We start from the raw sequence: 55,543 nt of genomic DNA, 5'->3' as shown, positions 1-55,543 counted from the left end.
CAGATGGGCCGGCACAAGCGCGGCGAGGACGACACCTCGTTCAAGGACGCGATGCTGGTCGGCAGCTCCCAGATCCTCGCCCTGCTCTTCCCCGGCTTCTCCCGCTCCGGCGCCACCATGTCCACCGCGCTCATCCTCGACCTGGACCGCGTCGCCGCCACCCGGCTCTCCTTCTTCCTGGGCATCCCCGCCCTGACCGGTGCGGGCCTCTACGAACTGAAGGACGCCCTGGGCGCCGGGGTGGGTGCGGCTCCGCTCGCCGTCGGCACGGCCGTGTCGTTCGTCGTGGCCTACGCCTCCATCGCCTGGCTGCTGAAGTTCGTCGCCAAGCACTCCTTCAACGCCTTCGTGATCTACCGGACCCTGGTGGGAGTGCTGCTGTTCGGCCTGCTCGGAGCGGGTGTGCTGCACAGCTGAGAGGTCTGCCGGGAGGCGCCGTGGGCTGTCTGCGGCGCCGTCGCGGCCCGTCGCGCACTTCCCCGCGCCCCTTCGGGGCGCGTCCGCCCTTGACAGCACAAGCCGCCGCCCGGAGTATCTCTCCCGTGAACCTGTCAGACAGCCGGACAGCCGGACAGCCCGTGCGGCGCATCAGCGCCATGGAGGCGGTGCTGGCGCACCTGCGCGGCGCCATCGAACGGGGCGAGTACGCCATCGGCGACAAGCTCCCCTCCGAGGCGGAGCTGTGCCGCGCTCTGGAGGTCTCCCGGCCGGTGCTGCGCGAGGCGCTGCGGGCCCTGCAGACCATGGGCCTGACCGTGTCCCGGACCGGGAAGGGCACCTTCGTGGTGGCCAGCACGGTCGAGGACCCCACCTTCGGTGACTACGCGGCCAGCGACCTGCTGGAGGTGCGCCGCCACGTCGAGATCCCGGTCGCCGGGTACGCGGCCCGGCGCCGCACCCCGGAGAACCTCGACCATCTCGCCCACCTGCTCGACCGCATGGAGCGGGAGACGGACACCACGGCGTGGGTGGCCATGGACACGCTGTTCCACCTCGCCGTCGCCGAGGCGGCCCAGAACCCGGTCTTCCGCCGGGTCATCGAGGAGATCCGGGACGCGCTGGCCCGCCAGTCCGCCTTCCTCAACGAGCTGGGCGGTCGCCGCGAGCAGTCCAACCGCGAGCACCGGGCGATCGTCGAGGCCCTGGTCGACGGTTCCGAGAACGACGCGGTGGAGGCCATGGCCCACCACCTCGACCGCGTCGAGACGACCCTCACCGACATCGTGCGCGCGTCGCACGCGGACACCCCCACGGAAGGCGGAACCGAGGCGTGAGCGAGCAGGCCCTGCACGACGATGTGCAGAAACGTTCCATCCATGTCGACGCCGGAGACGCGGGCTACAGCAAGTCCCTGAAGTCCCGGCACGTCAACATGATCGCCATCGGCGGAGCCATCGGCACCGGCCTCTTCCTCGGCGCAGGGGGCCGCCTCGCCGAAGCCGGCCCCTCCCTGTTCATCGCCTACGCGGTCTGCGGCCTCTTCGCCTTCCTCGTCGTGCGCGCCCTCGGTGAACTCGTGCTCTACCGGCCCTCCTCCGGCGCCTTCGTCTCCTACGCCCGCGAGTTCATGGGGGAGAAGGGTGCCTACACCGCGGGCTGGATGTACTTCCTCAACTGGGCCACCACCGGCATCGCCGACATCACCGCCGTCGCCACCTACACCCACTACTGGGGCATGTTCTCCGACGTACCCCAGTGGGTCATCGCGCTGATCGCCCTCGCCGTGGTGCTCACCGTGAACCTGATCTCGGTGAAGATCTTCGGCGAGCTGGAGTTCTGGTTCGCCATCGTCAAGGTCGGCGCCCTGGTCGTCTTCATGTGCATCGGCATCTTCCTGCTGGTCACCCAGCACCCCGTCGACGGCCACACCCCGGGCCCGTCCCTGATCGGCGACAGCGGCGGCGTCTTCCCGCACGGCCTGCTGCCCATGCTGCTGATCATCCAGGGCGTCGTCTTCGCCTACGCCTCCGTCGAGCTGGTCGGCGTCGCGGCCGGCGAGACCGAGAACCCCGAGAAGATCATGCCGAAGGCGATCAACTCGATCATGTGGCGTGTCGCCTTGTTCTACGTCGGCTCGGTCGTGCTGCTGTCGATGCTGCTGCCCTGGAACAAGTACACCGCCGGTGAGAGCCCCTTCGTGACGGTGCTGTCCAACATCGGCGTCCCGGCCGCCGGCGGCGTGATGAACCTGGTCGTCCTCACCGCCGCGATGTCCTCCCTCAACTCCGGCCTGTACTCCACCGGCCGCATCCTGCGCTCCATGGCCATGGCCGGATCCGCGCCCCGGTTCACCTCGGTGATGAGCCGCAGCCAGGTCCCCTACGGCGGCATCCTGCTCACCAGCGGCATCTGCGTGCTGGGCGTCGGCCTCAACTTCGTCGTGCCCGCCGAGGCGTTCGAGATCGTGCTGAACTTCGCCGCCATCGGCATCCTCGCCACCTGGGGCATGATCATGATCTGTCACCTCCTCTTCTGGCAGAAGACCCAGCGGGGCGAACTGACCCGCCCGGGCTACCGGCTGCCGGGCTCTCCCTGGACCGAGATCGTGACGCTGGCATTCCTCGCCTGCGTCCTGGTCCTCATGTACGCCGACGGCGGCGCGGGCCGCACCACCGTGCTGTGCCTGCCGCTGATCGCCGGGGCCCTGGTCGCCGGATGGTTCGCCATCCGCGGCCGTATCGCGCGCAAGTCCACCACCGGAGCCGGCGCGTGAGGAACGCACCGCTCCACGAGAAGCAGGCAGTGATGTTCAGCAGCTCCCTCGCGGCCGCACCCCTGGTCCGTGAACCCGCCCACGCCCCCGTCGCCCACCTCGTCCGCGGCGGGATCGTCGAAGGCATCCACTACGGCTCCGTCGTCGTCCTCGGCGCCGACGGGGAGGTCTCACTCCAGATCGGGGATATCGAGGCCGCCTTCTACCCCCGTTCCGCGATCAAGCCCGTCCAGGCCGTGGCCATGGTCCGGGCGGGACTGCCGCTCGACGGTGAGCTGCTGTCGCTGACGGCCGCCAGTCACTCCGGCGAGGAACGCCACCTCGCCGGCACCCGGCGCATCCTCGAACTCGCCGGGCTCACCGAGGACCACCTGCGCAACGTGCCCGACCTGCCGTTCGACCCGGTCGTGCGGGACGGCTGGGTGCGCGAGGGCCGCATGCCCTCACGGCTCGCCCAGAACTGCTCCGGCAAGCACGCCGCCATGCTCTACACCTGCACCCTCAACGGCTGGCCCCTGGAGGACTACCTCGACCCCGGCCACCCGCTCCAGCGGGCCGTCGCCGAGATCGTCGAGGACCTCACCGGGCAGCGCATCGCCCGGGTCACCGTCGACGGATGCGGGGCGCCCCTGTTCTCCCTCTCGCTGCACGGCCTGGCCCGGGCCACCGCCCGGATCGTCACCGCCGCGCCGGACACACCCGAGGCCCGGGTCGCCGACGCGATGCGGGGGCACGCCGAGATGGCGTCCGGCTCCGGCCGGGACGTCGCCGCGCTGATGCGGGCCGTGCCGGGGCTGCTGACCAAGGACGGCTTCGAGGGCGTCCAGGTCGCCGCCCTGCCCGACGGGCGGACCGTCGCCGTGAAGATCGCCGACGGGGCGAACCGGGCGCGGGTGCCGGTGGCCGCCGCCGCGTTGGCCAGGGCGGGCGTCGACCCGGAGTTGCTCACCGAGTTCGCGGGTGAGCCGCTGCTCGGAGGTGGGCGGGAGGTCGGGCGTGTGCGGCCCGTTCGCTCGCTGGAGCCGGTCGCCGGTGCGGCCCGCGCCTGACGACCCGCCGGTTCTTCCCCTCCGGCGGCTGCGGGTCCGCTGTGCCCGGTCGCGCAGTTCCCCGCGCCCCTTCCAGGGGCACTTCCACCCTGTACCTCAGAGAAGAGGACCCTCACCGTCATGACCGCCGCCACCCGCTCCGAGCACGACCTGCTCGGCGACCGTGACGTTCCCGCCGAGGCCTACTGGGGTGTGCACACCCTGCGAGCCACGGAGAACTTCCCCATCACGGGCATGCCCATCTCCGCCTACCCGCACCTGATCGACGCCCTCGCCGCCGTCAAGGAGGCCGCCGCCCTCGCCAACGAGGAACTCGGCCTGCTGGACCCCAAGAAGGCCGCCGCCATCGTCGGGGCCTGCCGCGAGATCCGCGACGGCGAGCTGCACGACCAGTTCGTCGTGGACGTCGTCCAGGGCGGCGCCGGCACCTCCACCAACATGAACGCCAACGAGGTCGTGGCGAACCGGGCGCTGGAACTGCTGGGCCACGCCAAGGGTGAGTACGCGTTCCTGCACCCGAACGAGGACGTCAACCTCGGCCAGTCCACCAACGACGTCTACCCGACCGCCGTCAAGGTCGCGACGGTGTTCGCGGTGCGCGGACTGCTCGACGCGATGTCCCTCCTCCAGGACACGTTCGCGCACAAGGCCGTCGAGTTCCGCGACGTGCTCAAGATGGGCCGTACCCAGTTGCAGGACGCCGTGCCCATGACCCTGGGGCAGGAGTTCTCGGCCTATGCCGTCATGCTGGACGAGGACCGGTCCCGCCTCGCCGAGGCCGTCCATCTGATCCACGAGATCAACCTGGGCGCGACCGCCATCGGCACCGGGCTCAACGCCCCCGCCGGATACGCCGAGGCCGCCCGCCGCCACCTCGCGGCCATCACCGGGCTGCCCCTGGTCACGGCGGCCAACCTGGTCGAGGCGACCCAGGACTGCGGTGCCTTCGTGCAGATGTCCGGCGTGCTCAAGCGCGTCGCCGTCAAGCTCTCCAAGACCTGCAACGACCTGCGGCTGCTGTCCTCCGGCCCGCGCGCCGGCCTGGGCGAGATCAACCTGCCGCCCGTGCAGGCCGGTTCGTCCATCATGCCCGGCAAGGTCAACCCGGTGATCCCCGAGGTCGTCAACCAGGTCGCCTTCGAGGTGATCGGCAACGACGTCACCATCACCATGGCCGCCGAGGCCGGACAGCTCCAGCTCAACGCCTTCGAGCCGATCATCCTGCACTCCCTGTCGGAGTCCATCACGCACCTGCGCAACGCGTGCGTGACCCTGGCCGAGCGCTGCGTGTCCGGCATCACCGCCAACACCGAGGCGCTGCGCGCCGGCGTCGAGAACTCCATCGGCCTGGTGACCGCCCTCAACCCGCACATCGGCTACACCGCCGCCACCGACATCGCCAAGGAGGCCCTGGCCACCGGGCGGGGCGTGGCGGAACTGGTCCTGGAGAAGGGCCTGTTGCCCGCCGAGACACTCGCCGGGCTGCTGCGCCCCGAGGTCCTGGCGGGCAGCGGCCGGACCCAGGCCTGACCTGCCGGAGCGCACCGGGACCGGCGGAGGGACAATGGTGATCATGACGTCGTCGACCACCTTCCAGCCGGTCCTGGAGCGCATCGCCGAGGAGATCGAGCGAACCCCCGGCCGCGGCCGGCCCGCCGACTACATCCCGGCGCTCGCCGCCTGCGACCCGCGGCGCTTCGGCATGGCCGTCGCCGACCTCGACGGCACCGTGTACGGGGTGGGGGACTGGCGGCAGCCCTTCTCCGCGCAGTCCCTCACCAAGGTGTTCACCCTCGCCCTCGACCTGGCCCGCGAGGGCGACGCCCTGTGGGAGCACGTGAGCCGCGAGCCCTCCGGCAACCCCTTCAACTCCCTGGTGCAGCTGGAGTACGAGAACGGCATCCCGCGCAACCCGTTCATCAACGCCGGCGCCCTCGTCGTCACCGACCGGCTGCACACCCGGACCGGTGACGCCTCTGGTGAACTGCTGGCGTTCCTGCGGGCGGAGAGCGGCAATCCGGACCTGACCTTCGACAAGGAGGTCGCCGCCTCCGAGTCCGCCCACGGCGACCGCAACGCCGCGCTCGGCCACTTCATGGCGTCGTACGGCAACATCGACAACCCCGTGCCCACGCTCCTGGAGCAGTACTTCCGCCAGTGCTCCATCGCCGCCTCCTGCGCCGATCTCGCCCTCGCCACGAGCTTCCTGGCCCGGCACGGCATCCGCGCCGACGGCACCCGCCTGCTCTCGCGCAGCCAGGCCAAGCAGATCAACGCGATCATGCTGACCTGCGGTACGTACGACGCGGCGGGCGAGTTCGCCTACCGCGTGGGCCTGCCCGGCAAGAGCGGCGTGGGAGGCGGCATCATCGCGGTCGTTCCGGGCCGCTGCACCCTGTGCGTGTGGAGCCCGGGCCTGGACGAGCGGGGCAACTCGGTGGCGGGCGTGGCGGCGCTCGACCGCTTCACGACCCTGACCGGGCTGTCGGTCTTCTGACCGCCGGCGACACCCCCGGGTGTTCTCAGCCGAGGGCATCCTCCAGCACGGGCAGCAGCAGCGTGCGCGGCATGAGGCTCAGTTTCCCGACTCCCGGCTCGCGGTCCTCCCGAGCACGAGGAGGGTGGGCGCCACCAGGCCCCGCAGGTCGTCCGTCGGGGCCCTGGCGCCGGTAGGACTTCCGCCGCGGTGGGAACTCATCCGCCGGTGCTCACCGGCCGGTCACGCGCAGGCCGCCCCGCAGAGAGAGGAGCGCCCCCTTCCGGCCGTCCGCCGCATGCGGCTCGTCGCCCTCGCCGGCGTGGCCCTGATGGCGGCCGCGCTGCACCGCCTCGCACGGCACGGCGGTGCCGATCCGTCCGCCGCCCTGTGGCTCGGCGCCCTCAACCCGCTCGTCCTGCTGCACCTGGTCGCGGGCGCCCACAACGACGCCGTCATGCCCGGCCTGCTCGGCGTCGGCCTGGCGGCGGCGTTCGCCCTGACCGGCCTCGCGGCCTGTCTCGTCAGCCCGGTCCCCCGGGTGCACCATCTCGTGTGGTTGCCGCCGTCCTTCGCCGCGCTGGTCCGCGCGGGTCGGCCGCGGGTCGCGGGCGCCCTGTACGCGGTACTGTGCACCAGCGCGGTGTGGCTGTGGTTCGACGACGCGTCCGGTGTCGACGGATCCCTGGGCGGCAACACCTACACCTGGATCACCCTGGGGCTGCTGCTGTGGCTGCCGCTGGGTCAGTTCCGCCCGGGTCTGCGGACCGGAAGCCGCAGCACCAGCACCACGACGGCCGCGCCGGTGCCGGCGGCACCCGCGATCAGCGTCGCCTCCGTCCAGGCGGACTCGTGCCCCTCCGGGACGGCCGCCGCCGCGGCGGCGGGCGGCGTCGTCGCCGGCCTGGCCCGGGCCGGCGGCGCGCCGAGCGAGCCCACCGCCCGGACCTTCCCGGACGCCGTGAAGCCCCAGTCGAGCAGTGAACGCGCCTCCTCGTACACGGCGGACCCGCCGCCCTCCTGAGGGTTCATCACCGTCACGACCAGGGTGCGCCCGTCCCGCCGCGCCGCGGCCACGAGCGTGCTGCCGGCCTTGCTGGTGTAGCCGTTCTTGATGCCGATCAGCCCCGGGTACGGCTTCACCCCGTCGGCCCCGCTCAGCAGCCGATTGGTGTTGCGGATCGGGTACGACCAGGTGCCGCCGCCGGGGAACCTGGCCTCGACCGTGGCGCAGTACCGGGCGAAGTCGGGGTTGCGCAGCCCCACCCGGCCGAAGAGCGCCAGGTCGTACGCCGACGACACCTGGCCCGGCGCGTCGTAGCCATCGGGTGACACCACGTGGGTGTCGAACGCGCCGAGGGACCGGGCCTTGGCCTGCATCCGCTCGGCGGTGAGCCGCCAGCCGCCGTTGAGCTCGGCCAGGACGTGCACGGCGTCGTTGCCCGAGTTGAGGAAGACACCCCGCCACAGGTCGTCGATCCGGTACGTACGGCCCTCGGCGACACCGACGAGGCTGCTGCCGGCACCGATGCCCCGCAGCTCCCGCGCGCGGACCGTGTGCCGGATGCCCGCCGGCAGCCCGGGCAGCACGGTGAGGGCGAACAGGGTCTTCAGGGTGCTGGCCGGTGGCAGCTTGCGGTGGGCGTTGCGGGCGGCCAGCACCTCGCCGGTACGGGCGTCGGCCACCAGCCAGGACAGGGCGGAGACCTCCGGGACGCGGGGCGCCCCGGTGCGCGGGCGGACCTGGGTGCCGGGGCGGTACAGCAGCGACGGGTGGGGGGCCGCGGCCCTCGGCCCGCCCGGCGGAGTGGGCTCGGCCCCGCCGGGATCGGCCGCCGCCGTGGGCATCAGCGCCAGGAGCCCTGCCACGCAGAGCGCACCGGCCGAAACGGCCGCCCGGGAAGAGAATCCGATGATCATTCGATCAACGTAGAAAACGGACATGCTCCGTGCGGTGACGACGGGGCCGTACTCCCCGCACCAGCACCCGGATGGATGATCTCCTGTGTCCTGCCCTCCCGCCGTCCGCCGCGTCCTCGGCGACCACGCCCCACGCGCCCGCGCAGGGTCCGGTGGCGCCGGGATCGACACGCCCTCGGCACCGGGGAGGGGCGCGTTCCCGACTGCTCGATGGCTCCGCGGGGGCCCATCAGTCCGAGGGCAGGGTCGGCTGGACGCGCCGCAGGAACGTCGCGTTGTCCGGTGTCTCGCGCATGCGCTCCAGGAGGGTCTCCAGGCCGCCCTGCCCGTCGCGGCCCCGCAGCACACGCCGCAGTCCGTGGACGGCCGTCAACTCGGCCGGAGCCAGCAGGAGTTCTTCCCGGCGGGTGCCGGAGGGAGTGATGTCGACGGCCGGGAACACACGTCGGGACGCCGGGTCCCGGCTCAGGCGCAGTTCCATGTTCCCGGTGCTCTTCAACTCCTCGAAGTAGTAGTCGTCGGCCCGGGAGCCGGTCTCCACCAGAGCGGTCGCGAGGATCGTGAGCGAACCGCCCTCCTCGGCCGACCGGGCGGCACCGAAGAACCGCTTGGGGCCGGTCAGCGCGGACGCGTCGACACCCCCGGTGAGGATGCGGCCGCCGGACGCGGCCGCGTTGTTGTGCGCCCGGCACAGCCGGGTCAGGGAGTCGAGGAGGAGGACGACGTCCTCGCCGGCCTCCACGAGCCGCTTGGCGCGCTCGATCACCAGGTCGGCGAGCGCGATGTGCTGTTCGGGGCGGCGGTCGAAGGTCGAGGCGTAGATCTCGCCCCGCACACAGCGCCGCATGTCGGTGACCTCCTCGGGCCGCTCGTCGAGCAGCAGCGTCATCAGCCGGCACTCCGGATGGTTGCCGCTGACGGCGGCCGCGATCTGCTGGAGGAGGACGGTCTTGCCGGTTTTGGGCGGGGCCACGAGAAGTCCGCGCTGGCCTTTGCCGACCGGCGCGATCAGGTCGAGGACGCGTCCGGCCAGTCCGGCGGCGGGGTGTTCGAGCCGCAGCCGTTCGTTCGGGTGCAGCGGCGTCAGGTCATGGAAGTGGCGCCGCCCGCGCAGGTCCCCGGGTGTGCGGTGGTCGATCCGTGTGACATCGGTCAGGGCGCGCCCGTCGCCGGGCACGCCCTCGACGAAGTCGCCCTTGCGCAGGCGGTACCGGCGGATCAGCGCGGGGGAGACCGCGGCGTCGGCGGGTGTGGGCAGGCAGTTCCCGGGGCGCAGGTGTCCCCTTCCGTTCGTGTCGATGTCGAGGACGCCGGACACGGCCCGGGCGGGGGACTGCTGCCGCGCGGACGGCTGTTGGAGTGTGGTGGTCATGGTGGTGGTGTCCTTTCACGGACGGCAGGCATGAGACATGCGAAGGCAAGGGGGAGGGCCGCGAGGGGAGGGGCCTGTGGCACGCCTACGGGCGGCGGGGAAACAGCGCCTCGGACACGACGGAACGCGTCGACGCTGGAAATGAAGGGAGAGATGAGGAACCGGCACCGGCGCCCACACGAAGGGGCGTGCACGAGTGCTGCTCGGATTGTACCACCGACAGCGGTGGATGTGGACAGCCAATCCTGGGTGGGCTACCTCAGCGGGTGGCCAGCAGCCCGTACAGCAACGGGATGCGCGGCTCGGGCAGCCGCCACCAGCCGGACTCCGTACGGACCATCCGCACCCAGCGCGGCCAGGGAAGTTCGTCGCCTTCCCGCAGTCGCCGCACGGCGAGTCCCGCATCTGTCAACGCGCTGACGACCTCGCCCATTCCGTGCATCCACTCGTAACTGTCCGTGGCGCCCTCGACGGCCGGACCGTCCGTGTAGGTGTGGGTCCCGTCGCGGTGAACCGGGCCCGCCCCGCCCAGGTAGTCGTGGCGCAGCAGCAGTTCGGGGCCCTCGTCCGGTGCGGGCTTCGGCCCCAGCGAGTTGAGCAGGGGATGGAACTCGACGACGTACAACCGCCCGCCGGGGCGCAGGAGCCGGCCGATGACCTCCGCCCACCGGTCCAGGTCCGGGAGGTAGCACAGTGCGCCCTTGCCGGTGTAGACGACGTCGAACCGCCGTCCGCCCAGGGCCCCGACGGCGTCGTACACGTTCGCCCGGACGTACGTCACGTCCGCGCCGGCCCTCGCCGCGATGTCCCGGGCGGCCGCCACGGATGCCTCGGAGAAGTCGAGGCCGACGGCCCGGGCACCGCGCCGCGCGAAGGCGATCGTCTCGGTGCCGAGGTGGCATTGCAGATGCAGCACGTCACGCCCGGTCAGCTCACCGAGGTCCTCCCACTCGAACGGGGCGAACCAGCGCTCAGGGTCGGGGTCCTGGTCAAGACCGTAGAACCGGCTGGCGAGGTGGACGGGCGTGCGGGCGTCCCAGTTGGCCTGGTTGGCCCGCATCAGCCGGTCGTGCTCGGCGGACGTCATGAGGACATCCAACCCTGAACCGGCCGCGGGCGCCGGGGGAACGCGGGAAAGGGCCGCAGGATCCGTCGCTCAGAGCGAGCGGGCCCGCGCTTCCTCGGCGATCCGCTCGAACTGCGCGCCCATGGCTGCCGCCAGTGCCTGAGCCCCGGACAACGGGCGCACCATCACGGTGAGTTCGTCGATGAGCCCGTTCTCGTCGACGTGGATGAAGTCGCAGCCGTCGATCTCCCGGTCGCCGACGCGCGCGGTGAAGACCAGGGCGTGGTCGCGGCCGTTCACGCCGTTGATCTCGCGCACGTAGCGGAAGTCCTGGAAGACGCCGGACACCGCGCGCAGGATCGCCGCCGTGATCGCCTTCCCGGCGTACGGCTTGAACACGACCGGGCTGGTGAAGACGACGTCCGGCGCCAGCAGCGCCTCGGCGGCGTCGAGGTCGAGCTTCTCGACCGCCTCGCGGAATGCACGCATCGAAACCGCCTTGGTCAATTTGTTGAGTAAGTGCGGAGTAGATTAGTCAACCGTTGGTACGGTGTCCACATGTCTCTCAAGTACGCCGTCCTGGCGGCGCTCCTGGAGGGCGAGGCCTCGGGGTACGAGCTGTCCAAGGTGTTCGACGTGTCGCTGGCCAACTTCTGGGCGTGCACCCCCCAGCAGCTCTACCGGGAACTGGAGCGCCTCGCGCAGGACGGACTGATCGAGGCCAGGGTGGTGCGCCAGGAACGGCGGCCCGACAAACGCATGTTCACGCTGACCGAGGCCGGCCGCGAGGACCTGGGCGCGTTCGCCGCCACACCGCCCCGGCGGCCGACCGCCATCCGCGACGAACTCCTCATCAAGATCCAGGCGATGGACGGCGCGGACCCCAGGGCGACCCGGGCGCTGGTCGAGGAGCGCGCCGCGTGGGCCCGCGCCAAACTCGCCCGTTACCTCCGCGTCCGCGAGCGCCTCCTGGCCGGCCGCGGCGAGGAGGAGTACCTGCGGGAGGCCGACCGCGTCGGCCCGTACCTCACGCTGATGGGAGGCATCGGCTTCGAGGAGGAGAACCTCCGCTGGTGCGCACGCGTCCTCGCCGCCCTGCAGCAGCGGGCTCCCCTAGGCTGAGCCGATGTTCAGCCCCGAAGGACCCCGTCTGCGCGAGCTCGCCGTCCAGGCGCTGTCGTCCGTCGAGCGCGGTTACGACCTCCTCGCACCGAAGTTCGATCACACGCCCTTCCGGACTCCCGACGCCGTCCTGGACGCCGTCGGGTCCGCCCTGCGACGGACGGGGCCCTTCGGCGCCGGGCTCGACCTGTGCTGCGGCACCGGCGCGGGCGTCGGCGTCCTCACGCGGCTGTGCGAGGAACGCGTCACCGGCGTCGACTTCAGCGCGGGCATGCTCGAGGTCGCACGCGAGCGGGTCGGGCCGCAGGGGCCGCCGGTCTCCTGGGTCCGGGCCGACGCGCGCGCCCTGCCCTTCGCGCCGGCCTTCGACCTGGTGGTGAGCTTCGGGGCCTTCGGGCACTTCCTGCCCCGCGAACTGCCCGGACTGTTCACGCAGGTCCGCTCCGTCCTGCGGCCGGGCGGCTGCTTCGCGTTCCCGCTGGTCGCGCCGCCCCGCCCCGCCTCCCTCGGCTACTGGACACTGCTGGGCTTCGACACCGTGATGCGGGTGCGCAACGCGCTCTGGCGCCCTGCGTTCGTCATGTACTACCGCGCGTTCCGCCTCGCGGACGTACAGCGCGCACTCGCCGCGGCCGGCTTCCGGGTGGAGCTCCACGCGCTGGAGGAGTTCGGGCGGCGCCCCGACGGGAGCCCCCGGGTGCGGCTCGTCATGGCCCGGCTGCCGGACACCCCGTAGGCCCCGGTACGACGCCGCCCCGCACCAGGGGCTCGTCGGCCGCGCAGGAAGTCCAGCGGATCGTCGTTGAACGCCTTCTCGTGATCACCGACCAGGCCGTGCGGGGCGCCCGGGTACCCCGTCAGCGTCACGTCCTTTCACGAGCCGGGACGCCCGGTGGCCCGAGGCGGCGATCGGCGCGATCCGGTCGTCGTCCCGGTGCGCGACGAGCGTCGGCCCGTCGATGCGCCGCAGGTCCTCGGTGGAGTCGGTCCCGGAGCACGGTGCGACGCCGTCGTGGGCACCCGACCAGCCGGGAAGGGCGGCCGGGCGGTCCGGCCGGGACCGGCCCGCCCGCGCCCGCCCTCACAGTGCGCTGTACAGGGCGTCGACCAGGGCCGTCTTCCGCGGGTCGTTGGCGATATGAGGGCCCATCCGGTTCATCACATAGCCGAGGGACACGCCCGCCTCGGGGTCGGCGAGCCCGCAGGAGCCGCCGAAGCCGTCGTGTCCGAAAGCACGCGGGTTGGGCCCGTAGGAGCCGTCGGGTCCGCTGAGCCAGAGTCCGAGCCCCACTTCCGTCTCGTGCTCGAAGCCGGCGCCGAGCACCAGGTCCCGGCACCTGCCCTGTCCCTCGCGCACCCGCTCGGCCGCCTCGCGGGACAGCAGACGGTGCCCTCCGTGGGAGCCGAGCCCCGCGAAGACGCCGTACAGAGACGCGACCGCACGCGCGGTGCCGTGCCCGTTCGCCGCCGGGATCTCGGCGGCCCGCCACTCGGGTGTGTTGGCCACCTCTGCGGACACCGCCGGGTTGGTCAGGGCGGCGATCGCCGCGAGCGCCGACTGGGCGAAGACCGCCGCCTGTTCGCTGCCCGCCGGGGCGGCCGGCGCGATGAGCTCGGCCACCCGGCCCGAGTCCCGCACCGGCAGGCCGATGTGGAAGTCGACACCGAGCGGCCCCGTCACCTCCCGCGCCAGGAAGGCCCCCGGCCGCAGCCCCGACACCCGCCGGACGACCTCGCCGACCAGATGGCCGTACGTCAGCGCGTGATAGCCGGACCGGGTGCCCGGTTCCCACCACGGTTCGGTCGCCGCGAGCCGCTGTGTGGTCAGCTCCCAGTCGCAGAGCTGCTCCAGCGAGTGCGGTTCCCGCAGGCCGGCCAGGCCGGCGCGATGGGACAGCAGATGCCGGACGAGAACCTTCTCCTTGCCCGCCGCCGCGAACTCGGGCCAGTACACGGCCACCGGCGCGTCCAGGTCCAGCAGCCCCCGGTCGACGAGGAGGTGCGCGCACAGCGCCACCGGTCCCTTGGTCGTGGACCAGACGTTGACCAGCGTGTCCCGTTCCCACGGCCGGGAGCGTGCCGCGTCCGCCCAGCCGCCCCACAGATCCACCACGGTCGCGCCGCCGACGGTGACGGCCACCGCGGCACCCCGTTCACCCCGCTCCCGGAAGTTGTCCTCGAACGCCCTGCGTACCGCGGTGAACCGCGCGTCACAGTGACCGTGCACCTGTGTCTCGTTCCCGGACATGAGCCCCCTCCGCCGACGGTCATCGGCCCGGGCCGCTGTGTCGCGGTCCGGGCGCGATGAACGTACCGACTGGTCGGACCAGGAGGAAGTCCGCCGGGTGGGAACGGCCGGATCAGATGTACGAACGCATCCAGCGCAGCTTGGCCGCCTGCTGGAAGGGTCCGCCGCCCTCGTGGTCGTTGAAGTCGTAGACCTCGATCGTCTTGTCCTCGTGGCTCCAGGCGTTGAAGGCCGCGAAGACGGTCGAGGGCGGGCAGGTCTGGTCCTCCAACGCGGCCGAGAAGAGCGCGGGAGCCCGGCCGCGGGCGGCGAAGTGGACGCCGTCGAAGTACGACACCGTGCGCAGGGCGTCCTCGGTGCGGCCGCGGTGCGTCTTGAGGTAGAGGCCGATCTCGCGGTACGGGTGCCGGTCCGTGATGGTCGTCGCGCGCGGGAAGTCGCACAGGAACGGCACGTCCGGGGCGATGCCCGCCAGGTCCGGCACCAGGCCGCCGACCGCGATCGTGATGCCGCCGCCCTGGCTGGAACCGACGGCCACCGTGCGCGCCGGGTCGGTGAGGGGGTGCGAGCGGGCCGCCTCCACCGCACGCACCGCGTCCGTGTAGACCCGGCGGTAGTAGTAGTCCTCCGGGGCGTCGATGCCGCGCGTCATGAAACCGGGGTACGCGGGCGCACCCCCCACCGGGTCCGCCGTGCCGCCGCCCCCGCCCCAGGCGCTGCCCTGTCCACGGGTGTCCATCACGAAGTGTGCCCGGCCCGAGGACGCCCAGAGTAGGTGCTCGTGCGGGAGGCCGCGCCCCCCGCCGTACCCGACGAACTCCACGACCAGCGGCAGCGGGCCGTCCGCCCCGGCCGGCAGGGTGAGCCAGCCCTTGACCGGATGGCCGCCGAAGCCCGCGTACGTCACGTCGAACACCTGCACGGTGGACAGGCCCGTGTCGACCGGTTCGAAGCGGGCGTCCAGGTCGTGCCGACGCGCCTCCTGGAGGGTCTTGGACCAGAACGCGTCGAAGTCCTCCGGCTCGGTGGCCGCACCGCGGTATTCGCGGAGTTCGTCGAGAGGAAGGTCGAACAGGGCCATGCGGGACCACCTTGGGTGAGGAGCGGCTACAGGGGCGGTGCGGATGATCACACTACGGCGGTGGTCGGAGGGCTGGCCAGGGTTTTGTTCGGGTCTGACGTGCGGAGTGCTGCCCTGCCGGAGCAGGTCCTGCCTGGTCACGGGCCGGGGAGCGAGATCACGGGTGAGAGTGCCCCAGAGGGTGCCGCTCGCGGGTGGTCGGGTCACCTGGTCGTCGTGGGGGCACGGCCGTGCGGATGCCGCCGCGTCTACGCGCGGCGGTGTGTCCACCGCGGTTCCGTGCGGGCCCACGCCCGGTCCCACTCGGCCAGGCGGCGGCGCAGCGCCACCCGGCGTATCAGGTAGTGGCCGAGGAGCACGACGAGCACCGCACCGCCCGCGGCGCAGGTCCCGAGCGTGAGGGTGTGCTGCCAGACGGCCGTGTCGTCCATCGGCGGCAACACGTTCCGCTCCTGCCGGTCGAACCAGACGTCCACGGCCTCGCCCCGGCGGGCGTCCGCGGGGACCCGGGCCGTGCTGGTGCGCGTGCCTCCGCCCGGCTCCGTCCAGCGCACGGTCGCCCGGTACGTGTGCTGCCGGCCGGCCTGCACCGCCGCCAGCGTGTCGCCCTTCCGGCCGACCACCTCGACCCGGACGCGATGTCGCTCGGCCCGCTGCTCCGCCGACACCGACCGGGCCTCGTCGTGGGCCCACGAGGCGGCCGCCACTCCCGCCAGGGGCGCGCCCACGAGGACGAGGACGGCGGCCACCAGCCGCGTCCACGCCTCGACGACATCCGACCGGCGTCGCAGCGGACTGCGCCGCCAACGCCAGCCGCGTACGCGGGTGCGCATGCCCACCTCCTCGCCCTCACCGCGGCCGCGGGGCCGGACCGGCTGCGGTGCGCCGCCGCTTCCTGTCACGCCGCGCGCGAATGCCCACACCGACGGGGTCCCCCCGCGCCCCTCGATCGCTCCGGGGCCGTGCGGACGAGAGGAGCGGCGTGCCGGACCCCCGGCTGGGTGCCCGGCGTGACCACGGCAAAACAGTGGCAAAACAGCGAGTTCAGCCGAAACGCTCGATCCGGATCCGGTCCACCGGCTGACCGGCCGTCACCAGCAGTCGGGAGGCGTGCTCGGCGAAGGAGTTGGAGCCGCACACATAGGCCTCCCACCCACCGGAAGGCCGCTGGGACAGGAGCGGCGCCAGATGTGCGGCCGCCATACGTCCCACCGCCGCACCCTCCGGCGCGCTCCGGGTGAAGACGGGCGTGGTCTCGGCGTCGAACTCCCGGGCGTAGATGAGCTCCTCGGGGCTGCGCGCGGACACCACCAGCCGCAGCGGCACGGTCAGGTTCCGGACCCGGTGGTGGCGGACCATCGACATCAGCGGTACGACGCCGGAGCCGGCGCCGATGAGGAGGGCGGGCCGGTCGCCCGGCCAGGCGAAGAAGCCGCTCACCGGGCCCCGCACCTCGACCCGGTCACCGGGCCGGGCGACGGTGTGGAACCAGCCCGAGACCTCGCCGCCCTCGACATGGTCCAGGGTCAGCTCCACATGCCCCGAGTCGTCCGGCGCGGAGGCGATCGAGTAGTGGCGCTGGGCCGCGTAACCGTCCTCGGCGGTCAGCCGCACCATCAGGTGCTGGCCGGGCAGATGCCCCGGCCAGCCGGGCACGGCGAGTCGGAAGGTGGCGGCGCGGGGGGTCTCGCGGCGGATCTCGGTGAGCGTGGCGATCCGCCAGGCGGAGGCTGCCTGCTCGCTCACCTCGACGCGTCCGGGCACGGCGAACCGCGTGGGAGGCACGAAGGTCTCAGTCACCGGAGTACCTCTGCTCCTCCCACGGGTTGCCCCGTTCGTGATAGCCGTTCTGCTCCCAGAAGCCCGGCTCGTCGTGGTCGAGGACCCGCAGACCCGCGATCCACTTGGCGCTCTTCCAGAAGTACAGGTGCGGCACCAGCAGCCGTGCCGGACCGCCGTGCTCGGGGGCGAGGGGCCGTCCGTCGTACTCCCAGGCGATCCACGCGCGCCCGCCGGTCAGATCGGCGAGCGGGAGATTGGCCGTGTAGCCGGTGTGCGAGTAGGCCACGGCATGGGTGGCGGCCGCCTGGGGCCGGACCACGTCCAGGAACGCGTCCAGGGACACGCCCGAGAACCGCACCCCGAATTTCGACCAGCTCGTCACGCAGTGGATGGCGCCCTCGTACGCCGACGGCGGCAGCCGGTGCGCCTCTTCCCAGTCCCAGGTGCGGGGCTCGGCCACCAGCCCGTCGACGCGGAAGGTCCAGTCGGCGGGTGCCAGCTCGGGCGTGACCTCGGCGGACAGGACGGGCCAGTCCTCGCCGGCGTCGTACTGGCCGGGCGGCAGACCGGGATCGGCGACGCGCGGGCGCCCGGTGAAGCCTCGGGTGATGTGCATGCGGTGGTGCCTCCGGGCCGGTCCGATGGTGCCCCGCCGGACCGGTGTGCTCAGTGTTTGCGTACTCAACCGTACGTGCGGGGGTGCCTAGTCCTGCCGATCGGGACCGGGCCGCGCGTTGTAGCGCACGAGGTAGTCCGCGAACCGGTTCAGGTCCTGCGTCGGCCAGTCGGCCAGGCGTTCACGGAAGGCCGCCCGGCGGCTCTCGGTGACCTGCGCCAAGAGGTGCCGCCCGGTGTCCGTCAGGTGCAGCACCTGGACGCGATGGTCCTGCGCGTCGGGGCGGCGCTCGATGTGGCCGGCGCGCTCCAGCCCTCCCACCTGGCGGCTCACGGTGGACTTGTCCAGGGCGTAGTGGGCGGCCAGGTCGGTGGCCCGGCATCCCCCGCTCTCCTCCAGGTGCCCCAGCAGCGTGTACGACACCAGCGACAGCTCGGGATGCATCCGGCCCGCCGCGGCACGGGCGCGGCGGGCGAAGACCGTCATCTCCCGCTGGATGGTCTCCACGGCGTCGGCGGTGTGCACGGGACCTCCCTCTCACCGCGTGCGGCTCGACTTCCCTCCATGGTTGCATGACTCAACCACCCGCCGGGCGGGCGGCCGATCGCCGTATCGGGCGGCCTGCCCGTCGGGTAGGGTTGCCGTCCGGCCGGGGAGGGACCCCGTCGTCGGAAGCCGAGGAGGTGAGCCCCATTACCGCTGTGTCAGTTCGGGTGCTCCCCTCTCGATGTCGCGCGGATCGCCGGTCGTAGGCGATCGCCGGAGCGCCCTTCGGCTCCCGAAAGGCTCTTGGCCGCATGCCGTCCGTCTCCGCACTTCCCCCGTCCGACCCCTCCTCCCGTGACTCCGTCGTCGCCGCCCTGCGCGCCGCGGGGTGCGTCTTCGCCGAGGACGAGGCCGAGTTGATCCTCACCGCCGCGCGCACCCCGGCCGAGGCCGTCGCCCTGGTCGAGCGCCGTGTCGCGGGCCTGCCCCTCGAACTCGTCGTCGGCTGGGCCGAGTTCCGGGGTCTGCGCATCACCGTCGCCCCCGGGGTCTTCGTGCCCCGCCGGCGCACCGAGTTCCTGGTCGAGCAGGCCCTGGAGCAGGCGCCCGACGCCACCGTCGTCGTGGACCTGTGCTGCGGCTCGGGTGCCGTCGGAGCGGCGCTGGCCGCCGCCCTCGGCCGCGTCGAACTGCACGCCGCCGACATCGACCCGGCCGCCGTACGGTGCGCCCGCGGCAACGTCGCCGCCGCGGGCGGCCATGTCCACCAGGGTGATCTGTTCGAGGCGCTGCCCGCCGCGCTGCGTGGCCGCGTCGGCATCCTCGCCGCCAACGTGCCCTACGTGCCCAGCGACGAGATCGGGCTGCTGCCCCTGGAGGCCCGCGACCACGAGCCGCTGGTCGCCCTCGACGGCGGTACGGACGGCCTCGACGTACTGCGGCGGGTCGCGGCCGAGGCGCCCCACTGGCTCGCCCCCGGCGGCTGCGTCCTGGTGGAGACCAGCCGGCACCAGGCCCCGGCCGCCGTCGACACCTTCGAACGCAACGGCCTCACGACCCGACCGGCCGTGTCGCGGCAATGGAACGCCCAGGTGGTGATCGGCGTCCGGCCGCAGGACCCCGCCACCCGAGCCCTCAGGCCGGTGCGGTCGCCCGTGCGATGAGCAGGGCCACGTCGTCGAAGTTGTCCGGCTCGTGCAGCGTGCGCAGGAGGAGGTCGCAGACCTCCTCCAGTGGCCGGTCGGGCCCGTCGAGCAGGGACAGCAGCGTGTCGAGCCGTTCGTCGAGCGGGTCGCGCCGGGTCTCGACGAGGCCGTCGGTGTAGAACACCAGCCGGTCGCCGGGTTCGAGGCCGACGATGGTCGTGGAGAAGGCGACACCGCCCACGCCGAGCGGCACCCCGGTCGGCAGGTCGAGCAGCTCCGGCAGCCCGCCGGCCCGGACGCGCACCGGCGGCAGATGTCCGGCGTTGGCGATCCGGCACTGCCGCAGATGCGGGTCGTGGACGGCGTAGACGCAGGTCGCGATGGACTGCTCCAGGCCTGCGGTGATCCTGTCGAGGTGCTCCAGGAGCACGTTCGGGTCGAGATCCAGGGAGGCGAGGGTGTTGGTCGCGGTGCGCAGCCGCCCCATGGCCGCCGCGGCGGGGATGCCGCTGCCCATCACATCGCCCACGACGAGCGCCGTCTTGCCGCCGTCCAGCGGGATCACGTCGAACCAGTCGCCGCCGACCTCACTCGTCGCCCCGGCCGGCTGGTAGCGGGAGGCGACCTCCAGCCCGCCCGTCACCGGCGGATGGCTGGGCAGCAGGCTGCGCTGGAGCGTGAGCGCGGTCTCGCGGGCGCTCTGGTACCAGCGGGCGTTGTCGATCTGCACGGCGGCCCGGGCGGCCAGCTCCCGCGCCAGCATCAGGTCGTCCTCGCCGAACGGCAGCGGATTGCGGGTGCGCTTGAGGTCCAGGGCGCCCAGCACCTCGCCGCGCGCGATCAGCGGCACCGCCAGATAGGAGTGCACCCCGGCCCGGCCCAGCAGTTCGGCCGCCTCGGAGGAACGGGCGATGTAATCCAGGTCCTCGTCCTTGACCTCCGGCAGCATCACCGGGGCGGCCGTGCGCACGCACCGGGTGACGAGCCGGTCGGGGGCGTACCGGGCGACCTGCCCGGGAGGGTCGGCCGCCTCCAGCGCCTCGGCGGAGTCGTACCCCTCGACCGCCAGCGCCCGGATCACGGCGGCCTCGGCCGGGCCGAGGCTCGTGCGCCGGCCCTGCACCACCGCGTCCAGCAGGTCGACGGCCGCGATGTCCGCGAGCTCCGGCACGGCCACCTCGGCCAGCTCACGGGCCGTGCGGTCCAGATCCAGCGTGGTGCCGATCCGGCCCGACGCGTCGGCGATCAGGGCCAGCCGCCGCCGCGCCGCCTCGGCCTCGATACCCGCCCGGTACTGCTCGGTGACGTCGACGATCGACACGGCCACGCCCAGGATCGTCCCGAAGGCGTTCTCCAGCCGGTACAGCGAGACCGACCAGGCGTGGTCCTCGTGCGGGTCGGCCGGGGTGCGGCCGATCGTGGCCTCGTCGACGACCGGTGTGCCCGTCTCCAGTACCCGGCGCGTGGCGGTCTCCAGGGCGTCGACGTCCATCCGCGGCACCACCTCGCGGACCGTGCGGCCGAGGTGCTCCTCGGCCGGCACGCCGTTGATCTCCTCCAGCGCCTTGTTGACCGAGACGTACCGCAGCTCGGTGTCCAGCACGGCCAGCCCGATCGGGGACTGCGCGATCATCCGCGTCGACAGCGCCACCTCCCGCTCCAGACGGTGCACGGTCGTCTGGTCGGCGCACAGCCCCAGCGCGTAGACGTCCCCCTGGTCGTCCAGCAGCCGCATGTTGCGGAACTCCACCAGCCGCGTGCCGCCGTCCTTGCGGCGGATCGGGAAGGCCCCCGCCCAGCTCTGCCCGGTGCCCATGACGTCGGCGAACAGCTTCACCACGAGGTCGACGTGCTGCTCGTGGACCATGATGCGGGCGGCGTACTGCCCGAGCGCCTCCCGGGCCTCGTAGCCGAACAGTTCCTCGGCCTGCGGGCTCCACAGCACGATGCGGCCCTCGGCGTCCAGGACCACCGAGGCCACGCGCAGCACGTCGAGCAGGCCGCTCGGGCGCACCGGTCCGCGTACCGGACCTTCGCCCTTGGACTCGAAAGACCCGGCTGCACTCATCCCACGCCCCGCCTTCGCCGTCCTCACGGCACGCCGTCGTGTGCCGACACCCCATGTTCTACCGCGCGGAGCCGTTTCCCCGAGGCCCCTTCCGCCACCTTCCACCATCTCCCACCCCGGCGCGGGCCGCCCCGCAACGGTCACCGCGGAGTGGGCACCGCCGGTAGTGCTCGCCGGAAGGTGGTGCTTTGCTGGGGTAGGGGCGGATACGGCATGTGGTGGCCGCGAGAGGAGCGATTCACGATGGCGATGGACCACGAGCGACCGCACCCGCACTCCGTCTCGGTGGAGATCAGCGGGTGCAGCAAGCACGACGCCCGGATCGTGTTCGACGCGCTGTGCTCCTGCTTCGAGTCCGACCGGCGCGCCGACGACGTGCCCGAGGACCTGCACGAGACCCGTCCGACCGTCTGGCTCGGCACCTTCGACGTGGCCGACGAGCACGAGGGTGCGCGGCCGGTCCACCTGTCGTCCTCCGTGGAGGCCGACCTGCACGGCGGTTACTGGGCGATCGAACGATTCCGCACGACCCTGGACTCGCTGTTCGACGTGCACGATCTGAGCACGGCCTCCGGCGACCAGGAGAAGGAGCTGCACGTGCGCCTGCAGAGCAGGTGAGCGCCGTTCACCGCGTCAGCAGGCCCCGGACGGCACGTTGGTGGACGGCGTGCACCGCGGGCAGCTCCGCCAGGTGCACGAGTTCGTCCACGCCGTGCAGCCCCTCGTAGGGCAGGCCGAAACCGGCGGTGGCGGGGATGCCCTCGCCCGCCAGGAGATTGCCGATGTTCGACGGGCCGGCCGTCCTGGCCCGCACCCGCAGCCCCTGCCCGGCCGCGGCGCCCAGGAGCGCGGCGGCCGGCTGCTCGTCCCGCGCCGGCCGGTACGGCGGCCAGGACGCCACCGCCGTGACCGCGGTCGGCCGCGGGGACGGCAGCTCCCCGTCCAGCCCGGTCACCGCCGCCCTGACCAGGTGCTCGACGGCTCGGGCGTCGAAGTCCGGCGTGGTGCGGACGTCCACGCCGATCTCGCAGCGGTCCGGGACGACCGAGAAGCCCTCACCGCCGTGGCAGTAGGTCACCGTCAGCTTCGGCGGCAGCGGGAATGCCCCGCTCGGCCCGGGCAGCGGGGCCGCGTCCAGCAGCCCTACGAGGCGCGCCGCCCGCGACACCGCGCCGAGCACGGACCGGCGCGACCCGGAGCGTCCTGACGTGCCGTGGACGGCGATCCGGGCCCGCCACAGCCCGCGTCCGCCGACCACGACCTCGTCGAGACCCGGGTAGCCGATCATCACCCCGGCCGGGCGGACCGCGTCCGGGTCGGCGAGGTAGGCCCGGGCGCCTCCGAAGCCGCCCGTGTGCTCGTCGGCGTCGAGCAGCACCGCGAGCCCGCCGCGCAGTCCGGCGGCCCGGCCGTGCACCTCGGCCGCGAGGTGGCAGAACAGGGCGGCGGCGAGCTTCGAGTCGGCTGCGCGCCGGCCCCGCAACCGGCCGTCGACGACGTCCCCGGCGGTGGGCGGGAAGGACCAGGCCGTCTCGTCGCCGTAGGGGGCGGTGTCGACGCGCGCGTTCAGGGCCCACCAGGGCCCGGGCCGGCCGCCCGCGATCTCCACCGGCAGCGCGGCCGGGTGGCGCGCGCCGTCGTGCAGTCGGCGGTACGGCAGCCCGTGGCGGGTGAGCCGGTCCTCCAGAACCGCCAGGACGGGTTCGCGGTCGTCGAGGCCGGCCCGGCTCGGGCGGCGGATGAGCTCGCCCGCGAGATCCACCACCGCGGACAGCGGCCCAAGGTCCCTGGTCATGCCCCTACTGTGCCCTCCATCACCTTGTGCAACTAGTTGCATAAACCGTCGGTAGTCCTCTACAACTACAGGCACGACACCGCGCACGGAGGGCCCGATGAGCCGTTACCCGCACCTGCTGACCCCCCTCGACCTGGGCTTCACGACCCTGCCCAACCGGGTCCTCATGGGCTCCATGCACGTCGGCCTGGAGGAGGCGGAGGGAGGCTTCGCGCGCATGGCCGCCTTCTACGCCGCCCGCGCCCGCGGCGGAGTGGGTCTGATCGTCACCGGCGGCATCGCCCCCAACGACGAGGGACGGCCCTACGAGGGCGGCGCCCAGCTCACCACCGAGGCGGAGGCCGAGCAGCACCGGGTCATCACCGACGCCGTGCACCGCGAGGGCGGGCGGATCGCGATGCAGATCCTGCACTTCGGCCGGTACGCCTACCACAAGGACCTCGTCGCGCCGAGCCCGGTCCAGGCGCCGATCAGCCCCTTCCCGCCTCGCGAGCTCACCGACGCCGACATCGAGCGGACGATCGACGACTACGCCCGCACCGCCCGCCTCGCCCGGCAGGCCGGCTACGACGGTGTCGAGATCATGGGCTCCGAGGGCTACCTCATCAACGAGTTCATCGCCCGGCAGACCAACCAGCGCGCCGACCGCTGGGGCGGCTCGTACGAGAACCGCACGCGTTTCCCGCTGGAGGTCGTGCGCCGGGTGCGCGAGGCGGTCGGCGAGGACTTCATCGTCATCTACCGGCTGTCCATGCTCGACCTCGTCCCGGGCGGTTCGACGCTCGACGAGGTCATCACCCTTGCCAAGGCCGTCGAGGCCGCCGGGGCGACGATCATCAATACCGGCATCGGCTGGCACGAGGCCCGCATTCCGACCATCGCGACCTCCGTGCCGCGCGGCGCGTACACCTGGGTGACCAAGCGGCTCATGGGCGAGGTGTCCGTCCCGCTCGTCACCACCAACCGCATCAACACCCCCGAACTCGCCGAGGAGCTGCTCGCCGAGGGCGCCGCCGACATGGTGTCGATGGCCCGCCCCATGCTCGCCGACCCCGACTTCGTCACCAAGGCCGCCGCCGGCCGCCCCGAGGCGATCAACACCTGCATCGGCTGCAACCAGGCCTGCCTCGACCACACCTTCAGCGGTCTGATCACCTCCTGTCTGGTCAACCCGCGCGCCTGCCACGAGACCGAGCTGGTGCTCTCCCCGACCCGGCTGCGCAAGCGCGTCGCGGTCGTCGGCGCCGGTCCGGCCGGGCTGGCCTGCGCGGTCTCGGCCGCCGAGCGGGGGCACGACGTGACACTGTTCGACGCGGCCGGTGAGATCGGCGGCCAGCTCAACGTCGCCCGCAAGGTCCCCGGCAAGCAGGAGTTCGACGAGACGCTGCGCTACTTCCGCACCCAGCTCGACTGGCACGGCGTCGACATCCGGCTGAACACCCTGGTCACGGCCGCCGACGTCGACGACTTCGACGAGGTCGTCGTCGCCACCGGCGTCACCCCGCGCACCCCCGAGATCCCGGGCGTGGACCACCCGAGCGTGGTCGGCTACCTCGACGTCCTGCGCGACGGCGCCCCCGTCGGCGACCGGGTCGCGATCCTCGGCGCGGGCGGCATCGGCTTCGACGTCGCCGAGTTCCTCACCGACGGCGGCGGCAAGGCCCACGAGGACCCGGCGACGTACTTCCGCCAGTGGGGTGTCGACATGGACTACCGCGGCCCCGGCGGACTCGCCGCGCCCGAGCGACCCGCCCCGCCGCGCACCGTCCACCTGCTCCAGCGCAAGACCTCCAAGGTCGGCGCCGGCCTCGGCAAGACCACCGGCTGGATCCACCGCACCGAGCTCAAGCACCGCGGCGTCACCATGGTCCCGGGCGCGCGCTACGACCGGATCGACGACGCCGGACTGCACATCACCGTCGGCGAGGAGAGCACGGTCCTGGAGGTCGACACCATCGTGCTGTGCACGGGTCAGGAGCCGCGCCGCGGCCTGTACGAGGAGCTGCTCGCCGCCGGGCGCAGCACGCACCTCATCGGCGGTGCCGACGTGGCGGCCGAGCTGGACGCCAAGCGCGCCATCAAGCAGGGTACGGAGCTGGCGGCCGCCCTCTAGTGCGGGTTCGCGTCCCTAGGATGAGGTCATGTCACTCCCGCACGCGATCCTCACCGCCCTGCTCGAGAAGCCGTCGTCGGGGCTGGAGCTGACGCGCCGGTTCGACCGGTCGATCGGCTACTTCTGGTCGGCGACGCACCAGCAGATCTATCGCGAGCTCGGGAAACTGGAGGCCGACGGCCTCATCAGGGCCCTGCCGTCCGAGCAGCCGGCCCGCGGGCAGAAGAAGAGCTACGAGGTCCTGCCCGCGGGCCGCGCCGAACTGGCCCGCTGGACCTCCACCTCCCAGGACCCCAAGCCGCACCGCGACACGCTGCTGCTGCGGCTCAGGGCGGCGGCCGTGGTCGGCACGGCGGGTCTCGAAGCCGATCTGCGACGCCATCTGGAGCTGCACGAACGGCAGTTGGCGGAGTACGAGGAGATCGAGAAGCGCGACTTCCCACCCGGTCGGGACAGCGCCGAGGTCCGGCTGCGGCACCTGGTGCTGCGGGCCGGCATCGATCTGGAGACCTTCTGGACCCAGTGGCTCAGGCGCGCGCTGACGGACTTCGCCGAACTCCCGGACGGCGGCCCGGCCGAGCCGGCTTAAACGAGGGCGAGCCCGACGGGGCACGGCCGCCGGTCCGGCGCGATCACGACATGACAGCGGCCCGCCCGGCCGGAGCGCTTCGGGAGAGCGGGCCGCCGTCCGTACCGGGTCAGAGCCGGTACGGCTTGTTGCGCCGGCGCAGGTACCAGGCCGTCCCGAGGAGGCCCGCGCCGACCAGAGTGCCGCCCGCCACCAACGTGACGGTTCCGTAGTCCGTCGTGCTGCCGCCGACCCCGCCCATGACGCCGCGGGACGGCGAGACGGAGGGGGAGGCGGTCCGCGAGGGGGAGGGGGCGGTGGAGACCACGACGGACTGGGTGCCCGCGGTGGTGCCGTCCGAACAGACGACGATGACGGTGTACGTCCCCGGGGAAACGCCCGACCAGGCGGCGGACTGACTGGTCGTCGTCCCCGACAGGGTCACCTGGCGGCCCTGGGCGAAACTGCCCTGACTGCTGGTGAGAAGCGAGGCGCTGCCCCAGCTGCCGTTGATCTGGGTGCACGAGCTGGTCGTGACCGACACCGTGGACCCCGTGGTTCTCACGGAGATGCCCGGGTCCGCGACAGCGGGCACCGAGGCCAGGGCGAGGGGCAGCGCGGCAGCGGCTGCCACGGTCAGGCCGGAGCGGAGAACTGACGATGAGTTGCGCATATGGACTGCCCTCCGGCGGCACGGTTGGCGGTACATCCTTGCGCCGCCGAGGGTCGGGGAACGCCCGTGCTGCCTCAGGGTCAGCCAAAGCGCCCGCGGGCCCTTCCGCACCCCGAGCGCCCCCGTGCAGGTGACGGCTCCCGCTCCGGCCGACGCCCCGAGAGGCGGGTCAGCGCCCCGCGCCCGTCGTCACCGCCCGCTCCGCGGAGAAGCCTCCCCACGTGCCGTCCGGCAGCATCGCCCGGATTCGGAGCCGGTGGGTGACACCGGCCTTCCGCCCGACGTAGAAGCTGTAGGTGGCCCGCTCGCGCGGGGCGTCGCCGCCGTACACCAGGGACGTGGCGGGCCGGCCGTCCAGATGAATCTGGTACTCGGTGACCGCACCGTCCACGTGGGGCGGCACCCAGTTCAGATCGAGGTGGTACGCCCCGTCCTCGTGGCGGCTCGTCGCCCGGAAGCCGGTCGGGGCGGTGCCGCGGCCGTCGTCCGTGCCCGGAGTGGTGAGCCGGACGGCGGCAGTGGCGGGGGAGACGTTGCCGGCCGCGTCCCGGGCCCGGATCGTGAACGCGTAGTCCGTACCGGGCCGCAGCCCCGTGAGCACCGTGGCCGTCTGGCCGCCGCCCACACTGTGGATCTTCGTGCCTCCCTGGTGGATGTCGTACGACACCACGCCCCGGTCGTCCGTCGAGGCGGACCAGGACAGCTGGGCCACCCGGCTGCCGGCCGCCCGGCCGCCGGGTGCGGAGGGGCGGGTCGGCGCGGAGCGGTCGTCGGCGACGACGGCAGGTGTCTGCGCCCGGACCTCCGCACTGCGCGGCCCGAGCCGCCCGTCGGCGTCCCGCACCCGCACGGAGAAGGCGTACCGCGTCGCGGGCCGCAGCCTGGTGACATCCACCATGTGCCGCGACGCCGGCACCTCCTCGACCTTCGTGGTGCCGCGATACACCTCGTAGACGGAGGCCCGGGCGGTCGCGTTCCACATGACGTGCACGCTCGTCGCGCTGCCCGCCGCGGCGGTGACCCCCGTGGGCGCGCCGGGCGCACCACCGTCGTTCCCCTCCTCCGCTCCGGCCCAGCCGCAGGATGCGACCAGCGCGAGCGTTCCGCAGAGCGCCAGGTGGCGCGGGAGGGACGGGGGGACGGAACGGCTTCGCACGACACTGCCTCCCGGGGACGCACGCAGGAATGGTCCGGACCAATATGACGTCGTTGGCGCGGCCACATCAAGAGGGCGTTCCGGCCGGGCACCGGATGTCACCTCCGAGGGCGCCACCGCCGCCGTGTGTGACCACCCGGGAGAGTTACGTATGCTGAAGTCCCACACGGTCGAACTCCTGGCAGGCGCCAGGGTGTTCGGGCCTGTCGCGCGGACCGCTGTCGTCGCAGATCCCGCGCCGGCGCGGGCGGCCGGGCGGCCGGAGTCCTACGCGGACTCAGGCCCCCGGCCCCTGTCGGAGGTTGGGGACATGCACCGTCCGGCCCCCCAGAGGTGGCCGGGTGCTCGCTCCGGGGCCATTTTGGGCTGAGGCCCCGTCAGGTCCCCGAGGAGAGGCTTCCGTATCGTGCGTGTCCAGTCGCTCACGCTGGCCGCGGCCAGCGCCGCCCTGCTCGCCTCGACCGCGCCCCCCGCCGCATCGACCACGCTTCCCGCCGCACCGACTACGCCCCCCGCCGCCCCTACCACGCTTCCCGCCGCACCGACCGCGCCCCCCGCCGCATCGACCACGCTTCCCGCCGCACGGACTACGCCCCCCGCCGCCCCTACCACGCTTCCCGCCGCACCGACCGCGCCCCCCGCCGCCCCGACTCAGCCCGCCGTGTTGCGCGAGAGCGCCGTGAGCGCCGCCGGTCTGCTCGCCAAGGTGCGGGACTGTACTCCCGTCTCCCGTGGCCGCTACCGCAGCGACAACGGCGCACCCGCGACCATCCCGGTCTGCGGCACTCGGGACGCCGTGTTCTGGAAGGCGGACATGGACATCGACTGCGACGGCCGCCCCGGTCCCCGCTGCAACCACCGCACCGACCCCTACTTCGCCGCGAGCACCGCCTACGCCCAGGCCGACGGCCGCCCGTTGAGCGCCGAACACCTGCCCTACGTCGTCGTACCCGCGCCGAGCGGCATCTCGGACTACCGGGACCACGGCATCGGCGGCGGTTCGGTGGTGGCCGTCGTCTACCGCGACCGGGTGCGCTACGCGGTCGTCGGCGACACGGGCCCTCAGGGCATCATCGGCGAGGCGTCCTACGCCACCGCCGAGGCCCTCGGCATCCGCCCCGACCCGCACGGCGGCGGCGCCCCCTCCGGCGTCACCTACATCGTCTTCAAGGACACCAAGGTGTCGCCCATCGAGGACCACGCCGCGGCCGTGACGGCGGGGGAGCGGGCGGCGAAACGATTCATCGACGGGAGCGGGCCCGGCGGACGCTGAGGCGGAGATCGAACGGCACAGGGCGGCCTCCTCGGAGCGTGTCCGCTCCGGCGGTTCCGAGAGACGGAGCGCGGGGTGGCGGTGGAGCCGGATCCCGGTCGAGCGGACCGGAAGCACTGACACGGCGTCACGAGCACGCCGCGGCCGGGCACACCGCCGATCCGGCGTGCGTGCCCGGCCGCGCTCGCCGTCTACACCTTCCGGTAGGTGTACGCCTCCGTGGCGGCCGCCTCCACCGCCGCCAGATCGGCACCGGTGGACGCCGTGACGACCGCGGCCACGGCCCCCTCCACGAAGGGGGCGTCCACCAGCCGCGTCCCCTCGGGCAGTTCGTCGCCCTCCGCGAGCAGGGCCTTCACGGTGAGCACCGCGCTGCCCAGGTCGGTCAGCACGGCGACTCCGGCACCGCGGTCGACGGACGCGGCCGCAGCCGCGATCAGTTCGGAACTCGTACCGAGCCCACCGCCCTCGGTGCCGCCCGCCGGAGCGACGGGCACCACCGGGCCGGCGCCCGCGAGCCCCTTCGCCAGCTCGGCGACCGACGCGGCCACCTGCGCGCTGTGCGACACCAGCACGATCCCCACCAACGGCTCGTCACTCACCGGCGGCCTCCGCGAGTCCGGCGATCAGCAGCGCCGCCGAGGTGGCACCGGGGTCCTGGTGGCCGATGCTGCGCTCACCCACATAGCTCGCCCGTCCCTTGCGCGCCTGCAAGGGTGTCGTCGCCACGGCGCCCTCCTCCGCGGCGGTGCGGGCCGCCGCGAACGAGTCGCCGAGCGCCTCCACCGCGGGCACCAGTGCGTCGATCATGGTCTTGTCGCCCGGGGCGGCGCCGCCGAGCGTCATGACCGCGTCCACCCCCGCCCGCAGGGCCTCGGCCAGCTCCTCCGCGCTGACCTCGCCGGCATCGCCCAGCGCCTTGCCGGTACGGCGCAGCAGCGTCCCGTACAGCGGCCCCGAGGCACCGCCGACCGTCGAGATCAGCTGGCGTCCGGCCAGGGTCAGGACGGCGCCGGGCGTGCCCGGGGCATCCTTCTCCAGGACGGCGACGACGGCCGTGAACCCGCGCTGGAGGTTGCTGCCGTGATCGGCGTCCCCGATGGGGGAGTCGAGGGCGGTGAGCCGTTCCGCCTCGCGGTCGACGGACGCGGCGGTCACCGTCATCCAACGGCGGAAGAAATCGGCGTCGAGCACTGGGTCTCCTTGCCTGGTAGGTACGTGGTGATCCTCTACCCCTGTGAGTCACACGCCCCAGCGCAGGCCCGGGGTCTTCACCGGCGCGTCGTACAGCCGCAGCAGCTCCTCGTCGACCTGGCACAGGGTGAGCGAGGCGCCCGCCATGTCCAGCGAGGTGACGTAGTTGCCGACGAGGACGCGGGCCACGGGGACGCCGCGCTGGGCGAGTACCCGGTGCACCTCGGCGTTGAAGCCGTACAGCTCCAGCAGGGGCGTCGCACCCATGCCGTTGACCAGGACCAGCACCGGATTGCGCGGCTGGAGGTCCTCGACCACCGCCTCGACGGCGGCCTCGGCGATCTCGCCGGAGGTCATCATCGCCCGCCGCTCACGGCCGGGCTCGCCGTGGATTCCGATGCCCAACTCCAGTTCCCCGGGCGGCAGATCGAAGGTGGGGCTGCCCTTGGCCGGCGTGCTGCAGGCGCTCAGCGCGACACCGAAACTGCGGGAGTTCTCATTCACCTGCCGGGCGATCGCCTCGACCCGCTCCAGCGGCAGGCCCTCGGCAGCGGCGGCACCCGCGATCTTCTCCACGAACAAGGTCGCACCCGTCCCGCGCCGCCCCGCCGTGTACAGACTGTCGGTCACCGCCACGTCATCGTTGACCAGCACCTTCGCGACCTGGATGCCCTCGTCCTCGGCCATCTCGGCGGCCATGTCGAAGTTGAGCACGTCACCGGTGTAGTTCTTCACGATGAACAGCACACCCGCCCCGCTGTCCACGGCGGCGGCCGCGCGCAGCATCTGGTCGGGCACGGGGGAGGTGAACACCTCGCCCGGACAGGCCGCCGACAACATGCCGGGGCCCACGAAACCACCGTGCAACGGCTCGTGCCCCGAACCTCCGCCCGAGACGAGCCCCACCTGCCCCGCGACCGGGGCGTCCCGCCGCACGATCACCCGGTTCTCCACGTCCACGGTCAGCTCCGGGTGGGCGGCCGCCAGGCCGCGCAGCGCGTCCGGGACCACACTCTCCGGGACGTTGATCAGCATCTTCATGGGTATCTCCTAGCGAGCTTGGCAGGTGCGCTTTTGACCTGCGTTTTTGCTGGTCAGAAGGTCTTTCTTCAGTTGTCGATCTTGGCGGTCCAGGGCGGTCGGAAGCGGGTTCCGGCGGTACTGATGCTGGCTTCATGCCGACTTTGATGACGGTGCGTCAGGTGGCTGGCTGCGGGTCGGATGCGTGTCGGCGAGAGCCTCATATCTGCAGTATCGACCTTGCGCTTGCGAAGGTCACGTGGGGCCGTACCCGGGCGTGCTGGGTAGAGGTCGATCTTGGTGAGAGATCGCCAACGTGACCCTGCTCGTCAGTGGCCCGCGGCCAGGGGGCGCTGCAAGGACTCACGCATGCGCAGGCCCGTGGCGGCGGTGATGCCCTGACCTCGCAGCGAGTCCGTTCAGGGCACGGGTGGCGCCTCGGCGAGGCCGGGCTGCGGACTGCTTCCCGGGCTGCTCGTCGGCAGCCTCGCGACCCTTCCGGGCGTCCACGGACTACAGTCCCCGCCTCGGCGGGGATCGGGCTGGTGGCCGCTGCCGGCGGCGGGCTCCTTGGACGGCGGCTGTTCGGCTCAGGCTCGGGCATGGCCCGCGCACTGGGTGGGGCACTGATGGGCGAACCGACACGATGGCCGAGCCCGGCGCGGTCACCGGCAGGGCGAACTGAGCCGGGCGGGCATCGAGGTCTCCGACCGGGCCGTGGTCTGCGTCGGTCAGTAGGTGCCGTACGGGGCCGGGCTCCTTCACCGGACTTCGTGCCCGGGGCGGCTACGAGGTCAGCTGTACCTGGCGGAACGGTGAGGCACGTTGTACCGCGTCACCGCCGACCGGGCCCGGACCCGTGGGAAGTCACAGTGCGGGTGAACGGCAGCGACAAGAAGGTGAAACCGGCCAAACGCTGACCGTCACCTCCGAGCGGTCTGCGAGGATGGCGCCGAGTACCGGCGGACGCGCTACGAGCAGCGCGGCCCCGCAACCCCGTCGAGGTGACCGGCACCGCCACTCGCGTCCGCGACGGATGGCGGCACCGTCGCTCCTCACCACGGCGGATGAAGGCTCCCCTGCCGGTGAAACGACTCGGCGGCGGCACAGGCAAGACCGTCCAGCCGGGCCGTCACCGGGTGAGCACACCGGCCGCCAGCGAGCCCGCCCCCGCGGCACAGGCCAGCACCGCGCAGGCGCCCGCCGCGTGACGCCGCAGCAGGGCGCTCCGCAGCTCGGCATAGCGGCTCTCGTACTCCTGCCGCAGTTCCTCGGCCCGTCGTACGGTGCCCAGCATGAGCCGACGGGTGACATCGAGGCGCCGGTGGACGTAGTGGACGGTGACTTCCTCGGCTTGGGCCGTGGTCAGCCACGGCATCCGCGCGCAGAGTTCCTCCGCCTCGCGCTGCGCCTGGTCGCGGTGGGCGCAGGCGAGAAGGTAGCCCTCGGTCTCGTCGGCCAGAACGCTGCGCGGCTCACCGCCCGGTGCCTCGTTCCTGCCGCGTCTCACCGCCGTTCGCCCTTGTGCCCCTCGGCGTCGAGCACGTCGCGCTGCCCGGTGTTCGCCGCCTCGTCGATGCTCGCCAGGTCCGGGTGGCGCAGGTCGAAGGCGGGCGACTCGGAGCGGATCTTGGGCAGGGTGAGGAAGTTGTGGCGGGGCGGCGGGCAGGACGTGGCCCACTCCAGGGAGCGGCCGTAGCCCCAGGGGTCGTCGACCCCGACCTTCTCGCCCCTCTGGGCGGTCCGCCACACGTTGTAGAGGAAGGGCAGGGTGGACAGGCCGAGCAGGAACGCGCCGATCGAGGAGACGGTGTTGAGGGCGGTGAAGCCGTCGGCGGCGAGGTAGTCGGCGTAGCGGCGGGGCATGCCCTCGGCGCCGAGCCAGTGCTGCACCAGGAACGTCGTGTGGAAGCCGATGAACAGCGTCCAGAAGTGAATCTTCTCCAGCCGGTCGTCGAGCATGGTGCCGGTCATCTTCGGCCACCAGAAACTGAATCCGCCGAACATCGCGAACACGATGGTGCCGAAGAGCACGTAGTGGAAGTGGGCGACCACGAAGTAGCTGTCGGTGACGTGCCAGTCCAGTGGCGGGGACCCCAGGATGACGCCGGTCAGGCCGCCGAAGAGGAAGGTGACCAGGAAGCCGAGAGCCCACAGCATGGGTGGTTCGAACGACAGCGAGCCACGCCACATGGTGCCGATCCAGTTGAAGAACTTCACGCCCGTCGGCACGGCGATCAGATACGTCATGAAGGCGAAGAACGGCAGCAGGGCGGCGCCGGTGGCGAACATGTGGTGCGCCCACACGGTCACGGACAGTCCACCGATGGCGATGGTGGCGCCGATCAGCCCGGTGTAACCGAAGATCGGCTTGCGGGAGAAGACGGGGATGATCTCCGTGATCACGCCGAAGAACGGCAGCGCCAGGATGTAGACCTCGGGGTGTCCGAAGAACCAGAACAGGTGCTGCCACAGGATCGCTCCGCCGTTGGCCGGGTCGAAGACCTGGGCACCGAACCTGCGGTCCGCCTCCAGCACCAGCAGCGCGGCGGCCAGCACCGGGAAGGCCAGCAGCACCAGCACCGACGTGAGCAGGACGTTCCACGTGAAGATCGGCATCCGGAACATGGTCATGCCGGGGGCGCGCATACAGACGATGGTGGTGATGAAGTTGACCGCGCCGAGGATGGTGCCGAACCCGGACAGCGCCAGCCCCATGATCCACAGGTCGCCGCCGACCTGCGGCGTGCGCACCTCCAGGCTCAGCGGGGTGTAGGCGGTCCAGCCGAAGTCCGCGGTGCCCTGTGGAGTGAGGAAGCTGCCGATCACGATCAGGCCGCCGAAGAGGAACAGCCAGTACGAGAGCATGTTCAGCCGTGGGAAGGCCACATCGGGTGAGCCGATCTGCAGCGGCATGACGGCGTTGGCGAACCCGGCGAAGGTGGGTGTCGCGAACAGCAGCAGCATGATCGTGCCGTGCATGGTGAACGCCTGGTTGTACTGCTCACTGGAGACGATCTGCAGCCCCGGCCGCGCCAGCTCCGCCCGGATGACCATCGCCAGCGCCCCGGCGACGAGGAAGAACACGAACGACGTGATCAGGTACAGATGCCCGATCTTCTTGTGATCAGTGGTCGTCATCCAGGAGACGATCACCTTCCCCCTGCCGCGGCGCTCCACCGCGGGTACCGGCGCAACCGGTTCAGTGTGTGTCGCCATCAGTTCCTCGATCGGCAGCAACGGTGCTCGGACGGTCATCCGGCCGGGAGGAACCTATTCCTTCTGATTCATCGGCGTTGTCTGCAATCAGGCTTTTCTGAGCCGAATGGCGGAATGATCCATTCGACCGGGCGGTGGCGGTCAAGGCTGTTTGCCCAGGACCGCGGCGATGGCGGCGGCGGAGGACACCCCGCCCGGAGCTGACACGGTGCGACCGGTTTTCCGGGGTCTGTGTCATGTTTTGTCCGCCCGTCGGCGCGGCACTCGGGACGTACACGAGCGCGCCCCGAAGGGTGACCATCGCTGCGTGAGGGACGTCTGCGGGGCGCGGTATCCGGCCCGGCCGCCGGGCGGAACAGAGGGTGGTCGATGACGACGATCGGCGTGGAAGAGGAGTACCTGCTGCTCGATCCGGTGACGGGCCTGCCGGTACCTCAGGCGGACAAAGTCCGCGCCGCGGCGGGCGTGGGGCATCTGGTGACCGACCAGGAGGTGCAGTCCGAGCTGCTCCAGGCGCAGGTCGAGGTGGCCACCCCGGTCTGCCGCACCCTGGAGGAGGTGGGCGGCCATCTGCTGCGTCTGCGGCACGCCGTCGGTGTGGCCGCCGAGGAGCACGGTTGCCGGATCGGGGTCTGCGGGACACCGCCGCTGCGGCACGGCCGCCCCATCGCCGTCACCGACCAGGCCCGCTACCGCGCCATGGTCACCCAGGCGCCGCAACTGGTGGCCGAGCAACTGGTCAACGGCACCCATGTGCACGTCGCCGTCCCCGACCGGGAGGCCGGCGTGCAGGTCCTGAACCGGATCCGCGCCTGGCTGCCGACCCTGACGGCCATGGCCTCCAACTCTCCGCTGTGGGACGGCCACGACACCGGCTTCGCGAGCTGGCGCACGGTGATCTTCAGCCGGTGGCCGGTCAGCGGCGTGCCCCCGCACTTCCGGGACGCCGCCGACTACGACCGGCGCGCCGAACGGCTGCTCGAAGCCGGCCTGATCTCCGACACCGGACAGCTCTACTGGCAGGCCCGCCTGTCCGCCGCCTATCCGACCGTCGAGGTGCGGTGCCTGGACGTCCAGCTGCGGGCGGACGAGGCGGTCATGTTCGCCGCGCTCATCCGGGCTCTGGTGGAGACCGCCCTGGCGGAAGCGGCGGACGACACGCCCGCGCCCGACTGCGCGCCGGAACTGCTGCAGGCCGCCATGTGGCACGCGGCCCGGCACGGACTCGGCGACACCCTGGTCGACCCCGGTGGCACCGCGCACCGGGCCGGAGACGTGCTCTACGAGTTTCTGCGGCACGTCGCCCCGGCGCTGGACGCGTCCGGGGACACCCGTCAGGTCACGTCCCTGATCCACCGGCTGTTGCAGGACGGCACCGGCGCGGACCGGCAGCGCGCCGCCCTCGCCCAAGGGGGTCTGCGTGCGGTCACCGAACTGATCAGCGCCCAGAGCACGATGCCGTGACGCCCCGCGGCCGCCCTCAGGCCACCGCGGCGAACGCGGCGGCGACAGCGATGTCGGCACGGGCGTGGACGACCAGTCGCGTGCCGGCGGTGTCGGCGTCCGCCTCCAGCGCGCGGCGTGCGGGCGCGCTGTGCGTGGCCACCGACATCAGCGTCCCCAGCCGGCTGCACAGCCGGTGGACGCGCAGGACCACGCTGACCACCGCGTCCTGAGCGGCCGGCTCGTCGAGGAGAACGACCACCGGCGCCGGCCGGAAGGCATGGACGAGGTCACTGATCTTCGTGAGGAGCGCGGCACGCCCGCCGACCCCGGGGTCCCGGTGGATCGTGATCACGAGGACTCCGCGATCGAGAGAATGGGAAAGCAACACGGCCTGGGTGCCTCCGTTTCCTCTGTCGGCGGGACGTTCCGCCGTGGAAGTACCCGAAGCCGGTCTCTCGAAGCCTCCCGGAGCCGACACCTTGCCGGCCCCGCCCGGCGCCGGATGCGCGCATCGGGTCCTGAGACGCCGTTTCGCGGGTAGTCGTCCGGTGCGACGATCGGAGGTGAACGCTGATGGAGCGGAGCGGGGAGGGCGGTCGGCGGATGCTCGCCGACCTGCTGGACGCAAGCCACCTCATGCCCATCGAGCTGCTTCCGGCCAAGGCGACCGAGTGCGCACGCGCGGCCTCCTTCCGCCAGGTGCTGATCTACGTGGCGGATCTGCAGCGCACCGTCCTGCGGCTGCTCCCGGGCGACGCCGCCCAGGGACACGAGACGGAGCTGCCCATCGAGGGGACGGTCGCCGGACGGGCCTACCAGTACACCGACGTCCTGCCGGCCGCGCCCCCGGGCGGCGGTGTGTCCGAGTGGTGGGTCCCGCTGCTGGACGGAACCGAGCGCCTCGGGCTGTTGCGGCTGAGCAGCGAACGCGACGACGCCGCGGCCCGCGCGGACATGCAGGCGCTCGCGGCGCTCGTCTCACTGATCATCGTCAGCAAACGGGGCACCAGCGACGCACTGGCCAGGCTGGTGCGCGCACGGCCGATGAGCGTGGCCGCGGAGATGCAGTGGAACCTCCTGCCGCCGCGCACCTACGCCGACGGAAGGGTCACGATCTCCGCCTCCCAGGAACCGGCCTACGACATCAGCGGTGACGTCTTCGAATACGCCGTCGACGGGCCCCTGGTCCATCTGACGGTCTTCGACGCGATGGGGCACGACACCGCCGCCGGACTGTCGGGCGCCCTCGCCCTGGGCGCCTGCCGCAATGCCCGACGCCAGGGCGCGGGCCTCGTCGAGAAGGCGGAGGCCGTCGAAGCCGCCCTCCTGGAGCAGTACGACCACCAGCGCTACGTCACCGGAATCCTGGCCACGCTCGACACCCGCACCGGCGTCCTGCAGTGGGTCAACCGTGGCCACCACGCGCCGATCGTCATCCGCGACAACCGCTGGACCAGCCGGCTCTCCTGCCGGCCGGCCCACCCGATGGGAACCGGCCTCGGGCTGCGCAGCACCGTGTGCGAGGAGCATCTCCAGCCGGGCGACCGGATCGTTCTCTACACCGACGGCATCACCGAGGCGCGCCGCTCCGGGGGCCGGGAGTTCGGCCTGGCGCGCTTCACCGACTTCCTCATCCGCCACCACGCCGACGGCCTGCCCGTCCCCGAGACACTGCGCCGCCTCGTCCAGGCCGTCCTCGAATACCACGACGGCCGGCTCCAGGACGATGCCACCGTCCTGCTGTGCGAGTGGATCGGCCCCCACCCGGAGCCGGCCGACACCGCGGCCGACCTGACCGGCCTGTCGACGAACGGCCCCTGTGACGACGGCGGACCGGCGGGAGATGCCGTGCGGTGAACACCCCCGTGCGGTGAGCACCCACTTGGGGTGCGAACGGTGGCTGGAAAACGACCCGGCCGAAACAGTGGGGGAAAGAGCGTGTTCTCGTCGGCCCTGGCGGGGCACTCCGTCGGCGCGCGAGTTTCTTCATCCCCCAGGAGACCGTCCATGACCTTCAACCCACTGGAACAACGAGGTATCCCGCTCGACCGTCAGGTCCGCAACTGGCGCGAGCTGAACGTCACCCCGATCGATCCCGATCACTGCGACCCCTACACCCGTTGCCGGATCATCGCGATGAACGGCATCGAGGTCGAGGCGATCATGTTCAGCCACCAGCTCGCCCGCAACACCGTCGACCCGGAGGTGAAGCGGCAGCTGGCCCAGACCCGCTACATCGAGGCGCAGCAGCAGAAGGTCGTGAACTGGCTGCTGCCGGGGGTGTCGTCGGTGCTGGAGACGACGATCGCCTACGAGCAGGTCGCGGTGGATCTGACCGCGTGGGTGGCGCGGATGGAGCCGGATCCGTATCTGAAGCAGGCGTACCAGTTCGGTGTGCTGGAGGACTTCGACCACCTGTACCGGTACGCGAACCTGTACGAGATGATCGAGCACCGCAAGGCGGAGTCGATCGTCGAGGGCCTCACCGAAGTGATGCCGGGCCGGCCGACGAAGTACCACCACCGCCACCCGGCCGACAACGTGCGTGACCCGTACGACAAGGACCGGACGAACCCGCTGTCGAAGCTGCACGCGTTGACGATCATGTCGGCGGAGCAGCAGACCATGAACTTCTACATGAACACCGGCCCCACCTACATGGAGCCCATCGCCCGGCAGCTCTACCAGGAGATCGGCCTGATCGAGGAGGAGCACGTCACCCACTACGAGTCGCTCGTCGACCCCGGGGAGACGTGGTGGGAGCAGCTGGTCAACCACGAGTACAACGAGTGCTACCTGTACTACTCGTTCATGGAGCAGGAGAGCGACCCCAAGGTCAAGGCGGTCTGGGAGCTCCATCTGAACCAGGAGCTGGAACACCTGCACATCGCCTGCGACCTGATGCGCCGCCACGACGGCCGCGACCCCGAGTCGGTGCTGGCGCCGGAGCTGCCGAACGTGCTCACCTTCGAGCCGAACAAGCAGTACCTGCGGGAACTCCTGGACACGCAGATGGACCTGACCACGTTGGGCGCCGGCTACGTGCGGGAGGCGCACGAGCGGTTCGAGGAGATGCAGGAGCAGCTCCACGGCGGTGAGGAACCGCCCAGCGAGCGGGTCATGGCCCAGCACGACGAGATGTTCGGCCGCGAGTACCGCGTCGAGACCGAGGGCGAGCACCCCGACCCCGCGATGCGCGAGAAGTGAGGCGGCCGACCATGCCCGAGATGCACACCCCCCAGGCCGGCGACGACCGGGCGGCGGACACCGACGTGGTGGCCCTCCTCATGCGCCAGCACGGCGACATCCGCAACCTCTTCGACGAGGTCGAGCAGAGCCAGGGCGAGGAGCGCCGCGAGGCCTTCCGCCGCCTGGTGCGGCTGCTGGCCGTGCACGAGACCGCCGAGGAGGAGGTCGTCCATCCCTTCGTCCGCCGCAACGTCACCGGCGGTGAGCAGGTCGTGGAGGATCGGCTGGCCGAGGAGCGGGCGGCCAAGGAGACCCTCGCCGCCCTGGACGAACTGGACACCGACGACCCGAAGTTCATGCTTCAGCTGACGCAGTTGCGCAAGGACGTGCAAGAGCACGCCCGGGCGGAGGAGCGCTACGAGTTCACACACATCCGCCGGAGCACCGATGCAGGCCGCCTCGCCTCCTTGGCCAAGGCCGTGAAGGCCGCCGAGGCCATGGCGCCCACCCGCCCCCACCCGGGCGTCGAGTCCGGCGCGGCCAATATGGCCCTCGGTCCGGTCGCGGCCCTCGTGGACCGCACGAGGGACGCGGTCCGCAAGGCGATGGGCAAGGACTGAGCCCCGGCCGCAGGCGATGGCGCGCTCGGCCGCGAGGAGCCGGACCGCGTCACGACACCGGGCGGGGTTCTGCCGGATCCCCGGCGCGCCGTCCGTCCGCCGGCGCGTAGGCGCTGATGGTGTAACGCGCCTCGTCGTCGACCGCGTTCTCCTCCCAGTCCAGGACGATCCGCACCGGATGGCCGTCGCCGGGCGCGTACTCCGCCTCGGCCGTGTCCGCGCCGCCCTGTCGCGCCTGCTCCAGCTCCGTGAGGAGTCCGCCGAGGGTGGGCACGGCGTCCGGGGTGCTCTCGACCGCGCGGCGGCCCATGCCGTCGAGGCCCACCGCCTTCACCACGGCACCGTCGCGGACCGAGACCCGGAAGGTGCCGAGCAGGCTGCGTTCCCCTTCGCTCGACCGGAGCGTGTAGGCGTACGAGGCGGGCTCCCGCCAGAAGACGCCGCTGTGGCCCGGTGCGCTCGGTGTCCCCGGGGCCGTCGAAGCCGTCGGGCTCGTCGACGTCCCGGAGCCGCAGGCGGCGACCGCGCAGATGAGGCCTGCGCTCAGCACGGCACCGGACACGGCTCGGACGGCACAGGCTGCGGCGGTCATGGTGGTGGTCCCTTCGACGACGGCTACCGCTTTGACGCCGGCCGTCCGGGAAACGTTCGGCGGGGCCCGTCGACCACCGCCGCCGGCATGGTCAGGGCCGGCTCGGTCTCCTGTCCTGCTCGTGGGCGCTCACCCCAGGGCGGACGCCGGCGACCTGTGGTCGTGATGCGGTCATGATCTGACCGCATCCGGTGCCACCGTGAACGCGCAAGCCGCCCGGACGCCCTGAACCACGGGTCGGCACACGACGCGAAGACCGAGGTGCTGCGATGGCCGTTCTCGACATCCGGGCGCTCAACCGCGCCACTCTCGCCCGGCAGTTGCTCCTCGAGCGCGCCGACCTGCCGGTCCCCGACGCCATCGCCCACCTGGGCGGTCTCCAGGCGCAGGAACCCCAGGAGCCGTTCCCCGGCCTCTGGTCGCGGCTGCGGGCGTTCGACCCGGACCGGTTGTCGGACCTGCTGACCGGGCGGCGCGTGGTGCGCACCCACCTCATGCGCCGCACGGTCCATCTCGTCACAGCCGACGACGCCGTCGCCTGGCGCGCCCGCCACGACGGCATGCTGCGCCAGCGGGTGGTCGGGGTCTACCGGCGCGAACTCGACGGGGTCGATCACGGCGAACTCGCCGAGGCGGGCCGGACGGTCATGGCCGACGGCGAACCCCGCTCCATGCCCGAACTCGCGCGGGCCGTCGCCGACCGTTGGCCCTCGGCCGGGCCGCGGTCCCTCGGCGAGCTGCTGGTCGCCGCCCTCCTCCCGACGGTGCAACTGCCGCCGCGCGGGGTGTGGCGAACGAAGGCCGGCGTGCGCTACGCGCTGATGTCCTCTTGGCTGGGACGCGAGATCGACCCGCTCTCCCCGGACGGCTCCGACCCCGTGGGCCAGGCCCTGGTACGGCGCTATCTCGCAGCCTTCGGCCCCGCCGCCTCGGCCGACCTGCGCGCCTGGTGCGGCCTCGCCGGGCTGCCCGCCGCGGTCTCCGCCGTACGCGAGGAACTGGTCGCCTTCCGGGACGAACGCGGTCGCGAACTGCTCGATCTCCCGGGCGCCCCACGCCCCGACCCCGGCACCCCCGCCCCGGTGCGATTCCTCCCGGCGTTCGACAACGCGGTCCTCGGTTACCACGACCGCAGCCGGATCATCGACGACGCGCACCGCCCGCTGTCCGTCGCCGGCGCCCGCGTCGTTCTGGCCGACGGCAGGGTGGCCGCGACCTGGACGGTCGAGGCCGACACCGTGCACGTCACCCCGCTGCGCCCCTTCTCCCGGGCCGACCGGACCGCCGTCGCCGACGAAGGGCGCGCGATGGCCCGCTTCCTCTCCGGCGAGGAGAGCGACCGGGTACGGGTCGCCGCGTCTCCCGCCTGACGCGCGGTGCGCGTCAGCCGCCGTCGGGCGCACACTGGAAGGGTGCTGCCGGTACTCACGAGGGGGTGTCGGCCGATGGGACCCGCAGAGCGCGTGACCGTGCGGTGGTGGCGGTGGCGGCGCAATGCGCTCAAACGGCGCGTCGACGTCGTCGAAGCCTGGGTCGTGCTCGGGGGCTGGGTGCTCGCCCTGCTCGGCGGACTGCTCGCCGGACTGCTGGCGGCGGGCTCGGTCGAGCGGGCCGTCGAACGGCAGCGGGCCGAGAGCCGCCAGGTCCGGGCCGTGGTCGTCGAGGACGCGCCCGGCCCGTCGCCGGCCCGCACGGCGAGCGACCACCGGGTGTGGGGCGAGGTGCGGTGGACCGCGCCCGACGGCTCGACCCACCAGGACGAGGCCCGGGTGCCACCCGAGGCTCCAGCCGGGAGCACCATCCCCGTGTGGGTGAACCGCAGCGGTGACATCACGGCCCCACCGGTGTCCGGCGGCGAGGCCTGGCTGCACACCGCCATGGGCGGCGCACTCGCGGGGGCCTTCGCCGGCGGCACGGTCCTGGGAACCATGTGGTTGACCCGGCTGGCCCTGGACCGGTGGCGCCTGGCCCGGTGGGAGGCGGAGTGGGAGCGGATCGACACGCGCAGGGGGTGGAAGACGGGCTGAGGCCGGCCGTACCCGTCCCGCGCTCCGCATCCGCCGCGCCGGCGGCGTGGTCAGGCCCGGCCCACCGTGTCCTGGTCGTCGAGGGTCTCGTGCGCGTTTGGTGGAACCGGTGGCGTCGCCCTTGACCCGGTCGCCCGGCGCGGGCGTCCGGCCAGGCGTGTGGCCAGCGGCTCCGTCCAGCGGGCGGTCAGGGGGCCGAGCAGGACCAGGATGAGGACGTACGCCGTGGCCAGGGGACCGAGCGAGGGCTCGATGCCGGAGGTCACGGCGAGCCCGGCGATGACGATGGAGAACTCGCCGCGGGCCACCAGTGTGCCGCCGGCCCGCCAACGGCCCCTGGGCCCGATGCCGGCGCGGCGCGCGGCCCAGTACCCCGTGGCGATCTTCGTGGCGGTGGTGACGGCCGCCAGGGCGAGGGCGGGCAGCAGGACGGGCGGAATGCTCGCCGGGTGGGTGTGCAGGCCGAAGAAGACGAAGAACACGGCGGCGAACAGGTCGCGCAGCGGCGCCAGCAGAGTCGTCGCGCCCTCGGCGACCTCGCCCGACAGCGCGATGCCGACCAGGAAGGCGCCCACCGCGGCCGACACCTGCAACTGCTGGGCGAGACCCGCGACCACGAGGGTCACGCCGAGGACGACCAGCAGCAGCTTCTCCGGATCGTCGCTGGATACGAAGCGGGAGACGTGGCGGCCGAAACGCACCGCGAGGACCAGCACCAGGGTCAGCACGCCCACGGCGATGGCCAGGGTGACACCGCCCGCGGCCAGACCCACCCCCGCCAGCAGGGCCGTGACGATGGGCAGGTACACCGCCATGGAGAGGTCTTCCAGGACCAGGATGCTGAGGATGGCCGGTGTCTCACGATTGCCCAGCCGCCCCAGGTCGCCGAGGATCTTGGCGATGACGCCGGAGGAGGATACCCAGGTGACACCGGCCAGGACGACGGCGGCGACCGGGCCCCAGCCGAGCAGCAGGGCCAGCACCGCGCCCGGCAGGGCGTTGAGGACGGCGTCGAGGAGCCCTGCGGGGTAGTGGGTTCTGAGGTGGGAGACCAGGTCGGTGGCTGTGTATTCGAGGCCCAGCATGAGCAGCAGGAGGATGACCCCGATCTCGGCGCCGACGGCGACGAAGTCCTCGCTGGCGCCCAGCGGCAGCAGTCCGCCCTCCCCGAAGGCGAGCCCGGCCAGCAGGTAGAGGGGGATCGGCGAGAAGCGGAAGCGCCCGGCGAGGCGGCCGAGCAGCCCGAGCCCGAGGATGAGACAGCCGAACTCGATCAGGAAGACCGCGGAGGAGTGCATGGCGGGTCACTCCCGCCCGAGTATCGCTGCGGCCGCCTCCACGCCCTCGCGGGTCCCGATGACGATGAGGGTGTCACCACCGGCCAGCCGGAAGTCCGGGGCGGGGGAGGGGATCGCCTCCGCCCGGCGCAGCACCGCCACCACGGACGCGCCGGTGTCGGTACGGATCCGGGACTCGCCCAGCAGCCGCCCGCTGAAGTGAGCGGAGGCGGGCAGCTCGATCCGCTCGGCGACGAGCCCCAGGTCGGTGGTGGACAGCAGGTTCGGGGTGTGATGCGCCGGCATCAGGGCGTCGATGAGGGTGGTGGCCTCCTCCGACGTCAGCCGCACTGAGAGGTCGCAGGCGTCCGGGTCGTCCTCGCGGTAGGCGCTGATCGTCCGGTGCCCGTCGCGGTGCGCGACCACCGACAGGCGTCGGCTCTCCCGTGTCGTCAGGTCGTAGCGGACTCCTATGCCCGGCAACGGGGTGCTGCTGAGGCGTGGCGCGCTCATCTCCCTCCCCCTTCGGTCTGCTTGCGCGTTCCTGCCTGCGGGGGGCCGCCCGAACGAGCGTCCAGAACCGGCCTGTGCGGCTCATCCTAGGAGGCGGGGCGCCACCGCACCCCTCCTGCGTGGGCTATCGGGACGGCTGGGGGACCGGGGATGCGGAGGGGAGAGGTGTGGCGGTGGGCAGCCGCGCGGTCGCACCCTCGACCTGCCGCACCGTGTCCTCGCCCGGCCTGTGGCCGGTGCCCGCGCCGGTGGACAGCTGAGACCAGGCCCCCAGGGCCAGGGCGACGGCGGCCGCCGTGGCGGCGACCCGTCCCACGCGCCGGACCTTGGCCCGGCGGTCCAGGTCACCCCACGCCACGCCGACCCGCGGGTCCTCCGGCTGCCACAGGTCACCGACGGTCTGCGGGGGTTGGAGCCGCCGACCCGCGGCCCGCTCGTCGGCGGAGGGTTCCCTGGGCGCGGAGACGCGTATGGCGGACTCGCAGTCGGTGAGGAACCTCAGCCACACCTCGTCGGGGAACGGGCGAACACCGGGCGGCTCGTGGGGAGTTCCCCGCCCGTCCGGCTCTTCGGTGGTCACGTCCCGTCATCCCCTCTCCGGCCGTCGGCCTGATCACTGCGCGGCCCGAGATCAGTATGCCGCCCGGGCCCTGAAGCCGCCCCTCGTCAGATGCCGCAATCCGGTCGCGGGCATGCGGAAGGGCCCGTGCACAGGCACGGGCCCTTCCGTTCGGCTGCCGGGCCGCCCGGCGTCCTGGGCTCAGCCTCCCGGGCCGCCGCTGCCGAAGGATCCGCTGCTGCCGTCGTTCCAGCGAGGACGCTCCTGCGACGGGTTCGTCCGGTCGCTCATGTTGCCGTGTCCCTTCAACTGGTGCGGGGTCAGGCGGTCCTCGCTCCTGGGAACCTCCTCGGGCTCCCGGCGCTCACTCGTCTCGCGGACCGGCCCCCCGTCGGGCAGCCGCGGCTGCTCGTCCGGACGCGGTGTGGGCAGTTCCCTGCGCTTGACGCGGACGCCGAGGACGAAGGCCCCCAACAGCAGGGCCACGACCACCACACCCGCCACGATCAGCCCGATGCCGACGGCGCCACGGCCCGCGGCCATCTCCATCCATGCGCTATTCATGGCACGCGGGTACCCCTGGTCCCCTCCGTGAACCCGCTGGACGCAGGCGGCCGCCGCGCCGGACGGAACCCGTGGGAACACCGGGTTTGACCGGCATCGACCGGGGCTACCCGCGCGGTGTGACTTCGACGACATCCCAGCAGGAGCTGTTCCGGTTCCTGGAGGACCGTTTCGCCTGTGCGCAGGCGTGCACCGAGTGTGCGCGGGCCTGCGCGCTGCGCGCGAGCCTCGTGGATCCCGACGGCACCGAGAACCAGGAACTCGTACGGCGCAAGGGCATCATGTGCGCGGAGGTCTGCGACGCGACCTGCCGTGTGCTGTCCGAGCAGAACCAGGCGGACGAGAGCAGCATCCGGGTCCAGGTGGAGTGGTGCCGGACCGTGTGCCTGGAGGCCGCCCACGTCTTCGACCGACAACCAGGAGCGGAGGACTCGGCGGCGGCATGCCGGGCATGTGCGCGCGCGTGCACGGACTTCCTCGCCACCCTGAACTGACAACGCCATTCCCAATTTCTGAAACACGTTCTACGGTGTGCGCCGACAGGACCGGCCTTGGGAGCCTGGAGGCGCCGTGCACCTGGAATACACGCCCGAGCAGCAGCGGCTGCGCACCGAACTGCGGTCCTACTTCGCCGAACTGGTCCCGGACCACAGGTACGCCCGGACCGGCGCCCCGGCCGAGCAGAAGCGGTTCTACCGCGAGACCATCCGGCGGCTGGGCAGGGACGGCTGGCTCGGTGTGGGCTGGCCGACCGAGTACGGCGGACGCGGCCTGACGGCCATGGAGCAGTTCATCTTCTTCGACGAGGCCGCCCAGGCCGGCGTCCCGCTGCCGCTCATGGCGCTGAACACCGTCGGCCCGACGATCATGCAGTACGGCACCGACGAGCAGAAGGCGTACTTCCTGTCGAGGATCCTCTCCGGCGAGATCGACTTCGCCATCGGCTACAGCGAGCCCGGCGCGGGCACCGACCTGGCGTCCCTGCGCACCAAGGCGGTCCGCCAGGGCGACGAGTACGTCGTCGACGGCCAGAAGATCTGGACCACCAACGGCGACACGGCCGACTGGGTGTGGCTGGCCGTGCGCACCGACCCCGACGCCCCGCCGCACCAGGGCATCACCATGCTCCTGGTGCCGACCACCGACCCCGGCTACTCCTGCACCCTGATCAACACCCTCGCCTCCCACGACACCACCGCCAGCTACTACGAGAACGTCCGCGTTCCCGTCTCCCGCCGGGTCGGCGCCGAGAACCAGGGCTGGCGGCTGATCACCAACCAGCTCAACCACGAGCGCGTGACCCTGGCCGCCCACGGCACCATGGCGATCCGCGCCCTGCACGACGTGCGGCGCTGGGCGACGGAGACCAAACTCGCCGACGGCCGCCGCGTGGTCGACCTTCCCTGGGTGCGCCGCCTCCTGGCCCGCACCCACGCCCGGCTGGACGCGCTGAAACTGCTGAACTGGCAGATGGTCGGCGCGGTCCAGGACGGCACCCTCACCCCGCAGGACGCCTCGGCCGTCAAGGTCTACGGCTCCGAGGCCCGCCGCGACGCCTACGCCTGGCTCATGGAGATCGTCGCGGCCCCCGGCTCCCTGAAGGAGGGCTCGGCCGGCGCGGTCCTGCACGGCGAACTGGAACGCGGCTACCGCTCGGCCGTGATCTTCACCTTCGGCGGCGGCAACAACGAGATCCAGCGGGAGATCATCTCCTGGATCGGCCTGGGGATGCCGAGGGTACGGCGCTGACGGGATGTGACCACCGACGCTGGTTGTCACATACCGAGGATGGTTGGCACCGAGAACCAACGGGATCTCCATCGCTGCCCTCGGGGCGCTCGCGGTACGGCGGCCGGGTGGGCCGACGCCCGCCTCAGCCGCGGGTGGGCGGTCACCTGGTCCTGAACCGGTCCGGGCGCACGAAGTCCAGGCCTTCGACGGTCTGCTTGCCGAGCGCCTCGTGTGCGGCGATGTGGCCGTAGCCGGTCGCCATTTTGAAGCCCTTGCCGGAGAATCCGGTGGCGCAGTAGATGCTGCTGTTCTGATCCAGCCAGCCGATGAGGGGATGCCTGTCCTGGGTGAAGAGGTCGGGGAAGGCGTCGGCGCGCGCGATGGTGGGGATCAGGCCGGGGAAGAATTCGGTGACGATCTCGGTGACCTTTTCGACTTCTTCCCGGGTGAGCTCCCTGGGCACGGCGTCCGGGTCGGGGGTCGCCCTTGCGCGCCCGGCCACCGGTCCGTCCACCGAGGCCTTGACCGTCACGCCGTCGACGGCGGGTGCGCCGTACATGGAGCGATCCTCGTACCACCGGCTGAAGGCGGGGAAGTTCTCCGGCGAGAACTGCGTGCCGTCCTGGGCGACGAACCAGGTCAGGACGATCCGATGGGTTTCCGTGACGGCCTTGAGGTGGTCGGGCATGAGCCTTCGGGACCAGCCGCCCGAGGCGACGATGACCTTCTCGAACGTCCAGGTTCTGTCGCCCGAGGTGACGACCACGCCGTGTCCGGTTTCGGTGATGCTGTCCACGGGTGTGTTCTGCAGGACGGTGGCGCCGTTGGCCTGGGCCGCCGCGACGGCGGCGCTGACGGCGCGGTCGGTGCGCAGCACGCCGCCGTGGGGGTCATAGACGGCGCAGTCGTCGGGGCGGAGATTGTGCTGCGGGTAGCGTTCGGCCAACTCCTCCCGGCTGAGGACGTGGTGCTCGGCTCCGGTGATGCGCGTTGCCTCGAGGAGGCTGTTGATGTAGCTGCCGTTCGCTGTCCCGATGGACAGGCCCCCGGTAGGCGTGAGGATGTCCTGCTGCCCGGTTTCGGCTTCGAGCTCGGCCCAGAGGCCGCGGGAGCGTTCGATGATGGGGTAGTACTCGGGCCTCCCGAGGTAGATCATGCGGAACAGGCGGGTGTCCCCGCCCACGGCACTGCGGCCGTGGGCGGGGGTGGCTGCCTCGAAGCCCACCACCGAGCCGGACAGCCGGGAGGCCTGCCACAGGGCCATGCTCCCGATGCTGCCCAGGCCGATGACTGCGAGTTGTGCGTCCATGAGAGCAGTTTCCTTTTCGTCTACTCGTGAAGTCCGGCGAGGCGGCTGCCGAATCGGGCCAGGAGTGAGGTCTTGCTGGAGCCCCTGCGCTCTTCCCACTGGTCCGCGATACCGAAGAGCCGGTACATGGCATGAACACCCAGCCAGCGGATGGGCTCCGGTTCCCACTTCGGCGCCCGGTAGCCCACCCAGGGAAGCGTGGTCCGTTCGGTTTCCTTCTCGAAGGCGAGCTCCACGAGAGTCCTGCCGCCGACATAGGCCGCCGTGACACCGTGTCCCGCGTAGCCGGTGGACGATCCGATCCCGGATGCCGGGTCCCAGTGCACGCCGCCGTTCCAGTCACGCGTGACGCCCAGGACTCCCGACCAGGCGTGATCCACCTCGAAGGGGATGCCCGGGAAGAAGGTACTGAGCTTGTGCGAGATCAGGTCGATGGTGGAGCGGGCGGTCGCACCGGCTCCCCCCGTGCCGGACCCGAAGCGGTAGGGGACACCGCGGCCCCCCATGGCGATACGGCCGTCCGACGTCCGCTGGGCGTAGATGAAGGTGTGCGCGGAGTCGTTGAGGCACTGGGGCCCGTCCCAGCCGATCCGCTGCCATGCCTCCTCCGGCAGGGGCTTGGTCACGATCATCGAGGAATTGACGGGGATCAGGCTCCGGCGGCCCAGCAGTTGTCCCGAGTAGCCTTCGGTGCAGATGAACGTCCTGGCCGCGGTGACACGTCCGTCGGCCAGGGTGAGGGTCTTGCCCGCGACACTGTCCACTCGGCTGCTCTCGTAGATCCTGACGCCCATGGCGGTCAGGGTGTCGGCGAGGCCGTAGACGAGTTTCGCGGGGTGGATCCGCGCGCAGTGCTGGTAGAAGAGTCCGCCGTGGACGGTGGAGATGTTGATCCGGGACTGGAACTCGTCCCGGTCGAGCAGGTGGACTTCGTCTTCGGTCAGCCCGTACTTCAGGTCGGCATCACGCCTGGTGACAAGGCGGCCCAGCCCCGCCCGCGTGTGGGCGGCGACGAGCGCTCCGCCCTTGTGCTGATCGGCATCGATGCCCTCGGCCTCAAGGATGTCCAGGACCGCGTCGACGCCGGCGACGAACTCCTGCTGCAGCGCCCGGCTCGCCTCCAGCCCTCCGCCGACGCGGGCGAAGGCGGCACGGTTTCCCGGCGGCATGGCCGAGAGCCAGCCACCGTTGCGCCCCGACGCGCCGTAGCCCACCTGTTCGGCCTCGAAGACGGCGACCGAGAGCGACGGTTCGAGCTTCTTGGCGAAGTACGCCGCCCACAGGCCGGTGTAGCCGCCGCCGACAATGGCCACGTCGACGGTGTCCTGGCCGGTGAAGCGGGGGAACGAGGGCCTCTTGTCGGCCAGTTGGGTCACCCAGAAGCCGAGCTCTCCGTTTCGGGGTGGTGCCGCAAGCGCGTTCATGTCGTGTCCTTCTTCTGTGTCTGGGAACCGTGTGGGCCGGTGCTGGAAGGCGGTGTGGCCGCCGTCGACGGGGCGGGTTGCCCCGGTGATGTACGAGGACTCAGACGACGCGAGGAAGAGGACGGCGGCAGCGATCTTTTCGGGGGAGCGGCGAGGTGCCTGAGCGGGTGCCGGCGCCGGCCCCGAGGCCCTCCACGCCCGCGGATGGAGGGCCTCGGAGCCGCTGACCTGCGCTGGAGGGAGGCCTTGATAGGTGCGTGGTGACGTATGGGTATCTGGTCGATTGTCGACCAAACATGTCTGAGCTGTCAACAGCGTCCGAGGGGCGCCTTGGGGCAGGATGGCGCTGCCCCCTTCCGTGTGCATGAGGCGATCCACCGGCGCAGCCCACTCGATGACGGCGATGTAACCGGCGGAGGTATAGTCGACAAACGACCAAGTGGTCGGCAATCGCTGAGGGAGGGCCACGGGGTGGACCACAAGTTCGAGTGGCAGGAGCAGCGGACGACGACGCCTGAAGGTGTCTACCGCACACTGCGAGCCGCCATCCTCGATGGGACCGTGCCTCCTGGTGGCCAGCTGCGCGAGGCGCACATCGCCGGGGATCTCGGGATCAGCCGGTCCCCGCTGCGCGAGGCGCTGACCAAGCTGGAGGAGGAAGGCCTCGTCGTAAAGATCCCCTACCGTGGGGCGTTCGTCGTCGAGGTGAGCGCTCGGGAGGTCGCTGAGATCGACTCGGTCCGGCTGCGTGTCGAGCCGTACGCCGCCGAGCTCTCGGCCGAAGCGCTGCGCGGCCCTGAGCGGCCCCAGTTGCTGCGAACCGTCGAGGATCTCCGCCGGGCCATGGAGAAGGACGACATCCCGACCAGCATCGACGCGCACCTCCGATTCCACAGGCTCTTCTACGATCTCTCGGGCCACGGCGTCCTGCAGAGCCTCTGGAACGGCTGGGAGACCAAGCTGCGCCTCCACCTCAGCGTCGACCACCGCACCTACAGCGACGATCCGCAGCAACTGGTCGTCGAGCACGAGAGGTTGGCCGCCGTTGCCCTGGGTGGCGACACCGACGCGTTCGGCCGGGAACTGGCTGCCCATTTCCCCATGGGGCTGGGGGCCAAGACGGAAGATCCGGGGGAGTCTGCGTCCCGGCATGTCTGAGGCCATGCCGCCGGTGTGAAACATCCAAGCCTGCTCGCCACGGCGTCGACGCCGCTGCGTTCGGTGATCGAGGTGTGCGACCACGGGCAGGCATCGGTGCAGGCTCCGCCGGCGGGCGTATGCCGGAGCGAGCGGCTGCGTCGAGTCCTGGGTGCCTCCTGTCGTGGCCGCGATCGGTCGGCTTCCGTCCGGCGCGGGTCAAGGGGCTTCACTCATCGCGCACTGACCATGCGATCGCGATTGAATCTCAGTCTTGACAAAGTCTAAACTGAAGTTTAGTTTTCAAGCTCCTTGAGTAGGTGTGCGTGGCCTGGGTGGGTTTGTTCATGGGGGGGGGGCTGCTGCGCCTGGCCCCTGCTGAAATCGGAGTTGAACATGAGGTGCTACGACTGCCTCCAGGAAGCGCGCAGCGACACCACCGGCATCGGTGTGTGCTCGCGCTGCGGCTTGGTCCCCTGTGAGAACCATGCCCGCGTACGACAGGTACAGGTCACCCGCCGGGTCGGCATGGGTGCTGCCTACGGGCGCATCCCTGCGCGCAGGGTGGTCTGCCACACCTGCGACATGGCCGAGATGGCGCACTGACCCGCATGGTGCGCTTGTCGCACCGCATCATCTCCGGTCGCCGAACGCGCGTCGCCCGTCCGAGCGCCCCGTTCTCGGCCTGCCCGGATGCCGTCCCGCGCACTGGTGCGGCGTCCGGGCCTCAGTCGCGGCCACGGTGGGTGCGCCGTTCCGGAGGCGCGACCGCCGACGGCAGAGTATCCATGATGTCCTTGCCGGCGGTCGTCCCGGCGCGGTGATGGGGCCGGCGTTCCCCCCGGCCCGCGAGTGCCCGTAGGTACTCGGTCAGTCCCGAACCCGCCTGGCGTCTCACGCGACAGGCGCTTCCAGAAGGGCCGCTGCGCGCTTGCCCTGAACCGCCACGTCGCACTCTCGAACTGATTCCGCGGCCGCGTTCGAGGTTGAAGTTCGTATTGACAGTGCTCGACGGACAGCCATATGGTCGACAAACGACAATAGGTTGACGGTTTTAAGCCACCATAAGGGGTTTTATCGCCGCCGTTCCTCGAGAGGAGAGCCGAGTGCAGATGATCAAGAATCATGAGTCTTCGGCAGCGAACACCGACTCGGCTTCCGATCGGCTTCAGGCCCTGGGACTGGCCCTTCCCGCGCTCCGGGAGAACCCGTACTACGTGCACCACCGGGCGGTGGGCTCCAGCATTCACATCTCCGGCCAACTCCCTTACCGGGACGGTGTGCTGCTGGGTCAGGGCGTTGTCGGCCGGGACCTGGAGCTGGAGACCGCGAAGGAGCTCGCGCGCCATGCCGTGCTGAACTGCCTTGCGGCCGCCGTGCAGGCGGTGGGCGATCTGGACCGGGTCCGGATCGTGCAGATGCTGGTCTTCGTGGCCAGTACGCCGGACTTCGGTGAGCAGTCGCAGGTCGCCAACGCGGCCAGTGAACTGCTCATCGAGGTACTGGGCGAGAACGGACGGCACGCCCGCACCGCGATCGGTGTCGCCGGGCTGCCGCTCAACACCCCGGTCGAGATCCAGATGGTCATCACCGCTGCGTAGGGCGGCCCCGACGGCGGTGTACCCGAGTGCGCGATATCGCGGGGCACGAACGTTTGGCATCGAGGGGAGTCAGCACCCGCGCCCCTCGATCATTTCCCCTCGATCGTTGCAGGCAGAACCACAAGGAGGGCAGCGTGAATCAGCTGCAACGAGCACTCGACGCTCTGGTCGAGCGGATCGACACCCCCGCGCCGATCGTGCTGGTCGACGTCATGCAGGGCAACATCGACCGCATGCAGGGCTTCGCCGACCAGCACAACATCAAGGTCAGGCCGCACGTCAAGACACACAAGTGCGTGGAGATCGGTCGGCGCCAGATCGAGGCCGGCGCGGTCGGGATCACCGCGGGAAACGTCGGTGAGGCAGAGGTCTTCGCCGCGGCCGGCTTCGACGACATCTTCCTCGCCTACCCGATCTGGGCCGCGGGATCGAAGAAGCCCCGGATCCGCCGGCTCGCCGAATCCGCCCGGCTGCGGGTCGGCGTCGACAACGTCGCGGCGATCGAGGCCCTCGCCGACGCGATGGGAGACGAACCGGACCGCCTGCAGGTCGTGATCGAGGTGGACTGCGGCGCCCGTCGTTCCGGGGCGCCGCCCGAGCTCGCGGGCGACCTCGCGCTCGCCGCCCGCAAGCGCGGTCTGGTGCCGGCAGGCGTCTTCACGTATCCCGGTCACGGCTGCGCCGGTCGCGACGCTCGTCGGCGTGCCGCGCAGGACCAGGAAGCCGCGCTCACCACCGCGGTACGCAGCCTCGAAGGCGTCGGGGTCACCGCAGAGGTGGTCAGCGCCGGCTCCACGCCCACCGTCGAGTTCTCCACCAGCAGCAGCGTGATCACCGAGATCCGTCCCGGCGAGTACGTCTTCGGCGATCTGAACAACGCCCGGCTGGGTGCTTGCGCGGAGGACCAGATCGCACTGTTCGTCGCCGGGACCGTGGTCAGTGACTGGGTCCCCGACCAGGTCATCGTCGATGTGGGCAGCAAGGCCCTCAGCAAAGAAGGCAGTCCCGAGATCGGCTACGGCGGCATCGCCGGCACGAAGGCGGTCCTGTCCAAGGTCAACGAGTACCACGGGTTCCTCCCGCTGCCGGACGGCGATTTCCGCCCCAGCGTCGGAAGCGTCGTACCGGTGGTGCCCAACCATGTATGCCCCGTCGTCCTCGGTTTCGAGGAACTGATCGTCACCGACAGCACGGGCACGTCGCTGGAGCGCTGGCCGGTCGACGCCCGCGGATTCCTCAACTGACCGGAACGGGACGAGACCCCCGTCCTCCCCAAGCCCCCACCCCCGACCGACCTCCCCCGTAACGAGGAGTGCCTGACATGAGACTCAAGAACGTCACGGCCCTGGTGACAGGCGCCAGCAGTGGCATAGGGCAGGCGGTGAGTTCCCACTTCCGCCGTGAGGGCGGGCGGCTCCTGCTCACCGGCCGCAGGGAGCGGCTCGACAGCGCTGAGCCCGACGATCTGTACGTTCCCGGGGACCTCAACGACGAGACGTTCGTCGAGCACCTGGCCAAGCAGGCCGCGGAGACCTTCGGCACCGTCGACGTCGTCGTCCTCAACCACGGCCTGCAGGCCGACGGTCCGCTCACCGAGATGGCCTGCGACGACGCGAGGAAGGTGCTCGAGAGCAACCTGCTCAGCGCGTTCCTGGTGATGAAGCACTTCGCCCCGCTGATGCCCGAGACCGGCGGCTCGTTCGTCTGCGTCAGTTCACGGCTGGGCATGGTCGGCATGTCCGGGCAGGTCCTGTATTCCGCCGCCAAGGGGGGCCTCATCATGCTCGCCAAGGGCGCCGCGATCGAATGGGCGCCGCGCAACATCCGGGTCAACGTCGTCGCTCCGGGTCTGACCGCCACACCGATCATCGAAGCGGCGTTCCAGCGCAGGCCTGACCCCGAGGGCTACCGCCGTCAGCGCGAGAGCACGATCCCGCTCCAACGCCTCGCCACCCCTGAAGAAGTCGCTGACGCGGTGCTCTTCTTCGCCTCGCGGGAGTCGTCGTACGTGACCGGATCGGTCCTGACCGTCGACGGCGGGTACACCGCCGGCTGAACACCCTGCTGGGCATCACCATCAGCAAGGAGCTGACGACCTGTTCTCCGTCGCTCCTTCTGCCTCGGGCGTCCGCCGATTGCGGCATGAACTGTCGAACAAGCGTCGAGCGCGTGCCCCGTTCGCCTGCTCCACGCGAACGGCGTCACCCTCAGTGCGCCCGTGCCGACAACCGTATCCGAGCCACCCGGCCACCTCGGCACCAGCCACGACGCCTCGTATCGGCCTCCGCACATCGGGAACGGGCCATGCCCACGAGCGTGTGTCAGACGCCGCTTGGCAGCAGCTCGTCGACCGTGGCCGCGGCCACCAACTTCTCAAGCTCCAAAAGGAAAGACATGTCGCTCCTGAAGGCCATCGACACCAATCCCTCCTTCACGCCGCGAGAGTCCGGCCCGCTCCCGGAACGCCTGATTTCCGGCGACCCCGCTTTTCGGACCTGGGCCCAGGACGTCGCCCGTGGGGAGTCGATCCATACGGGTGTCTGGGAAGCGACGCCCGGCGAGATGCGCTCGATCAAGGGCGAGACCTTCGAGTTCTGCCACATCCTCTCCGGCATCGTCGAACTCACACCCGAAGGCGGCGAGCCGGTGATCTACCAGGCCGGCGACAGCTTCGTCATGAAGCCGGGCTACGTCGGCGTCTGGAAGACCATCGAAACCGTGCGCAAGATCTACGTGACCGTGACGTGATGCCGATGCCCGGCCCCGATCGCCTTGAGGGTTTGCACGAAGCCACCTGCTGAGCAACGCCGCCGGGGCCGATGGTCCGCTCGGCCCGTCCCTCAGCCGCAGGCCAGAATCTGCTTCATCCCTCACCAGAGCCCTCATGCTCCGGCTCTGCTGAGGGCCACCCCACTCCGCTGGTCACCCCCTGTCCCGGCTCCAGTTTCCCCACCGCCACCCCCCGGTCACCCAGCCGACGTCGCTCCCGCGACAAGCTCGTCGGGAACTTCGATCCACGGCGAACACGCGCCCCAAACGGCGATCGGCAAGGCAAGCGGGCGATGTTCTGTCCGCGTTCGCCGCCCCGAACGATCCCCCCCCCGCATGCGAGGCAAAGCCCCCGCACAGCTGGTCCCACGCGTCCCCAGATGAGGAGTATTGCCATGAGTGATGCCCAGATCGGTCGTAGAGCGCTCCTGCGCGGAGCAGGCGGCCTGGCCGCCCTCGCAGCTCTTCCCTCCCTCGCCGCCTGCGGCACCGGATCCAGCCGGACAGCCGGTGGGAGTGGTGGGAAGGGCGGCAAGATGGTGGTCGTCCGTGACAGTGGCGGTTCCTATGGTGCGGCTCTGCAGAAGGCGATCTACACGCCGTTCACGCAGGAGACCGGCATCCAGGTCA

The 55,543-nt window shown here is 71.6% G+C and carries 54 protein-coding genes and 3 pseudogenes (1 of these 57 cut by a window edge); 29 read left to right on the top strand and 28 right to left on the bottom strand.

Annotated features, from left to right (window positions below):
• From ABTX62_RS29945 to mptB, 7 genes and pseudogenes are all read left to right on the top strand, one after another.
• Positions 1-417 carry the final stretch of an undecaprenyl-diphosphate phosphatase gene (locus ABTX62_RS29945; protein ID WP_352119105.1) on the top strand. It extends 420 nt beyond the left edge of the window, so the window shows 417 of its 837 coding nt (coding positions 421-837); the start codon falls outside the window, past its left edge; its stop codon occupies positions 415-417.
• A gap of 179 nt (positions 418-596) precedes the next feature.
• Entirely contained in the window at positions 597-1,274 is a 678-nt protein-coding gene (locus ABTX62_RS29940) for a FadR/GntR family transcriptional regulator (protein WP_352119119.1), read from the top strand.
• Positions 1,271-2,713, top strand: a complete 1,443-nt coding sequence (locus ABTX62_RS29935; protein WP_352119104.1) for an amino acid permease — start codon at positions 1,271-1,273, stop codon at positions 2,711-2,713. Before ABTX62_RS29940 ends, ABTX62_RS29935 begins: the two co-directional genes overlap by 4 nt.
• Before the next feature lie 32 nt (positions 2,714-2,745).
• Complete coding sequence (locus ABTX62_RS29930) at positions 2,746-3,762, top strand: asparaginase (RefSeq protein WP_352119118.1); 1,017 nt, start codon at positions 2,746-2,748, stop codon at positions 3,760-3,762.
• Between the two features lie 120 nt (positions 3,763-3,882).
• On the top strand, positions 3,883-5,292 hold the full coding sequence (aspA, locus tag ABTX62_RS29925) for an aspartate ammonia-lyase (RefSeq protein ID WP_352119103.1): 1,410 nt from the start codon (positions 3,883-3,885) through the stop codon (positions 5,290-5,292).
• A gap of 34 nt (positions 5,293-5,326) precedes the next feature.
• A complete protein-coding gene (locus ABTX62_RS29920) occupies positions 5,327-6,259 on the top strand; it encodes a glutaminase (RefSeq protein ID WP_352119102.1) in 933 nt (310 codons plus the stop codon).
• 277 nt (positions 6,260-6,536) lie between these two features.
• Positions 6,537-6,704 (top strand): annotated as a pseudogene (gene mptB, locus ABTX62_RS29915) (polyprenol phosphomannose-dependent alpha 1,6 mannosyltransferase MptB); the annotation flags it as partial.
• 278 nt (positions 6,705-6,982) lie between these two features.
• On the opposite strand, the gene ABTX62_RS29910 reads toward mptB, so the two are convergent.
• The 4 genes from ABTX62_RS29910 to ABTX62_RS29895 form a co-directional block, all read right to left on the bottom strand.
• Positions 6,983-8,158: a D-alanyl-D-alanine carboxypeptidase family protein gene (locus ABTX62_RS29910; protein WP_352119101.1), complete on the bottom strand. Its 1,176-nt coding sequence runs from the start codon at positions 8,156-8,158 to the stop codon at positions 6,983-6,985.
• Between the two features lie 229 nt (positions 8,159-8,387).
• A complete protein-coding gene (gene rho / locus ABTX62_RS29905; RefSeq protein ID WP_352119100.1) occupies positions 8,388-9,530 on the bottom strand; it encodes a transcription termination factor Rho in 1,143 nt (380 codons plus the stop codon).
• 259 nt (positions 9,531-9,789) lie between these two features.
• The gene (locus ABTX62_RS29900) at positions 9,790-10,617 is read right to left on the bottom strand and encodes a class I SAM-dependent methyltransferase (protein WP_352119099.1); all 828 of its coding nucleotides are present in this window, start codon (positions 10,615-10,617) and stop codon (positions 9,790-9,792) included.
• A 69-nt stretch (positions 10,618-10,686) separates the two neighbouring features.
• A complete protein-coding gene (locus tag ABTX62_RS29895) occupies positions 10,687-11,085 on the bottom strand; it encodes a nuclear transport factor 2 family protein (RefSeq protein WP_352119098.1) in 399 nt (132 codons plus the stop codon).
• Between the two features lie 69 nt (positions 11,086-11,154).
• Between ABTX62_RS29895 and ABTX62_RS29890 the strand changes: the two genes are divergently transcribed.
• Together ABTX62_RS29890 and ABTX62_RS29885 are read left to right on the top strand one after the other, a co-directional pair.
• A complete protein-coding gene (locus ABTX62_RS29890; RefSeq protein ID WP_352119097.1) occupies positions 11,155-11,718 on the top strand; it encodes a PadR family transcriptional regulator in 564 nt (187 codons plus the stop codon).
• A gap of 4 nt (positions 11,719-11,722) precedes the next feature.
• Positions 11,723-12,454: a class I SAM-dependent methyltransferase gene (locus ABTX62_RS29885; protein WP_352119096.1), complete on the top strand. Its 732-nt coding sequence runs from the start codon at positions 11,723-11,725 to the stop codon at positions 12,452-12,454.
• Between the two features lie 345 nt (positions 12,455-12,799).
• Here ABTX62_RS29885 and ABTX62_RS29880 read toward each other — a convergent pair whose 3' ends face one another.
• The 6 genes from ABTX62_RS29880 to ABTX62_RS29855 form a co-directional block, all read right to left on the bottom strand.
• The gene (locus ABTX62_RS29880) at positions 12,800-13,966 is read right to left on the bottom strand and encodes a serine hydrolase domain-containing protein (RefSeq protein WP_352119095.1); all 1,167 of its coding nucleotides are present in this window, start codon (positions 13,964-13,966) and stop codon (positions 12,800-12,802) included.
• Between the two features lie 112 nt (positions 13,967-14,078).
• A complete protein-coding gene (locus ABTX62_RS29875; RefSeq protein ID WP_352119094.1) occupies positions 14,079-15,047 on the bottom strand; it encodes an acetylxylan esterase in 969 nt (322 codons plus the stop codon).
• Positions 15,048-15,295: 248 nt separating this feature from the next.
• Complete coding sequence (locus ABTX62_RS29870; protein WP_352119093.1) at positions 15,296-15,880, bottom strand: Rv1733c family protein; 585 nt, start codon at positions 15,878-15,880, stop codon at positions 15,296-15,298.
• Between the two features lie 211 nt (positions 15,881-16,091).
• Positions 16,092-16,847, bottom strand: a complete 756-nt coding sequence (locus tag ABTX62_RS29865) for a ferredoxin reductase (RefSeq protein ID WP_352119092.1) — start codon at positions 16,845-16,847, stop codon at positions 16,092-16,094.
• Positions 16,840-17,445: a sulfite oxidase-like oxidoreductase gene (locus ABTX62_RS29860; protein ID WP_352119091.1), complete on the bottom strand. Its 606-nt coding sequence runs from the start codon at positions 17,443-17,445 to the stop codon at positions 16,840-16,842. Before ABTX62_RS29860 ends, ABTX62_RS29865 begins: the two co-directional genes overlap by 8 nt.
• Before the next feature lie 87 nt (positions 17,446-17,532).
• Entirely contained in the window at positions 17,533-17,931 is a 399-nt protein-coding gene (locus tag ABTX62_RS29855; RefSeq protein WP_502998036.1) for a MarR family winged helix-turn-helix transcriptional regulator, read from the bottom strand.
• A gap of 311 nt (positions 17,932-18,242) precedes the next feature.
• On the opposite strand from ABTX62_RS29855, the gene ABTX62_RS29850 reads away from it, so the two are divergent.
• A complete protein-coding gene (locus ABTX62_RS29850; RefSeq protein WP_352119089.1) occupies positions 18,243-19,094 on the top strand; it encodes a putative protein N(5)-glutamine methyltransferase in 852 nt (283 codons plus the stop codon).
• Here ABTX62_RS29850 and ABTX62_RS29845 read toward each other — a convergent pair.
• Positions 19,066-21,144, bottom strand: a complete 2,079-nt coding sequence (locus ABTX62_RS29845; RefSeq protein WP_352119088.1) for a SpoIIE family protein phosphatase — start codon at positions 21,142-21,144, stop codon at positions 19,066-19,068. The two genes, ABTX62_RS29850 and ABTX62_RS29845, sit on opposite strands and share 29 nt — an antisense overlap.
• A 249-nt stretch (positions 21,145-21,393) precedes the next feature.
• Between ABTX62_RS29845 and ABTX62_RS29840 the strand changes: the two genes are divergently transcribed.
• The gene (locus tag ABTX62_RS29840; RefSeq protein WP_352119117.1) at positions 21,394-21,762 is read left to right on the top strand and encodes a hypothetical protein; all 369 of its coding nucleotides are present in this window, start codon (positions 21,394-21,396) and stop codon (positions 21,760-21,762) included.
• Positions 21,763-21,769: 7 nt separating this feature from the next.
• Here the strand turns inward: ABTX62_RS29840 and ABTX62_RS29835 are convergent, their stop codons facing one another.
• Positions 21,770-22,939 (bottom strand): M20 family metallopeptidase, encoded by a 1,170-nt coding sequence (locus ABTX62_RS29835; protein WP_352119087.1) that lies wholly within the window; start codon positions 22,937-22,939, stop codon positions 21,770-21,772.
• Between the two features lie 97 nt (positions 22,940-23,036).
• On the opposite strand from ABTX62_RS29835, the gene ABTX62_RS29830 reads away from it, so the two are divergent.
• Both ABTX62_RS29830 and ABTX62_RS29825 read left to right on the top strand, forming a co-directional pair.
• Positions 23,037-25,052, top strand: coding sequence for an FAD-dependent oxidoreductase (locus ABTX62_RS29830; protein ID WP_352119086.1), 2,016 nt, complete (start codon positions 23,037-23,039; stop codon positions 25,050-25,052).
• Positions 25,053-25,080: 28 nt separating this feature from the next.
• Complete coding sequence (locus ABTX62_RS29825) at positions 25,081-25,641, top strand: PadR family transcriptional regulator (protein ID WP_352119085.1); 561 nt, start codon at positions 25,081-25,083, stop codon at positions 25,639-25,641.
• A gap of 109 nt (positions 25,642-25,750) precedes the next feature.
• Here ABTX62_RS29825 and ABTX62_RS29820 read toward each other — a convergent pair whose 3' ends face one another.
• Positions 25,751-26,293, bottom strand: coding sequence for a hypothetical protein (locus tag ABTX62_RS29820; RefSeq protein ID WP_352119084.1), 543 nt, complete (start codon positions 26,291-26,293; stop codon positions 25,751-25,753).
• Positions 26,294-26,462: 169 nt separating this feature from the next.
• Positions 26,463-27,449, bottom strand: coding sequence for a fibronectin type III domain-containing protein (locus tag ABTX62_RS29815; RefSeq protein WP_352119083.1), 987 nt, complete (start codon positions 27,447-27,449; stop codon positions 26,463-26,465).
• 406 nt (positions 27,450-27,855) lie between these two features.
• On the opposite strand from ABTX62_RS29815, the gene ABTX62_RS29810 reads away from it, so the two are divergent.
• Positions 27,856-28,722, top strand: a complete 867-nt coding sequence (locus ABTX62_RS29810; RefSeq protein ID WP_502998033.1) for a glycoside hydrolase family 75 protein — start codon at positions 27,856-27,858, stop codon at positions 28,720-28,722.
• A 191-nt stretch (positions 28,723-28,913) separates the two neighbouring features.
• On the opposite strand, the gene ABTX62_RS29805 is transcribed toward ABTX62_RS29810, so the two are convergent.
• The 5 genes from ABTX62_RS29805 to ctaD all read right to left on the bottom strand — a co-directional run bounded on the left by ABTX62_RS29805 (position 28,914) and on the right by ctaD (position 34,155).
• Positions 28,914-29,324, bottom strand: coding sequence for a PTS-dependent dihydroxyacetone kinase phosphotransferase subunit DhaM (locus tag ABTX62_RS29805; protein ID WP_283969008.1), 411 nt, complete (start codon positions 29,322-29,324; stop codon positions 28,914-28,916).
• Entirely contained in the window at positions 29,317-29,916 is a 600-nt protein-coding gene (gene dhaL / locus ABTX62_RS29800) for a dihydroxyacetone kinase subunit DhaL (RefSeq protein ID WP_352119082.1), read from the bottom strand. Before dhaL ends, ABTX62_RS29805 begins: the two co-directional genes overlap by 8 nt.
• Before the next feature lie 48 nt (positions 29,917-29,964).
• On the bottom strand, positions 29,965-30,957 hold the full coding sequence (gene dhaK / locus ABTX62_RS29795) for a dihydroxyacetone kinase subunit DhaK (protein ID WP_352119081.1): 993 nt from the start codon (positions 30,955-30,957) through the stop codon (positions 29,965-29,967).
• Between the two features lie 1,111 nt (positions 30,958-32,068).
• The gene (locus tag ABTX62_RS29790) at positions 32,069-32,446 is read right to left on the bottom strand and encodes a hypothetical protein (RefSeq protein ID WP_352119080.1); all 378 of its coding nucleotides are present in this window, start codon (positions 32,444-32,446) and stop codon (positions 32,069-32,071) included.
• The gene (ctaD, locus tag ABTX62_RS29785) at positions 32,443-34,155 is read right to left on the bottom strand and encodes an aa3-type cytochrome oxidase subunit I (RefSeq protein WP_502998032.1); all 1,713 of its coding nucleotides are present in this window, start codon (positions 34,153-34,155) and stop codon (positions 32,443-32,445) included. The genes ABTX62_RS29790 and ctaD overlap by 4 nt, the downstream gene beginning before the upstream one ends.
• Positions 34,156-34,524: 369 nt before the next feature.
• Between ctaD and ABTX62_RS29780 the strand changes: the two genes are divergently transcribed.
• The gene (locus ABTX62_RS29780) at positions 34,525-35,619 is read left to right on the top strand and encodes a carboxylate-amine ligase (RefSeq protein ID WP_352119078.1); all 1,095 of its coding nucleotides are present in this window, start codon (positions 34,525-34,527) and stop codon (positions 35,617-35,619) included.
• Between the two features lie 16 nt (positions 35,620-35,635).
• On the opposite strand, the gene ABTX62_RS29775 is transcribed toward ABTX62_RS29780, so the two are convergent.
• On the bottom strand, positions 35,636-35,986 hold the full coding sequence (locus ABTX62_RS29775; RefSeq protein ID WP_352119077.1) for a hypothetical protein: 351 nt from the start codon (positions 35,984-35,986) through the stop codon (positions 35,636-35,638).
• A gap of 188 nt (positions 35,987-36,174) precedes the next feature.
• Between ABTX62_RS29775 and ABTX62_RS29770 the strand changes: the two genes are divergently transcribed.
• The 3 genes from ABTX62_RS29770 (at position 36,175) to ABTX62_RS29760 (ending at position 39,410) form a co-directional block, all read left to right on the top strand.
• Entirely contained in the window at positions 36,175-37,458 is a 1,284-nt protein-coding gene (locus ABTX62_RS29770) for a PP2C family protein-serine/threonine phosphatase (RefSeq protein WP_352119076.1), read from the top strand.
• A gap of 150 nt (positions 37,459-37,608) precedes the next feature.
• Entirely contained in the window at positions 37,609-38,808 is a 1,200-nt protein-coding gene (locus ABTX62_RS29765) for a hypothetical protein (protein WP_352119075.1), read from the top strand.
• Positions 38,809-38,819: 11 nt separating this feature from the next.
• Positions 38,820-39,410 (top strand): hemerythrin domain-containing protein, encoded by a 591-nt coding sequence (locus ABTX62_RS29760; RefSeq protein ID WP_352119074.1) that lies wholly within the window; start codon positions 38,820-38,822, stop codon positions 39,408-39,410.
• A 49-nt stretch (positions 39,411-39,459) separates the two neighbouring features.
• On the opposite strand, the gene ABTX62_RS29755 is transcribed toward ABTX62_RS29760, so the two are convergent.
• Positions 39,460-40,002: a DUF6174 domain-containing protein gene (locus ABTX62_RS29755; protein WP_352119073.1), complete on the bottom strand. Its 543-nt coding sequence runs from the start codon at positions 40,000-40,002 to the stop codon at positions 39,460-39,462.
• A 269-nt stretch (positions 40,003-40,271) separates the two neighbouring features.
• Between ABTX62_RS29755 and ABTX62_RS29750 the strand changes: the two genes are divergently transcribed.
• Complete coding sequence (locus ABTX62_RS29750; protein WP_352119072.1) at positions 40,272-41,372, top strand: winged helix DNA-binding domain-containing protein; 1,101 nt, start codon at positions 40,272-40,274, stop codon at positions 41,370-41,372.
• Between the two features lie 75 nt (positions 41,373-41,447).
• On the top strand, positions 41,448-42,029 hold the full coding sequence (locus tag ABTX62_RS29745; protein ID WP_352119071.1) for an Rv1733c family protein: 582 nt from the start codon (positions 41,448-41,450) through the stop codon (positions 42,027-42,029).
• Between the two features lie 50 nt (positions 42,030-42,079).
• Here ABTX62_RS29745 and ABTX62_RS29740 read toward each other — a convergent pair whose 3' ends face one another.
• The 4 genes from ABTX62_RS29740 to ABTX62_RS29725 all read right to left on the bottom strand — a co-directional run bounded on the left by ABTX62_RS29740 (position 42,080) and on the right by ABTX62_RS29725 (position 44,942).
• Entirely contained in the window at positions 42,080-43,327 is a 1,248-nt protein-coding gene (locus ABTX62_RS29740) for a cation:proton antiporter (protein WP_352119070.1), read from the bottom strand.
• A 6-nt stretch (positions 43,328-43,333) separates the two neighbouring features.
• Positions 43,334-43,819 carry a cation:proton antiporter regulatory subunit gene (locus ABTX62_RS29735; protein WP_352119069.1) on the bottom strand — a complete coding sequence of 162 codons (486 nt, stop codon included), beginning with the start codon at positions 43,817-43,819 and terminating at the stop codon, positions 43,334-43,336.
• Positions 43,820-43,943: 124 nt separating this feature from the next.
• Positions 43,944-44,399, bottom strand: a complete 456-nt coding sequence (locus tag ABTX62_RS29730) for a hypothetical protein (RefSeq protein ID WP_352119068.1) — start codon at positions 44,397-44,399, stop codon at positions 43,944-43,946.
• Positions 44,400-44,579: 180 nt separating this feature from the next.
• Positions 44,580-44,942, bottom strand: a complete 363-nt coding sequence (locus ABTX62_RS29725; protein ID WP_352119067.1) for a DUF6479 family protein — start codon at positions 44,940-44,942, stop codon at positions 44,580-44,582.
• A 119-nt stretch (positions 44,943-45,061) separates the two neighbouring features.
• Between ABTX62_RS29725 and ABTX62_RS29720 the strand changes: the two genes are divergently transcribed.
• A complete protein-coding gene (locus tag ABTX62_RS29720; RefSeq protein WP_352119066.1) occupies positions 45,062-45,436 on the top strand; it encodes a four-helix bundle copper-binding protein in 375 nt (124 codons plus the stop codon).
• A gap of 76 nt (positions 45,437-45,512) precedes the next feature.
• Positions 45,513-46,691 carry an acyl-CoA dehydrogenase family protein gene (locus tag ABTX62_RS29715; RefSeq protein WP_352119065.1) on the top strand — a complete coding sequence of 393 codons (1,179 nt, stop codon included), beginning with the start codon at positions 45,513-45,515 and terminating at the stop codon, positions 46,689-46,691.
• 142 nt (positions 46,692-46,833) lie between these two features.
• On the opposite strand, the gene solA is transcribed toward ABTX62_RS29715, so the two are convergent.
• The 3 genes and pseudogenes from solA to ABTX62_RS29700 form a co-directional block, all read right to left on the bottom strand.
• Entirely contained in the window at positions 46,834-47,982 is a 1,149-nt protein-coding gene (solA, locus tag ABTX62_RS29710) for an N-methyl-L-tryptophan oxidase (protein ID WP_352119064.1), read from the bottom strand.
• A 20-nt stretch (positions 47,983-48,002) separates the two neighbouring features.
• A complete protein-coding gene (locus ABTX62_RS29705) occupies positions 48,003-49,406 on the bottom strand; it encodes an NAD(P)/FAD-dependent oxidoreductase (protein ID WP_352119115.1) in 1,404 nt (467 codons plus the stop codon).
• Positions 49,407-49,469: 63 nt separating this feature from the next.
• Positions 49,470-49,772 (bottom strand): annotated as a pseudogene (locus ABTX62_RS29700) (hypothetical protein); the annotation flags it as partial.
• A gap of 105 nt (positions 49,773-49,877) precedes the next feature.
• Here ABTX62_RS29700 and ABTX62_RS29695 point away from each other — a divergent pair.
• From ABTX62_RS29695 to ABTX62_RS29665, 7 genes and pseudogenes are all read left to right on the top strand, one after another.
• Positions 49,878-50,564 carry a GntR family transcriptional regulator gene (locus ABTX62_RS29695; RefSeq protein WP_352119063.1) on the top strand — a complete coding sequence of 229 codons (687 nt, stop codon included), beginning with the start codon at positions 49,878-49,880 and terminating at the stop codon, positions 50,562-50,564.
• A gap of 375 nt (positions 50,565-50,939) precedes the next feature.
• Positions 50,940-51,149: a DUF2180 family protein gene (locus ABTX62_RS29690; RefSeq protein ID WP_352119062.1), complete on the top strand. Its 210-nt coding sequence runs from the start codon at positions 50,940-50,942 to the stop codon at positions 51,147-51,149.
• 506 nt (positions 51,150-51,655) lie between these two features.
• Positions 51,656-52,144, top strand: coding sequence for a RidA family protein (locus tag ABTX62_RS29685; protein ID WP_352119061.1), 489 nt, complete (start codon positions 51,656-51,658; stop codon positions 52,142-52,144).
• Between the two features lie 134 nt (positions 52,145-52,278).
• Positions 52,279-53,388, top strand: a complete 1,110-nt coding sequence (locus tag ABTX62_RS29680; RefSeq protein ID WP_352119060.1) for an alanine racemase — start codon at positions 52,279-52,281, stop codon at positions 53,386-53,388.
• A 77-nt stretch (positions 53,389-53,465) separates the two neighbouring features.
• Entirely contained in the window at positions 53,466-54,200 is a 735-nt protein-coding gene (locus tag ABTX62_RS29675; RefSeq protein WP_352119059.1) for an SDR family NAD(P)-dependent oxidoreductase, read from the top strand.
• A 248-nt stretch (positions 54,201-54,448) separates the two neighbouring features.
• Positions 54,449-54,892, top strand: coding sequence for a cupin domain-containing protein (locus ABTX62_RS29670; protein WP_352119058.1), 444 nt, complete (start codon positions 54,449-54,451; stop codon positions 54,890-54,892).
• Between the two features lie 416 nt (positions 54,893-55,308).
• Positions 55,309-55,543, top strand: a pseudogene (locus ABTX62_RS29665) (ABC transporter substrate-binding protein); the annotation flags it as partial.

Source organism: Streptomyces sp. NPDC096046 (assembly GCF_040303285.1).
Lineage (GTDB): Bacteria > Actinomycetota > Actinomycetes > Streptomycetales > Streptomycetaceae > Streptomyces.
Note: the sequence above shows the minus strand (reverse complement) of the source record. Positions and strands in the feature narration are given on the sequence as shown.

Bases quoted from the DNA above. Each gene is read 5' to 3' on its own strand.
- ABTX62_RS29940 (WP_352119119.1), top strand. From the start codon at position 597: ATGGAGGCGGTGCTGGCGCACCTGCGCGGCGCCATCGAACGGGGCGAG.
- ABTX62_RS29930 (WP_352119118.1), top strand. From the start codon at position 2,746: ATGTTCAGCAGCTCCCTCGCGGCCGCACCCCTGGTCCGTGAACCCGCC.
- aspA (WP_352119103.1), top strand. From the start codon at position 3,883: ATGACCGCCGCCACCCGCTCCGAGCACGACCTGCTCGGCGACCGTGAC.
- ABTX62_RS29920 (WP_352119102.1), top strand. From the start codon at position 5,327: ATGGTGATCATGACGTCGTCGACCACCTTCCAGCCGGTCCTGGAGCGC.
- ABTX62_RS29910 (WP_352119101.1), bottom strand. From the start codon at position 8,158: ATGATCATCGGATTCTCTTCCCGGGCGGCCGTTTCGGCCGGTGCGCTC.
- rho (WP_352119100.1), bottom strand. From the start codon at position 9,530: ATGACCACCACACTCCAACAGCCGTCCGCGCGGCAGCAGTCCCCCGCC.
- ABTX62_RS29900 (WP_352119099.1), bottom strand. From the start codon at position 10,617: ATGACGTCCGCCGAGCACGACCGGCTGATGCGGGCCAACCAGGCCAAC.
- ABTX62_RS29895 (WP_352119098.1), bottom strand. From the start codon at position 11,085: ATGCGTGCATTCCGCGAGGCGGTCGAGAAGCTCGACCTCGACGCCGCC.
- ABTX62_RS29890 (WP_352119097.1), top strand. From the start codon at position 11,155: ATGTCTCTCAAGTACGCCGTCCTGGCGGCGCTCCTGGAGGGCGAGGCC.
- ABTX62_RS29885 (WP_352119096.1), top strand. From the start codon at position 11,723: ATGTTCAGCCCCGAAGGACCCCGTCTGCGCGAGCTCGCCGTCCAGGCG.
- ABTX62_RS29880 (WP_352119095.1), bottom strand. From the start codon at position 13,966: ATGTCCGGGAACGAGACACAGGTGCACGGTCACTGTGACGCGCGGTTC.
- ABTX62_RS29875 (WP_352119094.1), bottom strand. From the start codon at position 15,047: ATGGCCCTGTTCGACCTTCCTCTCGACGAACTCCGCGAATACCGCGGT.
- ABTX62_RS29870 (WP_352119093.1), bottom strand. From the start codon at position 15,880: ATGCGCACCCGCGTACGCGGCTGGCGTTGGCGGCGCAGTCCGCTGCGA.
- ABTX62_RS29860 (WP_352119091.1), bottom strand. From the start codon at position 17,445: ATGCACATCACCCGAGGCTTCACCGGGCGCCCGCGCGTCGCCGATCCC.
- ABTX62_RS29855 (WP_502998036.1), bottom strand. From the start codon at position 17,931: ATGACGGTCTTCGCCCGCCGCGCCCGTGCCGCGGCGGGCCGGATGCAT.
- ABTX62_RS29850 (WP_352119089.1), top strand. From the start codon at position 18,243: ATGCCGTCCGTCTCCGCACTTCCCCCGTCCGACCCCTCCTCCCGTGAC.
- ABTX62_RS29845 (WP_352119088.1), bottom strand. From the start codon at position 21,144: ATGAGTGCAGCCGGGTCTTTCGAGTCCAAGGGCGAAGGTCCGGTACGC.
- ABTX62_RS29840 (WP_352119117.1), top strand. From the start codon at position 21,394: ATGGACCACGAGCGACCGCACCCGCACTCCGTCTCGGTGGAGATCAGC.
- ABTX62_RS29835 (WP_352119087.1), bottom strand. From the start codon at position 22,939: ATGACCAGGGACCTTGGGCCGCTGTCCGCGGTGGTGGATCTCGCGGGC.
- ABTX62_RS29830 (WP_352119086.1), top strand. From the start codon at position 23,037: ATGAGCCGTTACCCGCACCTGCTGACCCCCCTCGACCTGGGCTTCACG.
- ABTX62_RS29825 (WP_352119085.1), top strand. From the start codon at position 25,081: ATGTCACTCCCGCACGCGATCCTCACCGCCCTGCTCGAGAAGCCGTCG.
- ABTX62_RS29820 (WP_352119084.1), bottom strand. From the start codon at position 26,293: ATGCGCAACTCATCGTCAGTTCTCCGCTCCGGCCTGACCGTGGCAGCC.
- dhaK (WP_352119081.1), bottom strand. From the start codon at position 30,957: ATGAAGATGCTGATCAACGTCCCGGAGAGTGTGGTCCCGGACGCGCTG.
- ctaD (WP_502998032.1), bottom strand. From the start codon at position 34,155: ATGGCGACACACACTGAACCGGTTGCGCCGGTACCCGCGGTGGAGCGC.
- ABTX62_RS29780 (WP_352119078.1), top strand. From the start codon at position 34,525: ATGACGACGATCGGCGTGGAAGAGGAGTACCTGCTGCTCGATCCGGTG.
- ABTX62_RS29770 (WP_352119076.1), top strand. From the start codon at position 36,175: ATGGAGCGGAGCGGGGAGGGCGGTCGGCGGATGCTCGCCGACCTGCTG.
- ABTX62_RS29765 (WP_352119075.1), top strand. From the start codon at position 37,609: ATGACCTTCAACCCACTGGAACAACGAGGTATCCCGCTCGACCGTCAG.
- ABTX62_RS29760 (WP_352119074.1), top strand. From the start codon at position 38,820: ATGCCCGAGATGCACACCCCCCAGGCCGGCGACGACCGGGCGGCGGAC.
- ABTX62_RS29755 (WP_352119073.1), bottom strand. From the start codon at position 40,002: ATGACCGCCGCAGCCTGTGCCGTCCGAGCCGTGTCCGGTGCCGTGCTG.
- ABTX62_RS29750 (WP_352119072.1), top strand. From the start codon at position 40,272: ATGGCCGTTCTCGACATCCGGGCGCTCAACCGCGCCACTCTCGCCCGG.
- ABTX62_RS29745 (WP_352119071.1), top strand. From the start codon at position 41,448: ATGGGACCCGCAGAGCGCGTGACCGTGCGGTGGTGGCGGTGGCGGCGC.
- ABTX62_RS29740 (WP_352119070.1), bottom strand. From the start codon at position 43,327: ATGCACTCCTCCGCGGTCTTCCTGATCGAGTTCGGCTGTCTCATCCTC.
- ABTX62_RS29735 (WP_352119069.1), bottom strand. From the start codon at position 43,819: ATGAGCGCGCCACGCCTCAGCAGCACCCCGTTGCCGGGCATAGGAGTC.
- ABTX62_RS29725 (WP_352119067.1), bottom strand. From the start codon at position 44,942: ATGAATAGCGCATGGATGGAGATGGCCGCGGGCCGTGGCGCCGTCGGC.
- solA (WP_352119064.1), bottom strand. From the start codon at position 47,982: ATGGACGCACAACTCGCAGTCATCGGCCTGGGCAGCATCGGGAGCATG.
- ABTX62_RS29705 (WP_352119115.1), bottom strand. From the start codon at position 49,406: ATGAACGCGCTTGCGGCACCACCCCGAAACGGAGAGCTCGGCTTCTGG.
- ABTX62_RS29690 (WP_352119062.1), top strand. From the start codon at position 50,940: ATGAGGTGCTACGACTGCCTCCAGGAAGCGCGCAGCGACACCACCGGC.
- ABTX62_RS29685 (WP_352119061.1), top strand. From the start codon at position 51,656: ATGATCAAGAATCATGAGTCTTCGGCAGCGAACACCGACTCGGCTTCC.
- ABTX62_RS29675 (WP_352119059.1), top strand. From the start codon at position 53,466: ATGAGACTCAAGAACGTCACGGCCCTGGTGACAGGCGCCAGCAGTGGC.
- ABTX62_RS29670 (WP_352119058.1), top strand. From the start codon at position 54,449: ATGCCCACGAGCGTGTGTCAGACGCCGCTTGGCAGCAGCTCGTCGACC.